The 54,781-nt window shown below is 74.9% G+C and carries 53 protein-coding genes and 2 pseudogenes (2 of these 55 only partly in view); 20 read left to right on the top strand and 35 right to left on the bottom strand.

Annotated features, from left to right (window positions below):
* From ACIP60_RS08370 to ACIP60_RS08360, 3 genes are all read right to left on the bottom strand, one after another.
* Positions 1 to 378: the 5' portion of a DUF2267 domain-containing protein gene (locus ACIP60_RS08370; protein ID WP_400681412.1), read on the bottom strand. The gene continues 18 nt to the left of window position 1, outside the view; only the first 378 of its 396 coding nucleotides appear in the window; the start codon lies at positions 376 to 378; its stop codon lies off the left edge, out of view.
* A gap of 77 nt (positions 379 to 455) precedes the next feature.
* Entirely contained in the window at positions 456 to 860 is a 405-nt protein-coding gene (locus tag ACIP60_RS08365; protein ID WP_100834363.1) for a DUF2267 domain-containing protein, read from the bottom strand.
* A gap of 317 nt (positions 861 to 1,177) precedes the next feature.
* Positions 1,178 to 1,612 (bottom strand): Hsp20/alpha crystallin family protein, encoded by a 435-nt coding sequence (locus ACIP60_RS08360; protein ID WP_400681411.1) that lies wholly within the window; start codon positions 1,610 to 1,612, stop codon positions 1,178 to 1,180.
* A 110-nt stretch (positions 1,613 to 1,722) separates the two neighbouring features.
* Between ACIP60_RS08360 and ACIP60_RS08355 the strand changes: the two genes are divergently transcribed.
* Entirely contained in the window at positions 1,723 to 2,427 is a 705-nt protein-coding gene (locus tag ACIP60_RS08355; protein ID WP_400681409.1) for a hypothetical protein, read from the top strand.
* Between the two features lie 110 nt (positions 2,428 to 2,537).
* Here the strand turns inward: ACIP60_RS08355 and ACIP60_RS08350 are convergent, their stop codons facing one another.
* The 3 genes from ACIP60_RS08350 to ACIP60_RS08340 all read right to left on the bottom strand — a co-directional run bounded on the left by ACIP60_RS08350 (position 2,538) and on the right by ACIP60_RS08340 (position 6,471).
* Positions 2,538 to 3,113, bottom strand: coding sequence for a hypothetical protein (locus ACIP60_RS08350; protein ID WP_400681406.1), 576 nt, complete (start codon positions 3,111 to 3,113; stop codon positions 2,538 to 2,540).
* Positions 3,114 to 3,634: 521 nt separating this feature from the next.
* The gene (locus tag ACIP60_RS08345; protein WP_400681404.1) at positions 3,635 to 5,377 is read right to left on the bottom strand and encodes a hypothetical protein; all 1,743 of its coding nucleotides are present in this window, start codon (positions 5,375 to 5,377) and stop codon (positions 3,635 to 3,637) included.
* Positions 5,378 to 5,580: 203 nt separating this feature from the next.
* A complete protein-coding gene (locus tag ACIP60_RS08340) occupies positions 5,581 to 6,471 on the bottom strand; it encodes a helix-turn-helix transcriptional regulator (protein WP_400681401.1) in 891 nt (296 codons plus the stop codon).
* A 102-nt stretch (positions 6,472 to 6,573) separates the two neighbouring features.
* Here ACIP60_RS08340 and ACIP60_RS08335 point away from each other — a divergent pair, with 102 nt between their 5' ends.
* The 5 genes from ACIP60_RS08335 (at position 6,574) to ACIP60_RS08315 (ending at position 11,396) form a co-directional block, all read left to right on the top strand.
* A complete protein-coding gene (locus ACIP60_RS08335; protein ID WP_400681399.1) occupies positions 6,574 to 8,097 on the top strand; it encodes an MFS transporter in 1,524 nt (507 codons plus the stop codon).
* A 1,188-nt stretch (positions 8,098 to 9,285) separates the two neighbouring features.
* Positions 9,286 to 10,179: an oxygenase MpaB family protein gene (locus tag ACIP60_RS08330; protein ID WP_400681396.1), complete on the top strand. Its 894-nt coding sequence runs from the start codon at positions 9,286 to 9,288 to the stop codon at positions 10,177 to 10,179.
* Between the two features lie 117 nt (positions 10,180 to 10,296).
* Entirely contained in the window at positions 10,297 to 10,515 is a 219-nt protein-coding gene (locus ACIP60_RS08325; RefSeq protein ID WP_400681395.1) for a DUF6480 family protein, read from the top strand.
* A 138-nt stretch (positions 10,516 to 10,653) separates the two neighbouring features.
* On the top strand, positions 10,654 to 11,145 hold the full coding sequence (locus ACIP60_RS08320) for a DUF2975 domain-containing protein (protein ID WP_400681392.1): 492 nt from the start codon (positions 10,654 to 10,656) through the stop codon (positions 11,143 to 11,145).
* The gene (locus ACIP60_RS08315; RefSeq protein WP_400681390.1) at positions 11,145 to 11,396 is read left to right on the top strand and encodes a helix-turn-helix domain-containing protein; all 252 of its coding nucleotides are present in this window, start codon (positions 11,145 to 11,147) and stop codon (positions 11,394 to 11,396) included. The genes ACIP60_RS08320 and ACIP60_RS08315 overlap by 1 nt, the downstream gene beginning before the upstream one ends.
* A gap of 61 nt (positions 11,397 to 11,457) precedes the next feature.
* On the opposite strand, the gene ACIP60_RS08310 is transcribed toward ACIP60_RS08315, so the two are convergent.
* The 4 genes from ACIP60_RS08310 to ACIP60_RS08295 all read right to left on the bottom strand — a co-directional run bounded on the left by ACIP60_RS08310 (position 11,458) and on the right by ACIP60_RS08295 (position 13,874).
* Positions 11,458 to 12,129 carry a hypothetical protein gene (locus tag ACIP60_RS08310; RefSeq protein ID WP_400681387.1) on the bottom strand — a complete coding sequence of 224 codons (672 nt, stop codon included), beginning with the start codon at positions 12,127 to 12,129 and terminating at the stop codon, positions 11,458 to 11,460.
* A 115-nt stretch (positions 12,130 to 12,244) separates the two neighbouring features.
* Positions 12,245 to 12,385: a hypothetical protein gene (locus ACIP60_RS08305; RefSeq protein ID WP_400681384.1), complete on the bottom strand. Its 141-nt coding sequence runs from the start codon at positions 12,383 to 12,385 to the stop codon at positions 12,245 to 12,247.
* The gene (locus tag ACIP60_RS08300) at positions 12,382 to 12,786 is read right to left on the bottom strand and encodes an arylamine N-acetyltransferase (RefSeq protein WP_400681382.1); all 405 of its coding nucleotides are present in this window, start codon (positions 12,784 to 12,786) and stop codon (positions 12,382 to 12,384) included. The genes ACIP60_RS08305 and ACIP60_RS08300 overlap by 4 nt, the downstream gene beginning before the upstream one ends.
* A gap of 200 nt (positions 12,787 to 12,986) precedes the next feature.
* On the bottom strand, positions 12,987 to 13,874 hold the full coding sequence (locus ACIP60_RS08295; RefSeq protein WP_400681379.1) for an SDR family NAD(P)-dependent oxidoreductase: 888 nt from the start codon (positions 13,872 to 13,874) through the stop codon (positions 12,987 to 12,989).
* A gap of 68 nt (positions 13,875 to 13,942) precedes the next feature.
* On the opposite strand from ACIP60_RS08295, the gene ACIP60_RS08290 reads away from it, so the two are divergent.
* The 6 genes from ACIP60_RS08290 to ACIP60_RS08265 all read left to right on the top strand — a co-directional run bounded on the left by ACIP60_RS08290 (position 13,943) and on the right by ACIP60_RS08265 (position 23,460).
* The gene (locus ACIP60_RS08290; RefSeq protein WP_400681376.1) at positions 13,943 to 14,605 is read left to right on the top strand and encodes a TetR/AcrR family transcriptional regulator; all 663 of its coding nucleotides are present in this window, start codon (positions 13,943 to 13,945) and stop codon (positions 14,603 to 14,605) included.
* Between the two features lie 174 nt (positions 14,606 to 14,779).
* On the top strand, positions 14,780 to 15,751 hold the full coding sequence (locus tag ACIP60_RS08285; RefSeq protein ID WP_400681374.1) for a cation diffusion facilitator family transporter: 972 nt from the start codon (positions 14,780 to 14,782) through the stop codon (positions 15,749 to 15,751).
* Between the two features lie 158 nt (positions 15,752 to 15,909).
* The gene (locus ACIP60_RS08280; RefSeq protein WP_400681371.1) at positions 15,910 to 18,642 is read left to right on the top strand and encodes an ATP-binding protein; all 2,733 of its coding nucleotides are present in this window, start codon (positions 15,910 to 15,912) and stop codon (positions 18,640 to 18,642) included.
* A gap of 595 nt (positions 18,643 to 19,237) precedes the next feature.
* A complete protein-coding gene (locus ACIP60_RS08275; RefSeq protein ID WP_400681369.1) occupies positions 19,238 to 20,869 on the top strand; it encodes a tannase/feruloyl esterase family alpha/beta hydrolase in 1,632 nt (543 codons plus the stop codon).
* A gap of 116 nt (positions 20,870 to 20,985) precedes the next feature.
* Positions 20,986 to 22,215, top strand: a complete 1,230-nt coding sequence (locus ACIP60_RS08270; protein ID WP_400681367.1) for a hypothetical protein — start codon at positions 20,986 to 20,988, stop codon at positions 22,213 to 22,215.
* 9 nt (positions 22,216 to 22,224) lie between these two features.
* Positions 22,225 to 23,460: a biotin carboxylase gene (locus tag ACIP60_RS08265; protein ID WP_400681364.1), complete on the top strand. Its 1,236-nt coding sequence runs from the start codon at positions 22,225 to 22,227 to the stop codon at positions 23,458 to 23,460.
* A gap of 34 nt (positions 23,461 to 23,494) precedes the next feature.
* Here ACIP60_RS08265 and ACIP60_RS08260 read toward each other — a convergent pair whose 3' ends face one another.
* The 5 genes and pseudogenes from ACIP60_RS08260 to ACIP60_RS08240 all read right to left on the bottom strand — a co-directional run bounded on the left by ACIP60_RS08260 (position 23,495) and on the right by ACIP60_RS08240 (position 26,472).
* The gene (locus ACIP60_RS08260; RefSeq protein WP_400681362.1) at positions 23,495 to 23,743 is read right to left on the bottom strand and encodes a hypothetical protein; all 249 of its coding nucleotides are present in this window, start codon (positions 23,741 to 23,743) and stop codon (positions 23,495 to 23,497) included.
* Entirely contained in the window at positions 23,740 to 24,825 is a 1,086-nt protein-coding gene (locus tag ACIP60_RS08255) for an alpha/beta fold hydrolase (RefSeq protein WP_400681359.1), read from the bottom strand. The genes ACIP60_RS08260 and ACIP60_RS08255 overlap by 4 nt, the downstream gene beginning before the upstream one ends.
* A gap of 71 nt (positions 24,826 to 24,896) precedes the next feature.
* A pseudogene (locus tag ACIP60_RS08250) lies at positions 24,897 to 25,085 on the bottom strand (response regulator transcription factor); the annotation flags it as partial.
* Positions 25,086 to 25,247: 162 nt separating this feature from the next.
* Positions 25,248 to 25,745, bottom strand: a pseudogene (locus ACIP60_RS08245) (AAA family ATPase); the annotation flags it as partial.
* A 121-nt stretch (positions 25,746 to 25,866) separates the two neighbouring features.
* The gene (locus ACIP60_RS08240) at positions 25,867 to 26,472 is read right to left on the bottom strand and encodes a VOC family protein (RefSeq protein ID WP_400681357.1); all 606 of its coding nucleotides are present in this window, start codon (positions 26,470 to 26,472) and stop codon (positions 25,867 to 25,869) included.
* A 239-nt stretch (positions 26,473 to 26,711) separates the two neighbouring features.
* Here ACIP60_RS08240 and ACIP60_RS08235 point away from each other — a divergent pair, with 239 nt between their 5' ends.
* Positions 26,712 to 27,167, top strand: a complete 456-nt coding sequence (locus ACIP60_RS08235; protein ID WP_400681355.1) for an SRPBCC family protein — start codon at positions 26,712 to 26,714, stop codon at positions 27,165 to 27,167.
* 94 nt (positions 27,168 to 27,261) lie between these two features.
* On the opposite strand, the gene ACIP60_RS08230 is transcribed toward ACIP60_RS08235, so the two are convergent.
* Positions 27,262 to 27,672 (bottom strand): spore-associated protein A, encoded by a 411-nt coding sequence (locus ACIP60_RS08230; RefSeq protein ID WP_400681353.1) that lies wholly within the window; start codon positions 27,670 to 27,672, stop codon positions 27,262 to 27,264.
* 284 nt (positions 27,673 to 27,956) lie between these two features.
* Positions 27,957 to 28,769: a metallophosphoesterase gene (locus tag ACIP60_RS08225; protein ID WP_400681351.1), complete on the bottom strand. Its 813-nt coding sequence runs from the start codon at positions 28,767 to 28,769 to the stop codon at positions 27,957 to 27,959.
* 224 nt (positions 28,770 to 28,993) lie between these two features.
* Here ACIP60_RS08225 and ACIP60_RS08220 point away from each other — a divergent pair, with 224 nt between their 5' ends.
* Together ACIP60_RS08220 and ACIP60_RS08215 are read left to right on the top strand one after the other, a co-directional pair.
* A complete protein-coding gene (locus ACIP60_RS08220) occupies positions 28,994 to 29,551 on the top strand; it encodes a hypothetical protein (RefSeq protein WP_400681349.1) in 558 nt (185 codons plus the stop codon).
* 213 nt (positions 29,552 to 29,764) lie between these two features.
* Complete coding sequence (locus tag ACIP60_RS08215; RefSeq protein WP_400681348.1) at positions 29,765 to 30,586, top strand: hypothetical protein; 822 nt, start codon at positions 29,765 to 29,767, stop codon at positions 30,584 to 30,586.
* A 99-nt stretch (positions 30,587 to 30,685) separates the two neighbouring features.
* On the opposite strand, the gene ACIP60_RS08210 is transcribed toward ACIP60_RS08215, so the two are convergent.
* Entirely contained in the window at positions 30,686 to 34,975 is a 4,290-nt protein-coding gene (locus tag ACIP60_RS08210) for a discoidin domain-containing protein (RefSeq protein ID WP_400681589.1), read from the bottom strand.
* A gap of 620 nt (positions 34,976 to 35,595) precedes the next feature.
* Between ACIP60_RS08210 and ACIP60_RS08205 the strand changes: the two genes are divergently transcribed.
* On the top strand, positions 35,596 to 36,588 hold the full coding sequence (locus ACIP60_RS08205) for a serine hydrolase (RefSeq protein ID WP_400681347.1): 993 nt from the start codon (positions 35,596 to 35,598) through the stop codon (positions 36,586 to 36,588).
* Between the two features lie 49 nt (positions 36,589 to 36,637).
* Here ACIP60_RS08205 and ACIP60_RS08200 read toward each other — a convergent pair whose 3' ends face one another.
* Entirely contained in the window at positions 36,638 to 37,216 is a 579-nt protein-coding gene (locus ACIP60_RS08200) for a DUF1990 family protein (RefSeq protein ID WP_400681346.1), read from the bottom strand.
* A 147-nt stretch (positions 37,217 to 37,363) separates the two neighbouring features.
* Entirely contained in the window at positions 37,364 to 37,576 is a 213-nt protein-coding gene (locus tag ACIP60_RS08195) for an EF-hand domain-containing protein (protein ID WP_100834392.1), read from the bottom strand.
* A gap of 255 nt (positions 37,577 to 37,831) precedes the next feature.
* Here ACIP60_RS08195 and ACIP60_RS08190 point away from each other — a divergent pair, with 255 nt between their 5' ends.
* Complete coding sequence (locus tag ACIP60_RS08190; RefSeq protein WP_400681343.1) at positions 37,832 to 38,395, top strand: EF-hand domain-containing protein; 564 nt, start codon at positions 37,832 to 37,834, stop codon at positions 38,393 to 38,395.
* 42 nt (positions 38,396 to 38,437) lie between these two features.
* On the opposite strand, the gene ACIP60_RS08185 is transcribed toward ACIP60_RS08190, so the two are convergent.
* From ACIP60_RS08185 to ACIP60_RS08150, 8 genes are all read right to left on the bottom strand, one after another.
* Positions 38,438 to 39,001, bottom strand: coding sequence for a hypothetical protein (locus tag ACIP60_RS08185; RefSeq protein ID WP_400681341.1), 564 nt, complete (start codon positions 38,999 to 39,001; stop codon positions 38,438 to 38,440).
* 218 nt (positions 39,002 to 39,219) lie between these two features.
* Complete coding sequence (locus tag ACIP60_RS08180) at positions 39,220 to 39,690, bottom strand: hypothetical protein (RefSeq protein WP_400681339.1); 471 nt, start codon at positions 39,688 to 39,690, stop codon at positions 39,220 to 39,222.
* Complete coding sequence (locus ACIP60_RS08175; RefSeq protein ID WP_400681337.1) at positions 39,678 to 40,184, bottom strand: hypothetical protein; 507 nt, start codon at positions 40,182 to 40,184, stop codon at positions 39,678 to 39,680. The genes ACIP60_RS08180 and ACIP60_RS08175 overlap by 13 nt, the downstream gene beginning before the upstream one ends.
* Positions 40,185 to 40,390: 206 nt before the next feature.
* Positions 40,391 to 40,975, bottom strand: coding sequence for a TetR family transcriptional regulator (locus tag ACIP60_RS08170; protein WP_400681334.1), 585 nt, complete (start codon positions 40,973 to 40,975; stop codon positions 40,391 to 40,393).
* 88 nt (positions 40,976 to 41,063) lie between these two features.
* A complete protein-coding gene (locus ACIP60_RS08165) occupies positions 41,064 to 42,053 on the bottom strand; it encodes an aldo/keto reductase (RefSeq protein WP_400681333.1) in 990 nt (329 codons plus the stop codon).
* Positions 42,054 to 42,235: 182 nt separating this feature from the next.
* A complete protein-coding gene (locus tag ACIP60_RS08160) occupies positions 42,236 to 43,183 on the bottom strand; it encodes a hypothetical protein (protein WP_400681330.1) in 948 nt (315 codons plus the stop codon).
* Positions 43,184 to 43,242: 59 nt separating this feature from the next.
* Positions 43,243 to 43,881, bottom strand: a complete 639-nt coding sequence (locus ACIP60_RS08155; RefSeq protein ID WP_400681328.1) for a hypothetical protein — start codon at positions 43,879 to 43,881, stop codon at positions 43,243 to 43,245.
* 186 nt (positions 43,882 to 44,067) lie between these two features.
* Entirely contained in the window at positions 44,068 to 44,319 is a 252-nt protein-coding gene (locus ACIP60_RS08150) for a hypothetical protein (RefSeq protein ID WP_400681325.1), read from the bottom strand.
* Here ACIP60_RS08150 and ACIP60_RS08145 point away from each other — a divergent pair, their 5' ends adjacent.
* Positions 44,320 to 45,156: an NAD(P)H-binding protein gene (locus ACIP60_RS08145; RefSeq protein ID WP_400681322.1), complete on the top strand. Its 837-nt coding sequence runs from the start codon at positions 44,320 to 44,322 to the stop codon at positions 45,154 to 45,156. It begins immediately after the preceding gene.
* 32 nt (positions 45,157 to 45,188) lie between these two features.
* Here ACIP60_RS08145 and ACIP60_RS08140 read toward each other — a convergent pair whose 3' ends face one another.
* The 6 genes from ACIP60_RS08140 to ACIP60_RS08115 form a co-directional block, all read right to left on the bottom strand.
* Complete coding sequence (locus ACIP60_RS08140) at positions 45,189 to 46,076, bottom strand: MurR/RpiR family transcriptional regulator (protein ID WP_282206780.1); 888 nt, start codon at positions 46,074 to 46,076, stop codon at positions 45,189 to 45,191.
* Between the two features lie 114 nt (positions 46,077 to 46,190).
* A complete protein-coding gene (locus ACIP60_RS08135; RefSeq protein ID WP_400681318.1) occupies positions 46,191 to 47,492 on the bottom strand; it encodes a cyanophycinase in 1,302 nt (433 codons plus the stop codon).
* 206 nt (positions 47,493 to 47,698) lie between these two features.
* Entirely contained in the window at positions 47,699 to 48,913 is a 1,215-nt protein-coding gene (locus tag ACIP60_RS08130) for a M20/M25/M40 family metallo-hydrolase (RefSeq protein WP_400681315.1), read from the bottom strand.
* Positions 48,910 to 49,662 carry an amino acid ABC transporter ATP-binding protein gene (locus tag ACIP60_RS08125; RefSeq protein WP_400681586.1) on the bottom strand — a complete coding sequence of 251 codons (753 nt, stop codon included), beginning with the start codon at positions 49,660 to 49,662 and terminating at the stop codon, positions 48,910 to 48,912. Before ACIP60_RS08125 ends, ACIP60_RS08130 begins: the two co-directional genes overlap by 4 nt.
* Positions 49,663 to 49,678: 16 nt before the next feature.
* The gene (locus ACIP60_RS08120; protein ID WP_400681312.1) at positions 49,679 to 50,629 is read right to left on the bottom strand and encodes an amino acid ABC transporter permease; all 951 of its coding nucleotides are present in this window, start codon (positions 50,627 to 50,629) and stop codon (positions 49,679 to 49,681) included.
* Between the two features lies 1 nt (position 50,630).
* Entirely contained in the window at positions 50,631 to 51,584 is a 954-nt protein-coding gene (locus ACIP60_RS08115; protein ID WP_400681310.1) for an ABC transporter substrate-binding protein, read from the bottom strand.
* Between the two features lie 321 nt (positions 51,585 to 51,905).
* On the opposite strand from ACIP60_RS08115, the gene ACIP60_RS08110 reads away from it, so the two are divergent.
* Positions 51,906 to 53,177 (top strand): cyanophycinase, encoded by a 1,272-nt coding sequence (locus tag ACIP60_RS08110; RefSeq protein WP_400681308.1) that lies wholly within the window; start codon positions 51,906 to 51,908, stop codon positions 53,175 to 53,177.
* A gap of 121 nt (positions 53,178 to 53,298) precedes the next feature.
* A complete protein-coding gene (locus tag ACIP60_RS08105; protein ID WP_400681305.1) occupies positions 53,299 to 54,252 on the top strand; it encodes an ABC transporter substrate-binding protein in 954 nt (317 codons plus the stop codon).
* Between the two features lie 177 nt (positions 54,253 to 54,429).
* On the opposite strand, the gene ACIP60_RS08100 is transcribed toward ACIP60_RS08105, so the two are convergent.
* Positions 54,430 to 54,781 carry the 3' portion of an N-acetylglucosamine kinase gene (locus ACIP60_RS08100; protein WP_400681303.1) on the bottom strand. 530 nt of this gene lie beyond the right edge of the window, so 352 of the gene's 882 nt are visible here — the last part of the coding sequence; its start codon lies beyond the right edge, outside the window; it ends in the stop codon at positions 54,430 to 54,432.

Raw genomic sequence — 54,781 nt, 5'->3', positions numbered from 1 at the left:
CGCGCGGCCGAACAGCAGGGCGTAGCCGCGGGGCAGGTGGGCGAGGAGGCGGTCGGTGAGGGGGGCGTCGGTGAGGGTGGTGAGGGCGGCCAGGACGGAGGAGGCGTCCCAGCGGGCGGTGGTGAGGCTGGTGCCCAGGGTGTGGGCGAGCGTTTCGACGAAGGCGGGGGCGGCGACGGGGCGGGGCAGCGGGATCTGGGCGGTGAGGACGGCGCGGGCCCGCTCGGGCAGGGCCGCGGCGAGGTCGCGGCGTTCGTCTCCGGTGAGCTGGGAGCCCAGGACGGACAGGACGGCGTCGAGGACGCGTTCGGCTTCCTCGTCGCTGGAGTAGCGGCCGAAGTCGCGGACCTGCTGGAGGAGGTGGCGGTAACGGGTCATGGCCGTGGGACCTTCCGGGGGCTGGCCGCCGACGGCGGCGGCGGTCGGGGTGGAGGGGCGGTCGGGGTGGGGCGTGGTCAGGGTCGTTCGCCTGCGGCCGGGCGGCCGAACAACAGGTCGTAGCCGGGCGGCAGTTGGAGCAGGATGCGCCCGGTGAGGTCCTCGCCGGCGGCGTCGGCCACCGTGGACAGGACGGCGCCGACGTCCCACAGGGCCGTGGCCTCGGTGGCGCCCTCGATCCAGGCGGCGGTCGCGCGGACGAAGCGGTCCGGGCCGAGCGGCTCGGCGGCGGGCAGCGGGTTGAGCAGGATCAGGGCCATCGTCTCCGGCAGGCGGGCGGCCAGTTCGGCGCGCACGTCGCCGACCAGGTGGGCGCCCAGCAGGGCCAGGACGACCCGGGCCGCGCGCTCCGCCTCCTGCGGGGTGCCGTACTCGCCGCGCTCCCGGACCTCGTCCAGGAACGCCTCCCATCGAAGAGTCATCGCGGTCCTCCCTCCGTCCAGAGGGCCGACGCGGCCGGTGCCCGGTCGGTCTCGGCTGCCGGGTACCGGGGCGGGCCCGTGAGTTTGAGCGGGCGGGCGGCGCGGCGCCGGGACCCGCCCACGGGCAGGCGGGCGACGCGCCGGTGGTTCACGGCGCTGCCCCGCTCCCCCGGCCGGCCCGCCGCCGGGCGGCCGGGGGTCGGAGGGCGTTCCGGCCGCCCCTTCGATCGCGGGGGGAGCGGGATCGGGGGCGGCTCGGAACGGCTTCGGGGAACGGTCTCCGGGAACGGCTTCCGGGAACTGCTTCCGGGAACGGGTCAGGCCCGGATCTGCTTGCAGTCGCCGGTGTGGCCGATGGCGATCTTGCGGGGCTTGGCCCGCTCGGCGACCGGGATCTTCAGGGTCAGTACGCCGGCGTCGTAGTCGGCGCTGATCCCGGCGGGGTCGAGGGTGTCGGAGAGCATGACCTGCCGGGAGAACACGCCGAGCGGGCGCTCGGACAGCTCCCACTTCACGCCCTCGCCCTCCTGGTGCGGGCGGCGCTCGGCCTTGACGGTCACCATGTTCCGCTCGACGTCGATGTCGATCGCCTGCGGGTCCACCCCCGGCAGGTCGAAGCAGATCACGTACTCGTCGCCGGTGCGGTACGCGTCCATCGGCATCGGGGTCGGCCGGGACCAGGTACCGGCCGTGTTGACGAACTGCTGGGTCAGGCGGTCCAGCTCGCGGAACGGGTCAGTGCGCAGCAGCATCGCGAAACACCTCCATGGATCGAATGGGTTGCCAGTGCGCTTCACCTGACACCTTTGTAGCGCGTCATCCATCCGATGACAAGTCGCTGTGTCGCCGATAGAGTGACTGCATGAGTGAGAAGCCCCGCAGCGCCGCCCCGGACGGCCCCCGGCCGCCCGAGCCCGCCTCGTTCCTGGCCGCCGCGGCGGCCCTGGCCGCCATCGACGACGCCGTCCGCACCGCCCACGACCCCGCGTCCCGGCCCCCGGCCGCCTCCACCGCCCCTGACGCGCAGCAGGGGCCCGAACCGGCCCTGGCCGCGCTGCTGCTGCTGCGCGAACTGCGCACCGAACTCGCCGGCTGGGAGGCCGGCCTGGTGGAGACCGCCCGGGAAGCCGGCGCCACCTGGGCCGACCTCGCCCACCCCATGGGCGTGGCCAGCCGCCAGGCCGCCGAGAACCGCTACCTGCGCCTCAAACCCGCCACCGGCCGCGGCGGTGGGACGCGGACCGCCACCGGCGCCGAACGCGTCAAGGCCGTCCGCGACCGCCGCGCCGCCGACCGCACGGTCACCGCCTGGGCCCGCGACCACGCCGCCGAACTGCGCGTCCTCGCCGCCCAACTCACCGCCACCCCCCTCCCCCGCGACGCCCACCCGGCCCAAGCCGCCCTCACCACCGCCCTCGGCACCACCGACCCCGCCGACCTCCTCCCGCCCCTCACCGCCATCCGCCCCCACCTCGACACCGACCGGAACGACCTCGCCACCCGCCTCGACACCCTGATCCACCACACCACCCGCCTCCGCGACGGCAGCGACCGCCGCCGCGCCTGACCGCGTCGCCGGGGAGGGTGGGTGGCAGTGGATGTTCACCGGAGACGACGCCACCCGGAGACGGGGGGTCGTGGAAACCGACTCCGCCCGCGTCGACGTGGAAGAGCGGGTCAGCGGCCTTGCCGGACCGGTTCTTCGCGGCCGCCGTCGATGCGGACGAGGATGACGCGGTGGGTGGCCTCGAGGAGTTCAACGACACGGAGGCGCAGTTCGGAACCCAGGGCTGGTGGGTCGTCGAGGCAGGTCACCCGGGTCCGTGTCCCGTCGAAGGTGACGGTGAACCAGCGGTGCGGCAGCGCTGTCGAAGTGACGGTGCCGATCACGTTCGTGCCGACGGGACAGCGCTCCTTGATCCGTTGCCACTGCTCTTCGGAATGCCCCCAGTGAGTGGCCTCGGGGTTGCGGAAGGAAGCCTCCAGCGGCCAGAGCCTGATCTGGAGGCGGCCCGAGCGGCGGACGTCGTGGCGCAGGATCTCGAACCCGGTGGTCGTCCCGGCCTGCGGCCACCGGTCGAGCCGACGTGGCAGATGCTCGCCGTCGACGAAGCCGACCGGGAGGCCGTCGAGTTCCACGAGGGCTCCGACCGCGGTGTCACCACGTGGCATGAGCGGGGCGCGGACCTCGCCCTGGACGTGCCTCCCGATCGGGAAGCGGTGGATGAGCCCGTCCAGGCCGCTGCCGCTCATGCGTTCACCCTCTCGTCGCGGTGCTCCCTGGGTCTGCGTGCCGGCCCGGGTAGGGGTGGCGACAGGAGCGCGGGGGCGAGAACCGGAGCACGTGGTGCCGAACGGCGCCCGCACCTACGGCTGGTGGGACCCGGCCCTGGTTGACGTGGGCGGGCGGTGGAGTGTCGGCGGGGTGGGCGCGTCCGGGGCCGGCTCGAGGAACGGGGAGCGGTCGACGGACAGGGGGCGCGGGTGTTCGCCTGCCGGGAGGGCGTGGTCGGCTGCGGGTTCGGAGAAGGCCAGCCCCAGGGGGCGGCGGTCGGGACTCATGGGCACAGTCTGCCCTACCGCCGCCGGACGGCCCGCGCCCGGCCGGTCCGTTCGCGCGGTGGCGGGTGTGGAGGGGGCGGTGGGACAAGGGAGTTGGGGCGGTCGGGGGTCGGCTGGGCGGTGGTGGCGTCGCTGTCCGGGTTCCGGATCGCGGCCGCCGAGCAGGCGCGGGGGCCCGGCCGGGTTCGGTCGGGCCCCCGGGATGCGGTGGGTCAGCCGGTGGTGAAGTAGCCCGAGACGTCGGCGATCACGTCGGTGCTTCCGACGTGGTTGGCGAAGACCACGCCGTCGGCGGCGTTCGGGGTGACGGCGTTCGCGATCGTCTGGCCGGCGCTGAAGTTGAGGCTCGACGTGTCGGGGATCGGCCCGCCCGGGGTGGCGCCGTAGACGGCCAGGAAGCTGCTGTCCGTCGTGTTGGTCACGGTGACGTTCAGCGCCACGCCGGTGATCCCGTACGGGGGGACCCCGTTCTCCCAGCGTCCGACCGTCAGCGCGATGGCGCGGGGGCCGACCTTGCCCTGGATGCCGCCGGTGCCGTCGCGGGTGTCGAGGGCGCGGGCCGGTCCGGTGGGGACGAAGACGGCTCCGGAGGCGGAGAAGTAGCCGCTGACGTCGGCGACCAGGTCGACGGTGCCGGTGTGGTTGTAGAGGTCGATCCTGCCGTCCACCACGGGGACCACCACCTGGTTCGAAATGGTCTCGCGGGGGGTGAAGTTGAGGTTCGAGGCGGTGGGCCGACCGGTGCCGTGCGGGTAGGCGGTGACGTGGCTCTCGTCGGTGGGGTTGGTGGCGGTGACGTTGAGGATCACCGCGGTGACGCCTTCCGCCGGGACACCGCCCCGGCCGGCCACCGCCAGGGTGAGCGTGCTGTCGGCGCCGAGCTTGGCCTTGGCGGCGCCGGTGCCCGCGCGGGTGTCCAGCAGCCGGGCCGGGGTGGCCAGGGCGGTGTACCGGGAGCCCGCGTCGCCCGGGGTGTAGTAGCCGCTGACGTCGGCGATCAGGTCGACGGTGCCGAGCTGGTTGTAGAGGTCGATCCTGCCGTCCACGACCGGGACGGTCACCTGGTTCGGGACGGTCTCGCCCGGGGTGAAGTTGAGGTTCGAGGCGGTGGGCCGGTTCCTGCCGTGCGGGTAGGCGGTGACGTGGCTCGCGTCGGTGGGGTTGGTGGCCGTGACGTTGAGGACGACGGCGCTGACTCCGGTGAGGGGCACCCCGCCCCGGCCGGCCACCGTCAGGGTGAGCGTGCCGTCGGGGCCTAGCTTGCCCTTGGCGGCCCCGATGCCCGCGCGGGTGTCCAGCAGCCGGGCCGGGCTCACCGGCACCAGGGTGCTGGGGGCGCCGAGGTCGACGCTCCCGCCGTTGCCGACGTAGTTGATCGAGATCGGCTTGGTGAGCTTCTCCGTGGTCCCGTCGGCGGTCAGGTCCAGCCGGCCCTGGAGCAGCACGGACTTCGCCGACGGGGCGCCCGAGATCTCCAGGTCCACCACTCCCAGGCCGTCCGGCGAGCCCGAGGTCCCGCCCGCCGGGAAGTCGTGGGCCGGCAGGTCCAACGTCAGCGAGCCGTCGTCGTTCACCACCCAGGCGCGGCCGGCCCGCCGGTCGGTGGCAGCGGCGGTGGAGTAGAAGCTCCTGACCGACAGCCGCTGGGCGAGCTGCTGGGCGGAGTAGCCGGAGTCGGCGACGGACTGCGCCGACAGGGTCAGGGCCAGCTTCACGTTCTTCGCGCCTCGCTGGTCGGCCCCGAACTCGACCCGGCACAGCGCTCCGGCGTCCTCGCCGGCCTTCACCTGGAGCGGCTGCTTCTGCCAGTCGAACCACGTGTTGATGGGCTGGTCGCACTGCGCGTACGACAGGTAGATGTGCGGTTGGTCGGCGGCGGCCGACTGCAGCGGCAGCGCCCCCGCGACGACCAGGACACCGGTGCCGACGACCACGGCGCTTCGCAAACTCTTCATGTGTGCCCCCCTGCGCTGCCCCGCGGGCAGCGGAAACTGCGACCGGCGTGATCGAATCCGCCCGGAGAAAGGCCGACGCGCGCGTCGGCGAACGGATCATATGCCTGCCATCCACCGTGGTCGAAGCGGGCACCACCAACCGTTGCGCGGACCGCCCCGACCTGCGAGGACGCCCGGCACCGGCGGGGCTCGGGGCGGGGTGCTCAGGCGCCGGTGGCCGCGTCGGCGGCGGAGTCGTCGCGGGAGGTCCAGGCCGGGGCGGCGCCGACCAGGGAGTCGAGGCGTTCCAGGCGCTGGGTGGTGGCGGCGTCGGTGGGGGTCATGACGACGATCCGGGCGTCCCGGGCCCGGTCCAGCCACAGGCTCTGGAACTGGACGTCGAGGGTGCCGACGCGCGGGGACTGGTAGCGGCGCAGCTGGGTGCGGTCGCCGACGACCTCGTACGACTCCCAGTGCCGCACGAAGTCCGGGGACTCCTGGCGCAGCCGGGTGATCAGGGCGTTCCAGCGGGGGTCGTCGCGGTGTTCGGGCTGGCGGGTGCGGAGCTTCGCGGTGATCTCGCGCAGGACGGTGTCCTCGTCGAGCAGGCTGTTGCGCCAGCTCGGTTCGGTGAACATCAGCCAGGCGCAGTTGCGTTCCTCGACCGGGTAGGCGTCCAGGTCGGCGAACAGGTAGCGGTAGGTGCGGTTGGCCGCGACCAGGTCGTAGCAGTCGGTCTGCACGGCGGCCGGGTACGGCAGCAGTTTGGCCAGCAGGGCGGTGTGCTCGGGGCGCAGGTCGATCGGCGGCCCCGGTCGGGCGGCCGGGCCGCGGCCCGCGAGCGCCATCAGGTGCCGGTGCTCGGCGGCGTCCAGGCGCAGGACGCGCGCGACCGCGTCCAGGACCTGGTCGGACGCGTTCTTGGCCCGGCCCTGTTCGAGCCAGGTGTACCAGGTGACCCCGACGCCGGCGAGCTGCGCGACCTCCTCGCGCCGCAGGCCCGGCGTGCGGCGGCGGCCGGCCGCGGGCAGGCCCACGTCGCCGGGGGTGAGGCGGGCGCGGCGGGCGCGCAGGAAGGCGCCGAGGGCGCTGCGGTCGGGCGTCGAGGTGGTCACCGCCCCAGTGTCGCGGCTCGCGGCGGGCGGATCCAGGTGGTGCCGGTACCCGTATGACCAGGCTCCTGGTACCAGGATCGGACGGGGCGCAGGGTCGTGGTCATGACCGCACAGACCGTTCCCCTCACCCGTCCCGTGGTGCCGCGTCCGGCGCGCGCCCTCACCGGTGGCGGCCTCGCCGTCCTGCTGCTCGCCTACCTGCCCGTGAACATGACGTTCGGGTCGGTCAACCTGCTCGAACCCGCGATCACCGCGGACCTCGGGGTGAGCGTGTCGGGCGGGCAGCTCGTGCTGTCCGCGTACACCACCGCGTTCGCCGCGACCCTCGTCGTCGCGGGGCGCCTGGGCGACCGGTTCGGGCGGCGCCGGCTGCTCGCGGCCGGGGTCGGCGCGTTCGGCGCGGCCTCGGTGCTGGCCGCGCTCGCGCCGAACCTGGCCGTCCTGGTGGTGCTGCGCGCCGTGCTGGGCGCCGCCGCCGGACTGTTCACCCCGCAGGTGCTGTCCACCATCCAGTCCACGGCGCCCGGGCGGCTGCGGGCGCTGGGCGTCACGCTGTTCGCCGCCGTCAGCGGCATCGCCACCGTCACCGGCCAGCTGCTGGCGGGCGCGGTGGCGCAGGCGGCCGGCGAGCACTGGGGCTGGCGGCTGGTCCAGGTGCTCACCGGGGCACTGGGCACGGCGGCGCTGCTCGCCCTGCGCACCGTGCCCGAGTCGCGCTCGACGGCCCCGCTGGCGCTCGACCTGCGCGGGGCCGCGCTGCTCGGCACCGGCCTGCTCCTCGTCGTGGTGCCGCTGACCCTCGGCACCTCCGCGGGCGGCCCGGCCCCGGTGTCCGTGATGCTGGCCGCGGGCGCCGCAGTGCTCGCCGTCTTCGCCCGCTCGCAGCGCGCCGCCGAGCGCCGCGGCGAGCTGCCCGTCGTGCCGCCGAGCGTGCTGCGCACCCCGGCCGTGCGCCGGGGCCTGGTCATGACGCTGCTGTTCTTCACCGGTTACGGGGCCTTCCTGTACGAGTTCTCGGCGCTCGCCCAGAGCGCGTTCGGCGTGGACGCCTGGGGCACCGTCCTGCTGCTGCTCGGCTTCGGCGCGGCGTTCGTCGTCACCGCCCTCGTCCTGCCGGCCGTGGAACGCCGCACCGGGCGCTGGACGATGACCGGCGCGGCCGTCGGGCAGGCGGCCGTGCTGCTGGGCCTCGCCCTCACCGTGGACGGCACCCGCGGCGGGGCCCCGGCGGCCCTGCAGCCGCTGCTGATCCTGCTCGGCGTCACCCAGGCCCTGATGTACGGTCCGGTCCTGCGCACGGTCCTGTCGCGCACCCCCACCTGGGCGGCGGGCGTCGCCGGCGGGCTCTTCACCACGCTGCAGCAACTCGGCCTCAGCCTGGGCGTGGCCCTCCTGGGCGGACTCTTCCACGCCGTGGCCACCGCGACGGCGGGCGGCGGCGGTGCGAGCGGCGGTGCCGATGGCGGGCTGTCCCGCGGCTTCGCCGTCGCCGTGACCGTGCAGGCCGTGCTGGCCCTGGCGTTCGCCTTCCTGGCCGCCCGGATCGCCCGGTCCGGGGAGGGGGACGGGGACGGGGACGAGGCGGAGGTGGACGCGGGCGAAGCGGATGGTGTGGTCGGTTCCTGAGGGGGTCTCCCCCCCCGGCCGGGCAGGAGCCGTCGCCGACCGGGGTGGTCGGCCTGCTGACCGGCCGGGCCGGCGGAGCTCGTTGCGTGGCTACCATCGCGGGCCGGGGTCCAGCGGCAACCAGGCGGACCGCCCCGGGCCCGGCCGCGAAGACCGCGCCGACCGACCGGGACGGCGAGCCAGCGACGGCAACGACCATGGTGGCGAACGGTGTGGTCGGTTCCTGACGGGGGTCTCCCCCACCGAGGCGGGAGCCGTCGCCGACCGGGGTGGTCGGCCTGCTGACCGGCCAGGCCGGTGGAACCGTTCCACGGCTGCCGCCAGGGCCGGGGTCCAGCGGCAACCAGGCGGGCCGCCCCGGGCCCGGTTGCGAAGACCGTGTCGGGCAACCGGGGCGGCAAACGGCGCAACGGCCGTGGCGGCGGACAGGACGGACCTCAGCGGTAACCGGCCCCCGCGCGACAGGACCCGGGCTCGGCCCGAACCGGCCGTCACCCGGGCAGGAGTCCGCCACGGCGGCTCGCTGGCACGGCGGGGGCCCGCTGCGCTCGGGCCTGGGCCCGGTGGCCGACGACTACCGCGCCTGCCGGTCTCGGGCCGCTCCGGCGGGGGCGTGGACGTGGCACCGGGGCGGTTCCACACCGGGGCCCGGTCCCAGGCGTCCTGGACAGGACCGATCAGCGGACGGGCGGGCAGGCGCGCCGCTTGGCACCGAGGCCCGATCCCGAGCGTCCGGGACGAAATCGGTCAGCGAAGACGTGAACGTCGTACCAGGGCAGTTCCACACCGGGGCCCGCACCCCCGCGCCCCGGGCAGGACCGCTCAGCAGGCGGACAGGCGGGCGGGCGCGCCACTTGGCACCAAGGCCCGGGCCCGAGCGTCCGGGACGAGGCCGGTCGACGGGGACGTGAACGTCGTACCGGGGCAGTTCCACACCGGGGCCCGCACCCCCGCGCCCCGAACAGGACCGATCAGCAGGCGGACAGGCGGGCGGGCGCGCCGCTTGGCACCGAGGCCCGGGCCCGAGCGTCCGGGACGAGGCCGGTCGACGGGGACGTGAACGTCGTACCGGGGCAGTTCCACGCCAAGGCCCGCACCCCCGCGCCCCGGGCAGGACCGATCAGCAGGCGGACAGGCGGGCGGGCGCGCCGCTTGGTGCCGTCCGGGTCAGCGCCTACCGTGGAGGGCATGGACGCGGAGCGCGGCGGGGTGTCGTCGGGCGGGGTGCAGGAGTGGCTCGGGCTGCGGGAGCGGTTGGGGGCGGCGCTGTTCGCGAGGGTGGCCGGGCCGGACGGGCCGGCGGTGCGGCAGCGGATCCACGGGACTCCGGGGGCGCGCTGGTTCGCTCCGGACCGGCCGATCCGGACGGTGCACGGTGACGCCTCGATGTTCGTCGGCGGGTTGGCCGCGCTGCTGGTCCAGTCGCTGCACCCGTCGGCCATGGCGGCGGTCGCCGCGCACTCGGGCTACCGCAGCGACCCGTGGGGGCGGCTCCAGCGCACCAGTACCTTCCTCGCCGTCACCACCTTCGGCACCGTGGACGACGCCCGGGCCGCGGTGGACCGGGTCCGCGCCGTGCACGCCCGCGTCCGTGGCACCACGGCCGCCGGGCTCCCCTACCGCGCCGACGACCCGCACCTGCTGGCCTGGGTGCACGCGGCGGAGGCCGACAGTTTCCTGCGGGCCCACCAGGCGTACGGGGCAAGGCCGTTGGACGCCGCGGGCTGCGACGCCTACGTGGCGGACACGGCCGAGGTGGCCGCCGCCCTCGGGGTGCAGGACCCGCCCCGCGACCGCGCGGCCCTCGCCGCCGTCCTGCGCTCCTACCGGCCGGAGTTGGCCAGGACGGCCGAGGCCCGGGCCGCCGCCCGCTTCCTGCTGTTGCGCCCGCCGCTCCCGCTGGCCGTGCGTCCCGCCTACGGCGCGCTGGCCGCGGCCGCCACGGGCCTGCCCGCCCCGGAACACCGCGCCCTGCTGGGCCTGCCGTCCGATCCCCTCAGCGCCGCGGCGGTCCGGCCGCTCGGCCTGGCCGTGGTGCGGGCGATCCGCTGGGCGATGCCCGTGCCCCGCGAACAGGTCTGAGGCGGCGCGACGGCGCAACGGTTCCGGCCCGGGTTTTGCGCTCGGGCGCCGTCGGGTGGACCGTGGAGGTGGAAGCACGTCGACGCACCAGGCCACTCGGGAAATCGGGAGGACGCCATGTCCGTCAGCAGCTCTGTTCCCGCCCCGGTGCAGTTGCCGGGCCACTCCATGCCGACCGAGACGCCCGAGTGCGAAGGCTCGACGACGCACGGCATCTCCACCCCCGAGCCGGTGGAACTGCACACGGCCTGGCCCGGCTGGATCCCCCTCCTGGTCATCGTGGTGATGGTCGCCTGCTGCATCGGCTTCGCCGTCGGGCGGATCTTCGCGTGGTGAGTGTGGTGAGGCGGCGGCTCCGGCCGTAGGGGCCGAGGAGTCGGTGGCACGGGGGCGCTGTCCGCCCTCCTGATCGAATCTTGCTCCACCTATCGATTTTCGATAGATTTCCATCGCATCTCGATGGAAGGATGGGGCATGGGAGAGCTGGTGGTGCGGGCGCTGCGCGCCGTGCTCGCGGTGGTGTTCACCGGCAGCGTGCTGGTGCAGGCGTTGATGCTGTGGGTGCTGGTCAGCGGGAACGACCCGGAGGACGGGTCGCTCCCGCTGACCTCGCTGCGCGTGGTCACGATCCTGGGGATCGGGGCGGCCCAGGCCGCCGTGGTCTGCGTGTGGCGGCTGGTCACGATGGTGCGGCGCGGGACGGTGTTCTCCCCCGCCGCCTTCCGGTACGTGGACGGCATCATCGGCGCGATCGTCGCGGCGGCCGTCGTGTGGTTCGCGGTCGCGGCCCTGAACGCGCCCGGCCAGCGGGACGACCCCGGCGTCACCCTCATCATGGGCGGGATCGGCGTGGCGGTCCTGGGAGTCGCGCTCATCGTGTTCGTGCTGCGCACGCTGCTCGCCCAGGCGGTCGCCCGCGACGTCGAAGCGGCCCGGATGCAGGCCGAGCTGGACGAGGTGATCTGATGCCGATCGCGGTCGACATCGACGTGATGCTGGCCAGGCGGAAGATGTCCGTCGGCGAACTCGCGGACCGCGTGGGCATCACGCCCGCCAACCTGGCGGTGCTCAAGAACGGCCGCGCCAAGGCGGTGCGCTTCGCGACCCTCGCCGCGCTCTGCGAGGTGCTGGAGTGCCAGCCGGGCGACCTGCTGCGCTGGGAGGCCGGGGCGGAAGTCGAGACCGGGGCCGGGGCCGAGGTCGCGGTGGGCGACTGAGCCGGAACCGGGACCGGCGCGTCCGGCGGACGGCTCCGCCGGACGCGGGCCCGGCCCGCCGTCACCGGTGCGGGTGACCGTGGGCGGCGGCGTGCCGCCGCGTCGGCAGCCAGGCGCGGTGGCGGCGCAGGGCCCGGCGCTGCTGGAGTTGCTCGGTCAGCAGGGCGAGGGCCGGGTGGAGGCCGGGGCGCGGGCGGCTGCCGCGGGCGGGGCGGCGGAGTTGGCGGCGGACCTGGGCCATGGAGGCGGCGGAGGCGAGGGGCTTGTCCTTCCAGGTGACCGGCCGCATCCGCTGGTCGGCTTCGCGGCCGTGGCGCCAGCGGCCCGGGAGGTCGGGGGTGACGGCGAGGGCGGTGCCCGTGCCGACGAGTGCGACGCCGCCGGCGAGGACCTGTTCGGCGGTGGCGCGGCGGGTGATGCCGCCGGTGAGCATCAGCGGGAGGGGGCTGGTGGTGACCAGGTCCTCGGCCAGTTCCAAGAAGTAGGCCTCGCGGGCCCGGGTGCGGGCGACCTCGCGCAGGGTGCCCGGCAGGCCCGCGGTGCGGCCCATGCTGATCCGGTCCGGGGTCGGCGGCTTCCCGCCCGGGGTCGCGATCGTGGTCCCCCATCCGGCCTCGGTGAAGATCTTGTGCGGCATCGCCAGTTCCTCGCCCCAGAAGCCGGTGGGGTGCTCGGTGCCGTCTTTCAGTGTCCAGACGTCGGCCGCCGTCCCGACGAGGAGGACTCCGGTCATGTTCTCGCCTTCCTGCGCGGCGTCGGGCGCGCTCCCCGACCGGGTGCGGCCGGAGCCGTCATCGGTCCGGGGCGGGGCCCGGGCGACCCGTCCGGTCCGGCGGGCGGTGCGGCCGTCAGTGCCAGTAGCTGGGGGTGTTCCCACCCGGCTGGTTCCAGGCCCACACCACGAAGGCGGCGAGGGCGGCGGCGAGGAGGAGGACGACGAGGAGGCAGCCCGGGGCGCCTCGGCGGTTGCGGCGGTCGATGTCGTTCACGGGGCCCCCGGGTGTCGGATCCGACGTGCCGTCGAGCGTGCCCGCCGGCGGGGGCCCGGGGCAAGGGGCGCGGACGGTGCGGCCGCCCCGACCGGCCCAGGCCCAGGCCCCGTTGCCGGGCCGTGGCCGGTGAGGCGGCGGACGGCGAAGCCCAGCCGTTCCAGGACGGCGGCGAACAGGCTGTTGTGCTCGAAGCGGTAGCCGCCGCAGGAGGACTCGACCGGCTCGGCCTGGAGGTCGCGGAGGTCCAGCGACGGCACCTCGGCGACCACGACGTCCAGGTTCTCGAACGGGATGCCGAGGACGTGGGCGCGGTGGAGGGAGCGGAGGGTGGCGAGGGTGGGGGTCCGGTCGCCGTCCCACGCGATGCGGGTGAAGTACTCGTCGAGCTCGACGGTCATCGGGGCGCGGCGCCTTTCGGGCGGAACGTTCCGGTGGGTCGCCGCGGGCGGGCCCGGGTGCGAAGGCACCGCTCGACGGGGCGGCACCACCGCACGCGCCCAAGGTTCTTGACGCATCGGAACGTTCCGTCACCCCGGGTCGGACCCGTCCGGCCGGGACGGCACAGGAACGGGGTGACCGGCCGTCAGACCGTCGGCCCTCAGGCCGTCTCGGGCGGCAGGTCGACGGGGTGGGGTTCGGCGAAGTCGGCCGAACGGCTCACCTGTTCCCAGGCGCCCGCCTCGGCCAGTTGGCGGCGGGAGTGGTCGAGCGCCATCTCCACGGCGTTGACGCCGAGGAGCAGGTGGCCCGGCACCCGGCCGCGGTGGACGGTGCGCACGATGATCCCGGCCGCCCGCCGCGGGTCGCCCGCCGCGCCGGAAGTGCCTTGGCGCACCAGGCGGTTCATCGCGCCCACGGTCTCCTCGTACGCCTCCGGGACGGGGTGGACGGTCATCGACGGGCCGGCCCAGTCGGTGGCGAAGCCGCTCGGTTCGACGACCATGAAGCGGATGCCGAACGGGGCGGTCTCCGCCGCCAGCGCCCGGGTGAAGCCGTCGACGGCGAACTTGGCCGCCTGGTAGGAGGCGAGGCCCGGGGAGCCGCCGACCCGCCCGCCGATCGAGGAGAACTGGACGACGGTGCCCGACCCCTGCCGCCGCAGGGCGGGCAGCGCGGCCTTGGTGACGTGGTAGACGCCCCAGAAGTTGGTCTCGAACTGGGCGCGGAAGTCGTCGTCGTCCGCGCTCTCCACCGGCGAGACGTTGGCGTACCCCGCGTTGTTGACCAGGACGTCGATGCGGCCGAAGCGGGCGAGCGCCGCGTCGACGGCCGCGCGGGCCGCGTCGGGGCTGGTGACGTCCAGCGGCAGGGCGAGGACCCGGTCGCCGTAGGGGGCCAGTTCCTCGGCGAGGGCTTCGGGGCGGCGGGCGGTGGCGACGACGAGGTCGCCCGCGTCGAGGGCGGCGGCGGCCAGGGCGCGGCCGAGCCCGCGGGACGAGCCGGTGATGAACCAGACCTGCCGGGTGCTGTGCGCGTGTTCGCTCATGCAGTTAGTACAACACCGTTCTCCAAATAAAGCAACACCGTTCTCTTAGCTGCTCCTATGATGGGGCCATGAGTCAGCCAGCCTTCCGACGGGCCCGCAGCGCCGAGGCCAAGCAGGTGCGCGAGACGGCGATCCTGGACGCGGCCCGGACGCTCGGCCGGGAGCGCGGCATCCGCGACGTCAGCCTCACCGACATCGCCGCCGAGGTCGGCATGCACAAGTCGGCGCTGCTGCGCTACTTCGAGACGAGGGAGCAGATCTTCCTCGAACTCACCGCCGAGGGCTGGCGGGAGTGGTCCGCGACGCTCCGCGCCGAGCTGGCGGCGCGGACGGACGCCTCCCCCGCGGACGTCGCCGCGCTCCTCGCCTCGACGCTGGCGGACCGCCCGGTGTTCTGCGACCTGCTCGCGCAGGCGCCGCTCAACCTGGAGCGCAACGTGTCGCTGGAGGCGGTGCGCGCGTTCAAGCTCCTCACCCTGCAGCAAGTCGCCCTGATCGGCGAGGAGTTGGCGCGCCTGCTGGGCCTGTCCGAGCAGCAGGTGCTCGACCTGGTCGCCACCGCCACCGGGATGGCCGGCGCCCTGTGGCAGATCGCCAGCCCCGGCCCGCTCCTGCGCGAGCTCTACACCTCCGACCCCCGCCTCGCCCACGCCGTCGTCGAGGTCGAACCCCGCCTGCGCCGCGTCCTCACCGCCTTCCTGATCGGGACCGGGGCGGCCGTCGCCGACTGAGGCGGCCGGACGCCCGGTTCGGCGCTTGTGCGGGAGGAGCCGGGGCAGACGGCGGGCGTGACGAGGGGCGACGAACACGACGACGGGCGCGGCACGGCCGCGGACACGGACACGGACCCGGGTGCCGGGAGGAAGGGGGGCGGCGGCCAGGGGGACGGTGAGACCAGGGGCACGGTGCTGATCGCGCTGGTGGCCAACCTGGTGATCGCGCTGGCCAAGGTGGCCGGCGGGCTGGTCGCGAGTTCGCCCGCACTGCTGTCGGAGGCCGCGCACTCGGTGGCGGACAGCCTCAACGAGGTGTTCCTGCTGGCCTCGCTGAGCCGCAGCCGTCGGCGCGCGGACGCGCGGCACCCGTTCGGGTACGGCAAGGAGCGCTTCTTCTGGTCGATGCTGGCGGCCGTCGGGATCTTCGTCACCGGCGGCTGCTTCTCCTTCTACCAGGGCCTGCACACCCTGCTGAACCCGGAGGCCGAGGAGACCGGCGGCTACCTGATCGTCTACGTGGTGCTGGCGGTGTCGCTGCTCGCGGAGGGCGCCTCGCTGGTCAGGGCGACGGTGCAGGTCCGCGGGCAGGCCCGGCAGGCCGGACGCGGCGTGGTGGCGCAGCTGCGGCGGGGCGACGACCCGACCGTGCGGACGGTGTTCGCGGAGGACGCGGCGGCGGTGCTCGGCGTGCTGCTGGCCCTGGTCGGCGCGGGGCTGCACCAGTGGACCGGGCAGCCGGTCTGGGAGGCGGGCGCGGCGCTGTCCATCGCGGTGCTGCTGATGTACGTCGCCTACCGGCTCGGCCGCGACGCCAAGGACCGGCTGGTCGGGCAGGCCGTCGACCCGGTCCTCCAGCAGCGGGCGCTGGAGGTGCTGACCGAGCGGCCCGAGATCGACACCGTGACCCGGCTGCTGACGATGCAGCTCGGCCCGGACTCCGCCCTGCTCGCGGCCCGGATGGACCTGGTGGACGGGCTGGACAGCTCCGGGGTCGAGCGGCTGTGCGTGGAGCTGAAGCAGCGGATCAGGTCGGTGTGCCCGGACTTCGACCAGGTCTTCCTGGACATCACCGCCGCCGACGAGGACGAGCGGCGGCGGGCGACGGAGCGCCGGCGGCGGTTGCGCGAGACGGTGGCGCGTCAGGCGGCCGACGGGGGCTGACCGTTCACGCCGTCGGGTGGCGTTCCGGCGGCGCGGACTCCGGCGCCCCCGGCGGTACCGCGGGGGCGCCCGCGAACTGATGCCGCGACGGGCGCGGGCGGGGTGGTTCGTAGGATGGGGCCGGTCCCTCCGGGGAGGGGGGACCGGGCGGAGGTGCGATGTCGGATCACGTGGTGCAGCGGTTGCTCGGCCGGGAGCGGGAGTCGGGGGCGCTGGAGGAGCTGCTGCGGGAGGTGCGGGAGGGCCGTAGCCGGGTGCTGGTGCTGCGCGGGGAGGCCGGGGTCGGCAAGTCGGCGCTGCTGGACCTGGTGGCCGAGCGGGCCGGGCGGGCGGGGCGGTGGCGGGTCGTCCGGGCGGCCGGGGTGGAGGCGGAGGCGGAGTTCGCCTACGCGGCGTTGCAGCGCTTGTGCGCTCCGCTGCTGGACGGGCTGGACGGGCTGCCGCCGGTGCAGCGGGAGGCGCTGCGGGTGGCGTTCGGACTGAGCGCGGGGGCGGCGCCCGAGATGCTGCTGGTCGGGATGGCGGTGCTCGGGCTGTTCGCGGAGGCCGCCGCCGGTGGTCCGCTGGTGTGCCTGGTGGACGACGCCCAGTGGCTGGACCTGATGTCGCAGCGGATCCTGGCGTTCGTCGGCCGGCGGCTGGACGCCGAGTCGGTGGCGCTGGTGTTCGCCGAGCGGACCGTCGACGGGGTGGGCGACGCGGGCTTCGCCGGACTGCCGGACCTCCCGCTGCGCGGGCTGGGCGACGCCGAGGCCAGGGCGCTGCTGGACCGGGTGCTGCCGGGGCCGGTGGACGCCCGGGTGCGGGACCGGGTGGTCGGTGAGACCGGCGGGAATCCGCTCGCGCTGCTGGAGTTGCCGCGCGGCCTGTCGTCCGCGGAGTTGGCGTTCGGGTTCGGCGGGCCGGGGGCCGGTCCGCTGGCGTCCCGGGTGGAGGAGGGGTTCCGGCGGCGGGTGGAGGCGCTGCCGGCCGACACCCGGGCGCTGCTGCTGGTCGCGGCGGTCGAACCGGTCGGCGACGGGCCGCTGCTGTGGCACGCGCTGCGGCTGCTGGGCATCGGGCCGGAGGCGGCGGCCCCGGCCGAGGCGGCCGGGCTGGTCACCCTGGGCGCCCCGGTGCGGTTCCGGCACCCGCTGGTGCGTTCCGCCGTGTGGCGGGGCGCGGACGCCGCCGCCCTGCGGTCCGCCCACCGGGCGCTGGCCGAGGCCACCGACGGCGGGCGCGACCCCGACCGGCGGGCCTGGCACCTGGCGCACGCCGCGGCCGGGCCGGACGAGCAGGTCGCCGCCGCCCTGGAGGACTCCGCCGACCGGGCCCTGGCCCGGGGCGGCCGGGCCGCCGCGGCCGGTTTCCTGGAGCGGGCCGCCGCGCTCTCCCCCGAGCCGAAGGGGCAGGCGCGGCGGGCGCTGGCGGCTGCGGCGGCCTCCCTCGCGGCCGGGTTGACGGCCCGGGTGCCGGACCTGCTGGCCGCCGCCGAGCTGGGGCCGCTGAACCTGGTGCAGCAGGCCGACGTGCACCGGCTGCGGGCCCGGACGTCCGCCCTGCGGGACCGGGGGGCCGGGGCGGTGGGGCCGCTGCTCGACGCGGCGGAGCGGCTCGGCGGGCTCGATCCGGCCGCCGCGCGGGAGACCTGCCTGACCGCGTTCGGCGCGGCGGTCCGGGCCGGCCGCTACGACCGGGAGGCGCTCGGGCGGGTCGCGGCGGCCGCCCGCGCGCTGCCGCCCGGGGACGAGCAGGCCGGTGTCCTGCTGCGGGCGCTGACCGTGTGGAGCACGGACGGGCCGGTCGCCGCCCGGCCGCTGCTGGCGCGGGCGCTGCGGTCGCGGACCGAGGTCGAGGACCCGGCCCTGCTGTGGGCGGTCGTGAACGCCGCCGCCGAGCTGGGCGACCTCCGGGCCTGGCTGAACGTCACCGACCGGGCGGTGCGCTCAGCCCGGGCGACCGGGGCGCTGTCGACCCTGGCGGCGGCGCTGCCGTACCGGGCGGCCGCGCTGGGCTTCGCGGGGCGGTTCGCCGAGGCCGGGGCGCTGCTGGCCGGGGCGGCGGCCGTCGAGGAGGCTGCGGGCGCGGCGACCCGGGCGGTCACGGCCGCGCTGATCGGCGCGTACCGGGGGCGGGACGGGTCGGCCCTGGCGGAGGTCGAGGGGGTGGAGCGGGAGTGCGAGCAGCGCGGTCTGGGCCGGTTGGCGGCCACCGCGGCGTTGGCGCGGGCGGTGCTGCACAACGGCCTGGGCAACTACCCGCTCGCGCTGGAGGCGGCGCTGCGGGGCACCGAGCACCGGGATCTCGCCGTGCACCACTGGACGTGCGGCGAGCTGGTCGAGGCGGCGGTCCGGGCCGGGCGGCCGGACGCGGCGGCCGGGGCGCGCGAGCGACTGGCCGACTGGGCCCGGGCCGGGACGCCCTGGGCGCGGGGGGCCGGGGCGCTGGCGGAGGCCCTGGCCGGGGCGCCGGAGCGGGCCGAGGAGCGCTACCGCGAGGCGGTCGACCACTTCGCCGTGGGCGGGCTGGACGGGCTGGAGGCCCGGGCCCGGCTGCTGTTCGGCGAGTGGCTGCGCCGCCGGAACCGGCGGGCGCAGGCCCGCGACGAACTGCGCGCCGCGCACGGGGCGGCCGTGGCGATGGGCATGGAGGCGTTCGCGGAACGGGCCCGACGGGAGCTGCTGGCCACCGGCGAGACGGTGCGCCGACGCGACACCGGCGGCGAGCCCGTCCTCACCCCGCAGGAGGCCCGGATCGCCCGGCTGGCGGCCACCGGGCACCCGAACGCGGAGATCGGCGCCCAGCTCTTCCTCAGCCCGCGCACCGTCGAGTGGCACCTGCGCAAGGTGTTCACCAAGTTGGGGGTCTCCTCCCGCCGCGAGCTCGACGACGCCCTCGCCGGAGGGTGACGACGGGCCCGGCGGTGGCGGGCATGGCGACGCGGCGGCGGATGCTGCCTGCCGACCGATGACGACGTGCTCGCTGAACGGCGGCAGCGGCGGACATGACGACGGCCCACGCGGCAGCGGCGGACGCAAAGACGACGAGCACGGCGACGACGCCCTCGCCGGAGGGTGACGACGGGCCCGGCGGTGGCGGGCGCGGCGGCGCGACGGCGGATGCTGCCTGCCGATCGGTGACGGCATGCTCGGTGAACGGCGGACGCGGCAGCGGCGGGCACGGCTATGGCAACTGCCCCCGCCGGTGACCGCCGGTCCACCGCCCCGTGACGGCGGACGTCCCCGCCGGTGGCGGCGGGCCGTGCCGGGCCCCGGCGTCGTCCGGGGCGCTGCCCGGCCGGTCGGGCGGTCAGCCGGTCGGGCGGTCAGCTGGTCGGGCGGTCAGCCGGTCGGCCGTCCGGCTGGCCGTCCGTCCGTCTGTCCGTATCCGTCATCTGACTGTACGTCGACTGATTACCCGGCGGGGCGTCAGTTGACCGATGTGCCCGGGTCGGTGGGTCGGCGACAGTGGGGTCGCGATTGCCGAATCCGAGGAGAGACACACATGAACCGACGGCTTCCGAGGCTCGCGGCGGCGGGGTTCTCGCTGGCGGCGGCCGTGGCCCTGTGCGCGCCGGCGAGCGCGTCGACCGGCCCGGCGGGTGGTGCGGACCGGGCCGGTCCCGGGTCCGCCGTGGCGGCCTGTGCCGCGTTCCGGCCGGCGGCGCCGGAGGGCGCCGTGGTGGAGTCGGTGGCCGCGGCGGCGGTGCCGGCGGGGACGTTCCAGGTGCCCGGGTCCCCGCCGTTGGGCGGTTACCCGGTGGCCGACGTCCCGGCGCACTGCGAGGTGACTGTCACGCTGACCCATCCGGGCGCGGACGACCGGGCCAGGGTGCAGGTCTGGCTGCCGCTGGCCGGGTGGAACGGGCGGTTCCAGGCGGTCGGCGGTGCCGGCTACGCCGCCGGGGACATCGGTGCGGTGGCCGCGGCGGTCAAGCAGGGCTACGCGGCGGCCACCACCGACGCGGGCGTGTACACCACCGGCTTGGACGGCAGTTGGGGACTGGACCCGCAGGGCCGGGTCGACGCCGCGCTGCTGGAGAACTTCGCCTCGCGCTCGGTGCACGAGCTGGCGCTGGTCGCCAAGCAGGTCGTCGGCGACGGGTACGGCGGCAGCGCGTTCCACTCGTACTTCAACGGCTGCTCCACCGGTGGCCGCCAGGGCTACGTGGAGGCGCAGCGGTACCCGACCGACTTCGACGGCATCAACGCCGCCGCTCCGGGCATCAACTGGAACCAGTTCGAAGTGGCCACGCTGTGGCCGCAGGTGGTGATGAAGCAGGAGCACACCTATCCGACCACCTGCGAGTTCGACGCCTTCAACCGGGCCGCGCTGCGGGCCTGCGACCGGCTGGACGGCGTGGCCGACGGGCTGGTCGGCGACCCGGACCGCTGCGACTTCGACCCGCGCCGGCTGATCGGCAGCAAGGTGGTGTGCGAGGGCGAGGAGTACACGATCGACGCGGCCGACGCCGAGGTGGTCCGCCGGATCTGGGACGGCCCGCGGGACGGCGGCGGCCGACGGCTCTGGTACGGGCTGCCGGTCGGCGCCGACTTCTCCCCGCTGGCCGCCAGCACCCCCGTGGACGGCGTGCCCACCGGTCAGCCGTTCACCGTCCCGGCCCAGTGGGTGGCCGACTTCGTGCTGAAGCAGCCCGGGTTCGACTCGGCGGACCTGACGTACCAGCAGTTCGAGCGGATCTTCCGCGCGGCCCGCGCCGAGTACGACACCGTGATCGGCTCCCGGGACGCGGACCTGTCGGCGTTCCGCGACGCCGGCGGCAAGCTGCTCACCTGGCACGGCAGCGCCGACCAGCTGATCCCCACCCGGGGGACGGTGGACTACCGCGAGCGCGTCGAGGCCCGGATGGGCGGCGCGGCCCGGGTCGACGGCTTCTACCGGGTCTTCCTGGCTCCGGGCGTCGCGCACTGCGGCCTGAGCGGCGGCGGCGTGGACGACCTGGCGGCGCTGACGGCCTGGGTCGAGCGCGGCCAGGCCCCGGACGTCCTGCACGCCACCCTGACCACCGCGGACGGCCGGAGCGTCGCCCGCGACCTGTGCCGCTACCCGATGGTCTCCCGCTACACCCGCGGCGACCCGGCCGCGGCGGGCAGCTTCCGCTGCGTCCGGCCCTGACGCGCCCCCAAGCGCCCCAAGCGTCCTCAAGCGCCCTCAAGCGCCCGGGCGGGCCGGCGGCGACGTCACCGGCCCGCCCGCCCCTCACTTCCCCCTGCTGCGGACAAGGAGCGGACATGGACAGCAGTGATCTCTTCAACGGTTCCGCGGACCCCCGCCGGACCCTCCCGCCGAGCGAGCCGAGCGGGCCGGGCGGGCCGCGCGTGCTCCTGCGGTCCTCCTCGCCGTTCCGCGACTACGTCCTGCGCGAACTTCCGCAGGACCTGTCCGAGGTCGGCGGCGACGGCCTGACCTACCGCCAACTCGCCGACAAACAGCGCGAGTTGCTGATCGAGTACGGTCGGCGCTGCCTCGCCGACGACGACCCGCGCGCGGCCCGGGTCACCCAGCTCGACCTGCTCTTCATGCTCAACGGGTTCGTTCCGGCCGGGCCGCACGCCGCTCCGCGCGAGCTGGTGGAGCTGGTCTCCGCGCAGTGCGCGCGCTTCCCCGGTCTGGACCCGCACCTGAGCTACGAGCTGCTGATCGACGTGAACAGCGAGGAGTACGCGCGCTGCGGTGACATCAGGGTGTTCTCGCCCGGGCGGCTGGGCACCCTCGAACGGGACTTCTACCTCGGGCACCACCTCTCCGAGCCGTGGATCAGGTCGGCCGCCTACGGTCTGCGCGCGCTGGTGGCGGCGCCGGACGCCGTGAAGCCGGCCGCGGTGCTGGAGGACGCCGCGCGCTGCGTCGCGGAGTTCGCCTCGGACATGGCGGGCTACCGCAGGCTGTCCGGGGAGGCGTTCGGCCGCTTCCGGCCGTACCACCTGGGCCACCCCGGCGGTCCGCGCGGGGCGAGCGGGGCGTTCATGCCCAGCGTCCAGCTCCTCGAACTGGTGCTGCTGCCGCCGACCGGGGAGTACGGCGTCTACCTGGACCAGGCGATGTCCTACTTCCCGTCCTGGGCCCGGCCGGTGGTCGCCCGCTGGCGGAGCGCCTCCGGCCTGGGCGCGAACGTGCGGCAGTCGGTGCGGGACGGCCGGCTGGTGCTCGACGACGCCGGGACGGAGCAACTGGTCCGGCTGATCGACGGGTTCGTCGACTTCCGGATGGTTCACCTGGGGATCACCCGGCGCCTGCTGCCGGAGGCGTTCCCGGACCGGTCGGGGCTGACCCGGCGGGAGATCGGCGCGCAGGACGGCGAGCGGAGCGTCCTGGCCGCCGGGGACGCCCAGCACCCCGGGGACACCGGCACCTCGGGCTTCAGCGTGCGCCACGTGCTGACGAACGCGGTGCACCGGCTGCTCGAACTCCGCCGCGAGGTGCTCGACCTCGCCGCGGCCCCGACCCACCCCCATCCGTAGGAGGCAGGCATGGCAGCGTTCCGCGTGGCGGTCGTCGACGCGTTCGGGGCGGCCTTCGGCCACGTCGACGCGTTCGGCGCGGTGGGCGGCGAGGTCGTCCAGGTGCAGAGCACGCCCGAACTCCCGTTCGGCGTGGACCCGGTGGACCCGGGACGGTTCGGCCGCGTGCTGGTCCACGACGGCGGGGTGGACGCCCTGGCCGAGCGGCTGGCGGCGCTGCGGCCGGTCGCGGTGCTGGCGGGCCGCGAGACCGGGGTGGAGCTGGCCGACGCGCTCTCCGAGCGGCTCGGGCTGCCCTCCAACGGCACCGCGGCCAGCGCGGCGCGCCGCGACAAGTACGTGCAGATCGAGACGCTCAAGGCCCGGGGCGTGCCCGGCATGCGCCAGCTGCGCACCGGCGACCCGGACGAGCTGCGCGCCTGGCACCGGCGGCTGGGCGGGGTGGCGGTGGTCAAGCCGCTGCGCAGCTACTGGGGCGACGGCGTGTCGTTCTGCGACGCGCCCGGGGACTCGGTCGCGGCGCTGCACCGGCTGCGCGCCCGGGGGACGGTCCAGGGCGAGCCGATCGAGGAGGTGGTGGCCCAGGAGTACCTGGTCGGCACCGAGTACGTCCTGAACACGGTCAGCAGCGGCGGGACGCACCAGCTGACCGACGCCTGGCGCACCGAGCGGATCACCGCCAACGGGGTGCGGGACCTGGTGGTGGCCCAGGTGCTGCTGCGCTGCGACGAGCCGCCGGTGCCCGAACTCGCCGCGTACGGCCGCCGGGTGTTGGACGCGCTGGACATCCGGTACGGCGCCGCCCACCTGGAGGTCAAGCTGACGCCGGACGGTCCGCGGCTGGTCGAGGCGGGCGCCCGCATGTCGGGGCTGCCCTACTACACCGCCCACCTGCTGGGCGAGGGCCAGTTGGAGTGGGTCGTGGACGCCTACGTCCGCCCGGAGCGCTTCCGGGCCCGGGCCGGCCGGGGGTACCGGCGGCGGCACGCGTTCGCCTGGGCCGCGCTGGTCGCCCCGGCGGCCGGGCGGCTGGTCCGCTACCGGGCGCTCGACCGGATCGCGGAGCTGGAGAGCTTCCGCGACCTCACCGTGCTGGTCGGCCCCGGCGACCCGATCAGCCCGACCACGTACGACCGGGGCTACCCGGCCACCCTCACGCTGGAGCACCCGGTGGACGCGGTGCTCCAGCGCGACCTCAACACGGTGCGCCACCTCGACGGCGACGGGATGTACGAGATCGAGTGACGGGGCGCGGGGGGCGCGGGGCGGACCGGCGGGTTCAGAGGCCGAGGTCGGCCGCCAGGCAGGAGAACCGCACCGCCTGGCTGTCGGGGTCGTGGGCGTCGGCCGTCCGGTGCGGCGGCGGGACCGGACGTTCCTCGACCAGGTCGGCGAGGGCGACCCGTTCCGGGAGCGCGCCGAACCGGGCCCGGCGGACCTCGGCGGCCCGCGCGTCGGCGTCCGGGCCGCGCACGTGCGTGTCGGCGTCCGGGCCGCCCGTCCGCCCGTTGGCGGCCGGGCCGCTCACGGCCGCGCCGCCAGGTGGTCGGCGTCCACCACGGCCTGGGCGAACGCGGTCGGCGCCTCCTGCGGCGCGTTGTGGCCGATCCCGGCGAGCACCCGGTGCTCGTAGGCGCCGGTGAAGAACTTCCGGTAGGCCGTGCCGTCGGTGGAGGCCAGGAACGGGTCGAGGGCGGGGTCCAGGGTGATGGTCGGCACCGTGACGGGCGGCTGGGCGTCGAGCAGCCGCTCGTAGCGGTCGTAGCGGCGCTCGCCGTCGGCCAGGCCCAGCCGCCAGCGGTAGTTGTGGACCACGATGGCGGCGTAGTCGGGGTTCTCGAACGCGGCGGCGGTGCGCTCGAAGGTGGCCTCGTCGAAGTCCCAGGTCGGGGAGACCTCGTCCCACACCAGCCGGCCCAGGTCGTGCCGGTTCGCCCTGGTCTCCATGGCGACCCGGCCGCGGTCGGTGGCGAAGTAGTACTGGTACCACCAGGCCCGCTCGTACTTCGGCGGCAGCGGGGTGCGCTGCGCCGGGAGGTGGGTGACGAGGTAGCCGCTCACCGACACCAGCGCCTTGACCCGCTCCGGCCACAGCGCGGCGACGATGTCGGCGGTCCGCGAGCCCCAGTCGAAGCCGGCCAGCACCGCCCGGCGGATCTTCAGGGCGTCCATCAGGGCGACGACGTCGAGCGCGATCGCGGACTGCTGCCCGTTGCGGGCCGTGGTCGGGGACAGGAACGCGGTGGTGCCGTGGCCCCGCAGGTACGGCACGATCACCCGGTAGCCGGTGTCCGCGAGCAGCGGGGCCACGTCGACGAAGCTGTGGATGTCGTACGGCCAGCCGTGCAGGCAGATCACCACCGGGCCGTTCTTCGGGCCGGTCTCCGCGTAGCCGATGTCGAGCACGCCGGCCTGGACCCGCCTCAGGTCGGCGAAGCCGGTGTGGGTGCCGGGGACGACGGCCGGGACGGTCGTGGCGGGGACGGTCGAGACAGGGGCGGTCGGCCGGTCGTCGGCGGTGAGCGCGCCGGCCGCCGGGGCGGTGGCCGGGAGGGCGGTGGCGCCGACGCCGAGGCCGACCGCGGTGGTGAAGGTGCGCCTGCTGATCATTTCCGGTCCTTTCCGGAGGCGCGCGGCGCCCCGGGGTGAGAGGGAGGGAGAGGGAGACAGGTGACGGGAGGTCAGCCCGCGTGGCGGGTCAGCGCGTCGCGCAGGGCCGCCCGGCTGGTGACGCTCAGTTTGGGGAAGACGCGGTACAGGTGCGAGCTGACGGTGCGCGGCGACAGGTGCATCCGGGCGCCGATCTGCTTGTTCGTCAGGCCGCTGGCGGCCAGGTCGGCGATGCGGCGTTCCTGCCAGGTCAGCGCGCCCGGCGCCGGGGGCGGGGTGTGGGGCGGGGCCCCGGCGAGCCGCAGGTGGCGGGCCGTGGGCTCGTCGGGGAGGGCCGCGATCGGCAGCTCGGGCAGGGCGGCGGCGTCGAACCGGGACGGCAGGCCGGGGCGGACCGCGACCAGCAGCCGCACCGGACGGCCCGTCAGGCGGCGGCCGACGAAGCCGCAGACGTCGGCGCTGGCCTCGTCCAGCCACTGCCCGTCGTCGAGGACCAGCAGCAGCGGACGCTGCTCGGTGGCGAGGGCCAGCAGGCGCAGCACCGCGATGCCGAGCGTCATGACCGAGGGCGGGCCGCAGTCCGGGGCACCGCCCGGGCCGCAATCCGAGCCGCCGCGCGAGCCACCGAGCGGGCCGCCGAACACGGTGTCGAACGCGGTCCGGGCCGCCTCGTCCAGCCGTGCGGCGTCGGCGAGCAGCGGGTGGAGCAGCTGGTGCAGCCCGGCCCAGGGCAGCGCCGACTCCACCTCGACGCCGGCCGCCCGGACGACGGTGTGGCCCTCCCGCTCGGCGAGGGCGGCGGCGTGGCTCAGCAGGGCGGACCGGTCGGCGTCCGCCGCCCCGCGCAGCACCAGGGCCCGGCCGGCGGCGGACGTCACGAACGCCGCCAGCTCCGCCCGCTCGGCCTCGCGGCCCACCATCGCCACCGCCACCGCCGTCACCGCCGTCACCGGTCCCGCCGTCGTCGCGGTACCGGCGCACCGCCCGCAGCCGCCCGCGCCCGCCCCGCCCGTGCCGCCCGTGCCGCTCACGCCGGCCCACTCAGCGGCCGAGGCCGGCCGCGCGCGCCATGTGGGCGGCGTACCAGGCGGGCCAGTCCGGGTCGGTGTGGCCGAGTTCGGCCTCGTGCGCGCCGTGGGCGGTCGCGGCGTCGCGGAGCGCCGATTCGAGTGCGTCGGCGGAGCGGTACACCGCGTGGTCGATCCGCCCGGGGCGCCGCTCGGTGACCTCCTGGAGGACGAAGGTGTTGCCGTCCGGGTCGGCGAACGAGGCGAACGAGCCGTACGACTGCCGCTTCGGGTGCGGGCCGGTGACCCGCTCGGCGGTGCCGGCGTGGTGGAAGACCCCGCCCGCGTCGTGGAACACCTCGCTGACCTCGACCCCGGCCGCCGCCAGCTCGGCGCGGGCCGCGGCGACGTCGTCCACCACCAGGTGCACGCCGTGCTCGGAGCCCGGGGCCGCGGCGGTCACGCCGCTGCCGACGATCAGCGACGCGGCCGAGCCGGGCGGGGTCAGGTGCACCACCCGGAAGCCGCCGGGGCCGGTGTGGTCGACGTCCTCGCGGAACCCGATCCGGGTCCAGAACTCCTTGGCCCGGTCCACGTCCGAGACCGGGACGACCACGACCTCGATCTTGAATTCCACCATCGTCGGCTCCTCTGCGGCCCGGGACGCCGGTCGGCGTCCCACCGACCACGATCCCCGGACCGCGGGCCCGTCGAGCCGGTGCCGGACCCTGGTCCCCCGGGTCCCGTACCCGGGGCGGGGCACGGGCCGGGCACGGGTCGGCCCGGGCCAGGGTCCGGCACCGGCTCGACGGGGTGCGGGCACCGGGCAGTCTGGGGGCCGTCCGGCAGACCGATACGAGGAGCGCAGGGAGAAACCCCATGGCAACCATCCACTTCACCGAGCGGACCCTGGCCACCCCGGAGCAGTTCGTGGCGTGCCTCACCGACTTCACCCCGGGCCGCCGGGAACTGTTCCCCAACAGCGCCGACGAGTTCCTCCGGGTCCACACGGAGGGCCCCGACCACGCCGAGGTCACCGAGGGCTCCGGCGGCGTCTGGGAACGGCTGCGCTACGACTGGTCCGACCCGCACCGCGTCGTGATGACCACGGTCGACTCCAACCTCTGGGGCGGCGCCTCCGGCCACACGTACACCCTCACCCCGCTGCCCGACGGCACGACCCGGCTGGACGCGGTGGTGGTCCGCGAGGGCAAGAACCTCAAGGGCCGGATCACCGGCCTGCTGCTGGGCAGCGTCGGCAGGGGCGTCCTGGGCAGCGCGCTGAAGAAGACCGTCGCGGCGGTGGAGTCCCGCCACCGGCTGACCCGCCCCTGACCCGCCCCTGGTTCGCCCCCGGTCCGAAGGCCCCGGTCCGAAGGCCCCGCCAGGCCGGACCGGGAACCGGCCGGGCGGGTCGCGGCGGGGTCGGTCAGCCGCAGTGCTCCCAGTCGGAGCCCCAGCTGATGCCCTCCGCGTAGCCGCCCCACGAGATGCAGGTGCCCTTGGCGCTGAGCTTGACCGGGCCGGCGTAGTACTTGTAGTAGCCGCCGTCGGCGGAGCCCGCCAGGTCGCTCTCCCGGTCTATGTGCACCCGCAGGTCGTACGTCCTGGTCCCGGTCGGGCTGCGCACCCAGGTGACGGCGCAGTTGCTCGACCCGTTGTAGAACAGGTAGATGTCGGCCACCGAGCCGAGGGCGTGGTGGTCGATCTGGTAGTAGCCGCTGCCGCAGGCCCCGCTCGGGGTGCTGGCGGCCTCGGCCGGAGCGGAGACGGACACCATCCCCGCGGTCATGGCCAGAACGCTGAGCGCGAGGGCGGCCCTCCGCTGTGACGTGCGCATGAATCTCCCCTTGTTTCGGTACTGGTCTCGGAACTTCCGCAGGCACGATAGCAGCGACCAAGATCAATTGACTACCGGTCAGTAAGCCGCCAACCGGCCTGTTTCGCAAGGGAACTGACGGTGTCCATCAGCCACAGGCGCGACCGCACCCCCGGTCGGCCGACGGCCCGCCGGCAGGGCCCGCCCGGACGGAGAACGGCGACTCGGAGCGGACCTGGCCCGCGCGGCGGGGCTGGAGCGCGAGGACGCAGGGGCGCGAGGGCGCGGGGGCGGCCGGGGCGGGCTCAGGCCAGGCGGGTGAGCAGGATGCGACCGCCCTCGTACACGCCGCCGTCGATGGCGACGACCCGGTCCTCGGCGTAGCGCAGCGCCTCCCGGACGTGCTCCGGGGGGATGCCGAAGTGCTTGGTGAGGGTGCTGTGGCCGTGCACCAGGACGGTGCCGCCCAGGGCGTCCAGCATCCGGGCGACCGGGTCGCCGGGGTCGATGGACCGGGCGTTCCGGAAGGAGCCGCGGGAACTCATCCGGCGGCTGAACTCCAGCCAGGCTCCGGGGCGTTCGTCGGCCAGGGCGGTGGCGGCGGCGCGGTTGACGGCGTCGATCCCGGTGCCGAGTTCGAGGTACTGGGTGGTGTCGGAGTGCACCAGCAGGTGGTCGTCGACCAGGACGGCGGCGGGGAGTGCGGCGAGCCAGTCCAGGTGGTCGGGGGTCAGGCGGCGCAGGTCCCGCTCCTGCCCGCCGAACCGGGCCCAGCCGCCGTGGAACCCGCCGGGCTGGCTCCACCCGGGTACGGGCGCGGTGCCGAAGCGGTGGGCGGCGAGCAGTTGCACCTCGTGGTTGCCCAGCAGCGCCCCCACCTGGCCGCCGGCGTCCGCGGCCTGCTCGGCGAGCCGCCGGACGTCCTCGATCACCCCGATCCCGTCCGGCCCCCGGTCGACGTAGTCCCCCAGCAGCCACAGCCGGGCCCGCCCGCCGGTCCAGCCCCCGTCCTCGCCGGTCAGCCCCGCCTCCCGCAGTGCGTCGCGGAACTCCGTGCGGTGACCGTGGATGTCGGCGGCGGCGTACAGCGGGGCGGGGGAAGCAGGGGAAGGGGACACGGCCGGGACGCTATCAGGAGGGCGGCGTCCCGGTTCGGCCGGGCCGACGGCCGTCCGCCCGTTTTGGCGCCCTTTTCGACGGTGGGTCCCGCTTTACCCGGGAGCCTTTTCTCCGGGTTCTCGAACCGGCGGGAGAACCGGGGCGACCGGAAGGGCGGGACTCCGGTACGGTACGTCAACCGATCGACTCTTTATGCACACCTTATGTCCAGTTTGGGATTTCTGTGAACATTGACTTCAGCCTCGACCCGGGCTTCTCCTGGTACGTCGTCCTGCTGATGATCAGCGGTCTGATAACGATCTGCACCGCTCTCGTCCCCGCCTCCGGCCTGAGCACCGGCCTGCGAATCTTCAGCGGCCTCGCCGGTGCCGCGTTCTTCGGCTACGGCGTCTACCTCGCTTTCTTCTTCGAGGGCAGCGAGTACTTCATCATCTTCAAGGCGTTCATCGTTCCGATCGTGCTGGTCGCCAACTTCGTCCGGTCGATGATGAACCGCGCCAAGGGCACCCCGGTCCCCCCGCAGAGCCAGGTCCCGTACCCGGGCCAGGCGCCCTTCCAGGGCCAGGCCCCGTACCCGGGCCAGGCTCCGTACCAGGGGCAGGCTCCGCAGCAGGCCCAGGCCCAGCCGCCGTACCCGGGCCCGATCCCGGCCCAGCCGCAGGCCCCGGTGCAGCCGCAGGCTCCGGTGCAGCCGCAGGCCCCGCAGCAGCAGATCCCGACCCAGCCGACGGCTCCGGTCCAGCCGGCGGCCGGTGCCGTGGGCACCGACCACAGCGCCTGACGGCTCGGCCACCGCGCCACGAAGCACTGTTCACCGAAGCGCCGTCCCGCCGCCGTGCGGGGCGGCGCTCGCGGTTTCCGGCCGGGGCCGGTGCGGCGCGGGAGGGGCGGTGGTCCTTCAAGGTCCTTGCGCGGCGGGGCTGTTGACGGCCTTTACGCGTTCATGGATAGTCTCACGCGCGGGAGCGCCCCGCCGGTCGGAAGGGGTGTCGGGATGGGAGTCCACGGGGTGGCGGCGGCCGGTGCGCGGGCGGCGCGGGTCGATCCGCTGCTGGCCGACCGGGTGGTCGAGGCGCTGCTGCTCGTCGGTCTGCCCGTCGCGCACGGCGGCCACGGGCCCGGCGTCCACCTGTTCGCCACCGGCGGCGCGGCCGGGGACGGGGACGGGCGCGGGGTCGATCCGGACCGCTGGCCGCTGACGCTGCGCTGGCTCTGCTCCGCCCGGCTGGAGGACGCCGCCGCGGCGGCCGGGGCGGGCAGCCCGTGGCCCCGGACCCGGCAGGTGGTGGCGGACAGCGTCGAGACCGCGCTCGCCGAACTGCTGCCCGCCCTCGGTCTGGCCGCCGTCCGCGAGACGCCCGCCGGCCCGACCCGGGTCGGGCCGGCCGGTCCCACCGCCCCCGCCCGGCAGACCGTCGCGGTCGCGGCCGCACCGGCCCCGACCGCCCCGCCGACGGACCCGGCGCCGCACCTCCCCACCGAGACCCTGGCCGCCGTCCGCCGCAGCGCCGCGCTCGCGGGCCTCCCGCTGGCCCGGCACCCCCGCGCGGCCGGCGTCGTCCTCACTACCTGCCCGCCCGTACCGGACGCACCGGACGCGCCGCTCACCACCGACGTCCCGGACGTCGTGGACGTCGCCTGGCACCCGTCCCCGCAGCTGCCCGGCGCCCCGGCGGTGTCGACCGCCGTCCGGGAGGCCATGCACCACGCGGTCGGCTCCGTGCTCACCGCCTGCGGCCTGCGCACCTCCTGGCACCGTCCCCCGGACAGCCCCCCGCACCTGCACGCCGACGCCCCGGCCACCGCCGCCCGCTGAGCCGTCCGCCCCGCGACGCGGTCCGGCCCCGGCCGGGCGGAGTGGTTCCTCCGTCCGGCCGGGGCCGTCGCACCCGGTTGCCAGGGGCTCCGGGAGCGGCTACCCGTTGGTGATCGTGAAGCTGGTGCCGGGCTGGCGGACGATGTCGCCGTCCGCGGAGTTGCTGACCTGCACGTTGGTGAGGACGGCGCTGCCGCGGGCGCCGGACATTGCCAGGATGCCCGCGCCGTTGTTCGACTTGTCGATCCGCACGTTGCTGATCTTGACGTCGGGGAGGGCCCCGCCGCCGGTCTTGAACTGGATGCCGTCGTAGGTGCTGTCGTGGATCTCGGTGTCGCGGATGACGACGCCGGGGATGTCCTGGCTGGCGGCGAACAGGGTGAGCGCGCCGAACTCCTGGGCCTCGTTCCAGAACGCGCCGCCGCTGCGGTAGATCGCGTTGTTGGCGATCAGGGTCTGCCCGGAGAAGGGCAGCGGGTCGTGGTCGGTGGCGAGCATGATGCCGGGGTAGTTGGCGGTGTCGTAGACCAGGTTGTTCTCGATCCGGTTGCCGTAGCCGCCGTACACCGCGATGCCGGTGGCGCGCCACGGGAGCTGGACGGTGTTGTTGACGAAGGCGTTGTCGTGGCCGATGTCGACGGCGGTGTTCTTGACGTACTTGTTGGCCCAGACGGCCATCGAGTCGTCACCGGTGGTGCGGAAGGTGGAGTTGAACACCGAGGAGTTGCGGGTGCCGTCGGCGAAGTTGATGCCGTCGGCGTAGGTGTCGCGGATGCGCATGCCGCTGAACTGGAGGCCGTCGGCGGGGTTCCACAGGTCGGGGATGTTGTCGTAGTCGCGGCCGACCCAGACGGCGACGTTGGCGTGCTCGATCCAGACGTTCTCGATCTTGGTGTTCTTGCCGAACCGGCCGTTCAGGCCGACGCCGCCCTCGGCGCCGTCGGAGGCGCCGCGGATCCGGCCGGAGCCGAAGATCGCGATGTCGGAGATCCTGGTGTTGTCGTCGATGTCGAAGCCGAAGTTGCCCTCGTGCGGGTGGTTGATGCTGCCGGTGGCGTTCTGCGGTTCGGTGAGCGTGTAGAACTGCGAGTACCACATGCCCGCGCCGCGGATGGTGACGTCGCGGATGCCGACCTGGTTGTACATGCCCCGGTTGAGCGGGTCGTCGGTGAGGATCTTCTTCTCCTGGCGCCACTGGCCCGACGGGATCCACACGCAGGGGATGGTGCCGTTCTGGTTGGCCGTCACGGCGGCCTGGATGGCGGCGGTGTCGTCCTGCCCGTCGTCGGGGACGGCCCCGAAGTCGGCGATCGAGGTGCACTCGGCCGGTTTGGCCTTGGGCGGGGCGACCTGCTCCAGGTCGACCAGGTCGATGGTGTAGAAGGACGCGGTGTCGCCGCTGTCGCGCTGCAGGCGCAGCTTGGTGCCGGCCGGGTAGCTCTTGGGGAGCAGCGCGTGGGTCTCGTCGAAGAGCCGGCGGGCGTCGGCCTGCGGGGTCTGGGTGAGGCCCTCGGGCTGGTCGGTGTTGCCGTACAGCCAGCTGTGCTTGGAGGAGAGGGTCAGCTTCTGCACGAACACGTTGTCGGCGTAGAGGCTGAGCGTGGCGTCGATGCCGCCGCCGCCGGGGGCGTCGGGGATCGAGTTGCGCACCACGATGGAGTTGGTCGGGACGGTGGAGGTGATCTCGACGTACTGGCCGGTGGCGGTGAGCTTCACCGACTTGCGGCCGGAGGACTCGGAGGCGTAGTTGGTGTGCCCGAAGGTGCGGGTGGCGTCGGCCTGGAGCAGTTCGCCCTGGTAGGCGCCGTCCTCGGCCTCGTAGCTGGTGAAGGGTGCGGCGGCGCCGCGGCCGACCACGATGGCCTTGCTGAGGGTGTTGTTGTTCTCGTTGGTCTCCTTGGCGGTGCCGGTGGCGTCGGCGGTGACGGTGATCGTCGCGCCGCCGGCGACGGCGGTCCAGGTGCCGGTGACCGGGAGGGTGAGGGTCTGCCCGGCGGGGATCGCCGGGGTGGTGGTGTTCAGCGTCGCGGTGCCGACGGTGAGCCGGGTGACGCCGGCGGGGGCCGGGTCGATGCCGCGGTTGTGGAGCTTGACGGTGAACGAGGTGGCCGCGCCGGCCGCGGGGCTGGCGGGGTTGGGGGTGACGTCGAGGACCTCGAGGTCGGGTCCGGGTGCCTGGCGGACGGTGATCGGGCTGCCCGCGGCGAGCAGGTTGTTGTCCTCGTTGCGCTCGCGGACGGTGTTCTTGGGGTCGACCCGGGCGCTGGGCAGGTAGCTGCCCTGCGGGCGGGTGCCGATCTCCTTGCTGACGGTGGCGGAGGCGCCGGCGGCCAGCGCGGGGACGGCGACGTTGTCGGCGAGCGCGCCGCCGAGCAGCAGGTCGACGCTGGTGGCGGCGGCGGGCAGGTTGCCGGTGTTCTTGACGGTGGCGCGCAGCGTGATCGCGGTGGCCTCGTCGGGGTCGGCCGGGGACCACGCCACGTCGGTGACGGTGAGGTCGGGGTTGGGCGCGGGCGTGCCGATGGCCTGGAGTTCGGCGACCTGTCCGGCGGGGGCGCCGGTGTTGGAGGTGAACTTCAGCTGGAGGTCGGCGACCCGGCCGGTGACCGGGACGGTGACGCTGTTGCCGCCGTTCGCGGGGTCGAAGCGGTAGTCGGCGGCGGCCTTCAGGCTGGTGAAGCCGGTGGCGCCGTCGGCCCGTCCGAGCACCTGGATGTTCTGGGTGCGGGTGCCCCACGCCGGGTCGGGGTTGAGCTTGACGACGACGCTCTGCAGGTCGGCGTCGGTGCCCAGGTGGACCGTCAGGGTGTTGGGGAACGCGCCGGAGTTGCCCTCCCAGTAGGTGGACAGGCTGCCGTCGTTGGCGTTGGCCGGGGCGAAGGTCCAGGCCTGCCCGGAGGCCTCGATCGGCTTGCCCGCGGCGAGGTTGCTGCCGGGGGTGCCGGTGCCGCTGCCGCTGCGGGTGACGGGGGCGCTGGGGTCGGACTGGTTGCCGGCCGCGTCCTTGGCCCGCACGGTGTACGTGACGGTGGCGGTGGCGGGCTGGCTGTCCGTCCAGGTGCGGACGGTGGCGGCGGTGCTGGCCTTCAACTGCCCGTCGGCGTACACGTCGTAGCCGGTGACGCCGACGTTGTCGGTGGCGGCGTCCCAGGTCAGCTTGATCTGTCCGGCGGCGGGCTCGGTGTAGGCGAGGTTGCCGGGCGCGCTGGGCTTGACGGTGTCGCCGGGGGCCTCGCCGGTGCGGGTGACGGGGGCGCTGGGGTTGGACTGGTTGCCCGCGGCGTCCTTGGCCCGCACGGTGTACGTGACCGTCTCGCTCGCCGGGCGGCTGTCCGTCCAGGTCAGCACGTCGCCGGCCACCGAGGCCGCCAACTGCCCGTTGGCGTACACGTCGTAGCCGGTCACCTTGACGTTGTCGGTGGCCGCGGCCCAGACCAGCTTGATCTTCCCGGCCTCGGGCTGGCTGTACGTCAGGCCGGTCGGCGCGGTGGGCGCCTGGGTGTCGCCGGAGGTCGGGCCGTACGCCTCGAACTCCGCCAACTGGGCGGCGGGCCAGGCCGAGTTGGCGGTGAACAGCAGCCGCAGGTAGCGGGTGGTGCTGGTGGGCAGCGAGACGGTGACCTGGTTCCCGGCCGCCGGGTCGAAGCTGTAGGCGGCGGGGGCCAGCAGGTCGGTGAAGGAGCTGCCGTCGGTGGAGCCCTGGACCTTGAAGGTCTCGCTGCGCTGCTCCCAGCCGGGCGGGAGCTTCAGCACCAGCCTGTCGACCTTGACGGCGGAGCCCAGGTCGCCCTGGATCCACTGCGGGAAGGCGCTGTTGCTGCTCTCCCAGTAGCTGGCCTGGTTGCCGTCGGCGGCGTTGCCCGGGGTGTAGTTCTGCGAGGTGCCGCTGGCGGTGAGGGTGCGTCCGGCCAGCAGGTTGGCGGAGGCGGCGCTCGTCCCGTAGACCTCCAGCTCGGAGAACTGGGCGGCCGTCCAGGCGCTGTTCGCCGAGACCTGGACGCGCACCCAGCGGGCGCTGGCGGCGGGGAAGGTGATCCGGACGGTGTTGCCGGTCGCCGGGTCGAAGGAGTACCCGGCGGAGCCGACCAGCGGCGCGAAGGTGCTGCCGTCGGTGGAGCCGAGCACGGTCAGCGTCTCGGTGCGGGCGCCCCAGCCGGTGGGCAGCTTCAGCGCCACCTGGTCGATCGAGGAGGCGCTGCCCAGGTCCACCTGGACCCACTGCGGGAGGGCGCCGTTGCCGCTCTCCCAGTAGCTGGCCTGGTTGCCGTCGTTGACGTTCGCGGCCGTGTACTGGCCGTTGGCGCTGCTCGCCGTGACGGGCTTCCCGGCGGCCAGGTTGGGGCCGCCGGCCGCGTGGGCCGGTAGCACGGGGCCGGTGAGCAGGAGCATTCCCGCCACGACCGACGTCGCCGTCAGGCGTGGCAGTAGGCGCTTGGATCTCATGACGTCCCTCTGTCTGGGGGTGGGTGGGGGGAGGGGAAAGTCGAGAAAACGACAGACATCTGTCTGTTTTTTGCGCGAGGGCACTCAAGAGTTACAGAGGGGTGATGAGAGTGTCAACGGACTCTAAAGAGGCTCCGCATACGGATCGACCGACGGGCGGCAACGGGCGACGGTGCGCAGGGGGTCGGGGCTGGGCTGCGGGGGCGAGAGCCGCGCGCGGGCTCCGCCGCCGCCCCGTGGAACGAACCGTTTCCTTGAGGTAAACGGGTCAACGGCAAGAAGTAGAGAGACTGGTGCAAAATCTCGACTGCCGGGAACGCCTGCGCCGCCGCGCATCACCGCAGCCCGGCGGGGTCGTGGTGGGATGGAAGCCACCCAGACGCGGGACGGGAGCAGGCGGGATGGGGTGCCGCACCGTCCTCTCGGATCGATTCCGTCCGCCCGCCTGCGCAAATAACGCAAGCAGACTGTCACTTTCTTGCGCGACCACTCCCCCGCCCGGCTTCTCAGTGGCCGCTCAGGCGGGGCTCATCGCAGGTCAAGGCGGGCGGCAGAGCATCGTCCGCATGACAGCACCATCGGAACCCCGGACCTCCTCCCGCCGACAGGAGCGTCGGGCCAGGCGCGCCGGGCGGATCAGGCGGGCGGTCGCCGTGGCGGTGGTGCTCTCGGCGCTCGGGGCCTGGCTGGTGCTCTCCCGCTCGACCACCGGCGCCCCGGCGAGCGCGGTGACGTCCGCCTCGGTGCCGTCGGCCGACACCACCGATACCGCCGACACCGCCGACACCGCGGCCCAGGACCCGACGGCCGACAGCGGCACCACGCCGGACGCGGACGCGAACACGGGCGCGAACACGGACGCGGACTCCGCGCTGGCCGCCGCGCTCGGCGGCCTCGACGGGCACTTCGCCGTCACGGTGACCGACCCCGACTCCGGTGCCACCGCCGGTTGGGGCGGCGACACGTTCGTCACCGCGTCGATCGTCAAGGTCGACATCCTGGCGGCCCTGCTGCTGGACAACGACGGCGTGCTGACCGGCGACCAGCGGGCCGCGGCGGCGCTGATGATCGAGCAGAGCGACAACGACGCGGCGACCGCCCTGTTCGACGCGGTGGGCGGCGCGCCGGGCCTGGACCGGGCGAACGCGGCCTTCGGCCTGACCGGGACGGTCGCCGGGACGGACGGCTTCTGGGGGCTGACCAGCACCACCGCGGCCGACCAGGCGCGGCTGCTGCGGGTGGTGTTCACCGCGGACTCCCCGCTGGGCTCCGCCTCCCGCGCCTACCTGGCGAAACTGATGGGCCTGGTCGCGGACGACCAGGACTGGGGCGTCTCCGCGGCGGACCAGGGCGGCGCGGTGCAGCTGAAGAACGGTTGGCTGCCCCGGGACAGCACCGGCCTGTGGGTGGTCAACAGCATCGGCCGGATCGAGTACGGCGGCCGGTCCCTGCTGGTGTCGGTGCTGAGCGACGGTTCGGCGAGCGAGGACGCGGGGATCGCGCTGGTCGAGTCGGTGGCGACGGCGGCGGTCCGGGCCTTCGCCGCCGTCCCGCAGTAGCCCCGGCCCCGCCCGGCGGCCCGGACGGCTACCCGGTCGGCGGCCCCGTTCAGGCCGGCCGTCCGCTCCCCGCCCGGGCCGCCGCGCGGGCGACCACCCGCAGGTAGCGTTCGACCGCGAGGTGCTGGAGCAGCAGGGCGACGGGGCGGCCGAGCCGGGCGTACCAGGTCGCGAGCCGGAAGAACGCGGTGATCTCGAACCACACCTCGCCGTCCGCGTCCCGGCTCACCACGAAGGACTCCTCACCGCGTTCGGGGTGCCCGGGGAGGGTGCCGTAGGCGAAGCCGATCCGGTCGGGTTCCTCGACCGTCCAGACCACCCGGCACGGGATGACCAGGCGGGGCAGCCGCAGTCCGGGCAGGGCGAGCCGGAGCAGGACGGTGTCGCCGGGGAGGATCCGGCCGGGCGCCGGGTGGATCGCGAAGCCCGAGCCCAACTGGACGCCCCAGCCGAGCACGTACGCCCCCGCGCGCTCCAGCACGGCGGGCCCGTGGCCGAGGTGGACGCGGCGGCGCAGCCGGGCGTACCCGGCGGGCGGGGCGGCGGACCGGGTGGCGCCGACCTCGGGGTAGCTGGGCGCGGCGGCGCAGGCGGCCCGGTGGCGCGCGCGGAGGTCGTTCGACGGCACCGGTCAGTTGTACGGCGTCCGGCGGCGGTCGGGCAACCTCGCCGCCGCGGCGTCCGCGTCCGCGTCCGTACGGTCGGCCGGCCGGCCGGCCGCGCCGCGTGTGCCGCGCCGTGCGCCGACCGGGGAGGGGCCGTCCGCTGTCGGTCGTCAGCCCTGGAGGGAGGCCCAGAACTCCTCGAAGGACAGCTTGCCGTCGCCGTTCGCGTCCTTGGCGTTGATGATCGCCTGGGCGACCGTCTCGGTGACGTGGTAGTCGCCGAGCTGGGCCATGACCGTCTTGTACTCACGCGCGGTGATCCGCCCGTCGCCGTCGACGTCCAAGCGCGCGAATGCCGCCCGTGCCGCTTCGATGTCCGCCACGAACCCACCCCTTTTCTCACTGTTCCACTGCTTACTCGACGCCGTGTTCGACGCGCGGGCCACAATAGCCGCCGCTCCCGGCCGTCCGACAAGCCGGTCCCGGTCCGGCGCGCGCCGGGCTCCGCGCTCCCCCGGCGCGGGGCCGCGTGGGCGCCGTGCGACCGCGCGCTGCCGTAGGGAGCGCCGGGGTGGAAAGGATCACCTCGCACCCGGACGAGGTGGGGATCCGGGCCGGGCTTCGAGAAAGGCACCGCCATGGCGAGCGAGTTCCAGCGTCACAAGCTCACGAGCATGTTCCACGCCTTCGACACGGACCGGAACGGCTACCTGGACCAGCAGGACTTCCGGGCCCTCGCGGACCGCTGGAAGCAGCTGCCCCGGGTGGCGGCGGAGCCGGAGCTGGCGGCCCGGGTGGAGCGGGTGATGCTCGGCTGGTGGGACACCCTGTACGCGGTGGCGGACACCAACGGCGACGGCCTGGTCGACATGGACGAGATCCTGGCCGTGGTGGACCGGCTGCCGGAGATGCGCCCGGCGGTGGCGGAGACCTCGGACACTATCTTCGACGCGATTGACGAGAACGGCGACGGCCGGATCTCCCGGGAGGAGCACCGCCGCCTGGTCGACGTGTGGAACGGGCAGCCGACGGACACCACCGGCGTCTTCGAGCTGGTCGACCTGGACGGCGACGGCTTCCTCTCCCGGGAGGAGTTCACCGAGCTGTGGGCCCAGTTCTGGATCAGCGCGGACCCGGCGGACCCGGGCAACCACCTGTGCGGGGCGCTCGCTCCGGCGGCGGACAGCGCCGCCGGAGCCTGAGGACGGCCTCCGGACAAGCGCGGGTGCGGGGGTGCCGGCGGCTCAGCCCTGCTGGGCGCGCGGGGCGCGGGCCTGGACGAGGGCGACGTAGCGGATGGTGAAGACCATCGGGACGACGAAGCCGGCGATCTGGACGATCAGCGAGGCGGTCGAGTGCCCGTGGCCGCCGTGGGCGAGGACGCCCAGCACCACGGCGGTGACCGCGAAGGCGGCCGTCCACACCGCGGTGATGATCACGTTGACCCGGATGAACGGCTTGAGCGTCCAGAACTCCCGCGGGGTGGTGCGCTTGGCGATGCCGAGCGTGAACGGCTTGCCGATCAGCAGCGAGCCGCCGGCGATCACCGCGAGGACGGCGGAGGACAGCGTCGCGGAGTAGTCGCGGACGCCGGAGTGCGGGTCGGCGAAGGCGATCGCGGCGAGCACCGCGAAGTACAGGGCGGAGCCGGTCTCGATGATCAGCGCGTCCCATCCGGCGCCGGCGGCGCGCTGCTGGACGATGACGGCGGCCGCGACCACCAGGCCGGCCAGCGCGGCCCACTGCCACTGGGACGAAGGGACCACCGCGAAGATGATCCAGGGCAGGAACGTGCGCAGGTAAGACATGGGTGCGATATCCCCCTCGATGGTCGGCCGACACTTCCTCAGGCCGTCTTTCCGCAGGATATCCACTACGGGGACCGGGCACACCGCCCGTTCGCTGGACGGATCATGACACTTCGTCGGCTGGACGGATCATGCCACCCGGGCGTCCGGACGGGGCGGTGTGCGACGGCGTGCGACGGTGCGCGGCGGGGGCCGACCGCCTCTGGCGGAGGGTCGGGTCAGCAGGGGCGGAGCGACTTGAGGGCGTCGTTGAAGGCGTTGCCCCGGGTGGTGGGGGCCATCGCGGTGGCGGTGCCCTGGTAGTCCTTGCCGGGGTACCAGCAGTAGGCGACGGGCGAGTTGTCGACCCAGGCGGAGACGCCACCGGCGCCGGTGAACCGGAAACCGTCGGGGAGCCGGAGGCTTTCGGTGTCGGGGAGTTCGGTGCCGGGCAGCAGCGCGACGGCGGCGTGGTCGAAGTGGACGCCGTCGTAGAGGCAGACCCAGCCGGCCGGGCAGTCGACCTGCCGGGCGGTGCGGCTGTCCCCGTTCAGGACGTGCACCCCGGGCGGGTTGCTCGCGGCGGCGGGAGCGGCGGGCTGGGCGGTGCCCGGGGCGGCGGCCACCGGGGCGGCGGCGGTGAGCAGCAGGACGGCGGTGGCGGCGGCAGCGAGGGCGCGGCGCGGGCGCGGGGGCGTCAGGAGTTCCACGGCGTCCCCAGCAGTTTGAGGTCGGTGGCCCGGTCGGGGGTGTCGGCGGTCCACCACACCTGGGCGTTGGCGCCCTTCTCGATGGCGAAGTCGGCGGTCGCGGTCCGCCCGGGCTCGATCTGCCGCCAGATGACGTCGCTGGTGCCGCGCAGGGTGGCGGCGCACTTCGCGGCGTCGAGGTTGGGGGCCTTGCCGCCGTCGCAGTCGTGGACGACCAGCGAGAGGTCGGCGGGCGCGTGGCCGGTGTTGGTGAAGGCGAGCCGTCCGCCGCCGGCGGTCTGGCACCAGGTGACGGTGCCCCCGGTGACGGGGAGGGCGGGCCCGGCGGCGCCGGTGCAGACCGGTTCGGTGTCGCGGGCGGCGGGCGGCATCGCGGCACCGGCACCGGGCTCGGGGGCGGGACCGGGTGCGGGGACGACGGCGGTCAGTGCGAGGACGCCGACGGGGACGGCGAGGGCCGCGGGGAGGCGGCGGCGCCAGGGGGTGCGGGGCATGTCTCTCCTGCTCGGCTGGAAGCCCGTGGGACGGGACGGCCGCCGATCCGCTCGGCGGTCACGCCCAGTCATCACCAGGAGGGGCGCCCGCTAGCGCTTCGTTGACGCACTGTCACCCGATCGGCCAGCCCCGGGGCCACGCCCGGGCGATCCGGCACCGCCGCCCGGCCGGTGACGGAGCGTCGAACCACGGCGGCCGGTGCCGGTCAGCGCGGGGCGAGCCCGGTCAGCAGCAGGTCGACGACGGCGTCCAGGTCGGCGTCGTTGGTCGGGGAGGTCCAGTCGGCGGCGTGGGCGGGGTGGTGGAAGCGGGCCGTGGCCTGGAAGGCGGCCCGGCCCGCGACGGCCGGGTCCGCCGCGGCGAGGTCGCCCACGGCGACTCCGGCGGCGACGATCCGGGCGAGCTGCCCGGCCAGCTCGTCCTCGTGCGCGGTGACGACGGCGGTCGCCTCGCCGATCAACTCCCGGAAGGTACGCTGTAGTTCCGGGTCCTGGAGGGCGTACTGCCGCTTGGTCGCGTTGAGGGCGCGCACCCAGTGGCGCAGCCGTTCGGGGGCCGGGAGGGCCGGGTCGTCGGCGATCGCGGCCATCGGCGCGGACGTCCGGCGCAGCCAGCGTTCGGCGACCGCCTCGCGCAGGGCCGCCTTGGTGCCGAAGTGGCGGTAGACGCTGCCGTGGCTGACGCCGAGCGCGCGGGCGACGTCCACCACGGTCGCCTTCGCCGGGCCGTAGCGGCGCAGGACCTCCTCGGCGGTGTCGAGGATCCGCTCGGCGGTCAGCTGTTCGGTCATGGCCTCGAGGTTACCGTTCGCCCACGTCGTCCCCGGTCCGGGCCGGACGACCGGTCCGGACCGGGCCGGACCCGCTCCGCGTCCGCGCCTACCGCTCGCTGTCGAGCATCGCCATCTGCGCCGGGTCGTAGCGCTCGCCGCGGGCGGCGTCGGCGGGCACGGCGGCCTCGATGGCGGCGAGGTCGGCCGGGGTCAGGGTGACGTCGAGGGCGCCGAGCGCCTCGTCCAGGCGGTCGCGGCGGCGCGCGCCGATCAGCGGGACGAGTCCGTCGCCGCGGCCGAGCACCCAGGCGATGGCGAGCTGGGCGACCGTCACCCGCTTCTCCTCGGCGATCGCCCGCAGCGCCTCGACCAGGGCGAGGTTGTGGTCGAGGGCGTCGCCGCTGAAGCGCGGCAGGTGGGCGCGGAAGTCCCCGGCGGCGGCCTGCGGCTTCCAGTGGCCGCTGATCAGGCCGCGCGAGAGCACGCCGTAGGCGGTGACGGCGACGCCGAGTTCGTCGGCGGTGGGCAGGATGTCCTGCTCGATGCCGCGCGAGATCAGCGAGTACTCGATCTGGACGTCGGTGATCGGGTGGACGGCGTGGGCGCGGCGCAGTGTCTCCGCGCTCACCTCGGACAGGCCGATGTGCCGGATCCAGCCCTTCTCGACCAGTTCGGCGAGCGTGCCGACCACGTCCTCGATCGGGAACTCGGGGCTGATCCGGGCCGGCCGGTAGACGTCGATGTGGTCCGTCCCGAGCCGCTGGAGGCTGTAGGCGACGAAGTTCCTGATCGCGGCGGGGCGCAGGTCCACCCCGTGGAAGGCGCCGTCCGCGTCGCGCAGCGCCCCGAACTTGACGCTGATGACGGCCCGCTCGCGGTCGCGTCCGCGCAGTGCCTCCTGGAGCAGCATCTCGTTGTGCCCCATGCCGTAGAAGTCGCCGGTGTCGAGCAGCGTGACGCCCCGGTCGAGGGCGGCGTGCACGGTGGCGATGCTCTCGGCCCGGTCGGCCGGGCCGTACATGCCGGACATGCCCATCAGTCCCAGGCCGAGGCGGGAGACGGACGGGCCGGTGGTGCCGAGCGTGGTGTTCTCCATGGCTCCACCGTACGCGCGCCGCTGACAGATTTCAAAAACTGTCAGTCCAATTCTGTCGGGACGGTGTGGTGCGCCCGCAGTGACAGTGGCGGCGCGCGGCCGAGCCCCCGGCCGGGATCTGGTCGGGGGCTCGGCCGGGGGCGCGGTCGCAGGCACTGCCGCGGGCGCGGTCGTGGTCGCGGTCAGACCGCGAGGAGCTGCTGGAGCAGGTCGCGGTACTCGCGCAGCGAGAGGCGCAGGTCCTCGGTGCGGGAGGAGTCGTCCGCCGCGCCCCGGCGCTCGCCGTTCTTGTCGCCGTCGGCGTGCCACGAGTCGCGCAGCGCGGTGCGGCGCTCGCGCAGGCCCTCGGTCAGCCGCTGCACCGTCTCGTCCAGCGCCTTGTCCGCCTCCTGCACGGCCTGGCGCGGGTCGTCCACGAAGGTGCCTATCGCGTGGTCCATCCGCTGCGTCAGCTGCGAGGTGAGGTCCGAGGGGATGAGCGGCTGGTGGGTGCCGGAGCCGTCCGCCGTGCGCGGCTGCCCGGCGGCGGGCCGGGTGCGGTCGCGGTCCTCGTCCTTCGCCGTCACGCCGGTGGCGGTGCCCGCACCGGTGGTCTCCACGCCGGTGGCGGCGGCCCGGATGCGGTCGCGGTCCTCGTCCTTCGCCGTCACGCCGGAGGTGGCGCCCGCACCGGTGGTCTCCACGCCGGTGGCGGCGGCCCGGATGCGGTCGCGGTCCTCGTCCTTCGCCGTCACGCCGGTGGCGGTGCCCGCACCGGTGGTGGCGGCGGCGGTGGTGCCCGTCGGCGCGGGGCGCTGGGCGCCGCCGGTCACGGGCCGGGTGTCACCGGTGCCGCGCGGCGTCTCGTCGCTCGTCACGAACCGGCCCGGGGCGCCGTTACGGGGGAAGCGGTGCGGGTCGGTCGCGTCGGCCGTCTCGCGCCGCACCTCCTCCGCCTGCCCGTCCTGCTCCGGCCGCCCCGCCTGCTCCGGCCGCTCCGGTCGGCCGGCAGCGTCGCGGTTGCGGTCGGCGTCGCGGTTGCGGTCGGCGGCGGGGGTGCGGGCGCCGTCCTGAGCGGTGTCGGTGTCGGTGTCAGTGTCGGCGTCGGCGTTGAGGGCGTCGGTGCGTCGGCCGTGGTCGCTGATGGTCATGCGGTCCTCCTCGAAGAACGGTGGAGCGGCGGTGTCGTGGCGGGGGTCCGGGCCGGTGTTCAGGCGTGGTGCTCGCGCTGCGTCGGCACCTGCCGGGTGCGGCGGGCGGTCGGCATGCGGTCCTTGGTGGTGGTGTGGGTCGCGACGCGCTCCGGCTCGCCGTCCGGGCCGATCAGCGCGAGGAACAGGTCCCGGGCCCGGACCAGGGCCGCGCGCTGCTCCTCGGTGTTCTTGGCCCGCCCGGCGGTGTCCGGCCGGGAGATCGCGTGCAGCACCCGGTAGGACTCGACGTGCTCGCCGTGGTCGACCGAGATGGTGTCGATCTGCGCGTCCACGTCGGAGTCGGGGTAGCCGCGCTCGCGGGCCACCCGGGCCAGCAGCGCTTCCGCGTCGGCCAGGGCCTGCCGGGGGTCGTCGACGAAACGCGTCTTGACCTGCGCCCACTGCTGCTCGGCCCGGGCGCGCTCGGCGCTGCTCAGCGGGGTGAGCGTCAGTTCCCGGTGGCGTTCGACGCGCTGGGCGAGCTCGCGCTCGGCCGCGGTGGTGTCGCCGTTGTGGCGGGCGACGGTGCGCTCGTACTCAGGCCCGAACCGGCGGCTCAGGCTCGGGTGCTGCTGGCGACGGCGGAGGGCGAACGCACCGAGCGCCGCCACCACCACGACGATCACGACGATCGCCACGATCAGACCGCTGGACATGCTCTGCCTCCTGACGCGGGGGCCGCTCGGGCCGCCCTGTTCGGTTCGCTCGCGGTTTCGGGTGACCCGTATCACGCTCCCCAAACACCGCAGCTCTCCTGACGGCCCGTCAGGAACCCCCCGCGTCCGCCGCCCTTCCCCTCCCGCGCGACCCGGTCGGGCGAGGCGCCGCCGGCAGCGGGGGCACTACTGCAGGCGGTCCAGGATCTCCCGGTGGTGGCCGCTGACCACCGGCAGTCCGTCCAGCGGGGACCAGCGGTGGGCGTCGTGCTCGGTGAGCGTGACGGGGGTCCCGTCGGGGACGGCGGCGGTGAAGGCGAACTGGCGGGCCCGTCCGGCGGTGCACCGCGGGATGTCACACCCGGCGCCCCGTCCGACTCTCGGGTTCGAACGGCGGGGCAGCGGCCCCGCCGGCGCGAGCGGACGAGGAGCGGACACATGATCATGGTGACGGGCGCGACCGGAACGGTCGGACGCGAGGTGGTGCGGCTGCTGGCCGCCCGGGGCGTCGAGGTGGCCGCCGTCACCCGCGATCCGGCGGCGCGGTTCCCCGACGGGGTCCGGCGGGTGGTGGGCGACCCGTCCCGGCCCGGGTCGCTGGCGGGGGCGCTGGACGGGGTGGCGGCGCTGCTGCTGAGCCCGCGGGCCGTCGGCGGGGCGGCGGCCGAGCTGCTGGCGCTGGCGGCGGAGCGCGGGGTGCGGCGGGTGGTGGTGCTGTCGGCCGTGACCGTGGAGTACGGCGGCGGGTACCGGCGTTTCGCCGCGGAGTTCGAACGGATCGAGGCGGCGGCCCGGGCCTCCGACCTGACCTGGACGTTCCTGCGCTGCGCCGACTTCGCCGCCAACACCCTCGCCTGGGCCCCGCAGATCCGGGCCACCGGCACCGCCCGCGGCGTGCACGGCGCGGCCGCCACCTCCCCCGTCCACGAGCGGGACGTCGCCGAGGCCGCCGTCCTGGCCCTGCGGGAGGACGGTCACGCGGGCCGGGCGTACGCCCTCACCGGCCCCCGGTCCCTCACCCAGTACGACCGGGCCCGCCTGCTCGGCGAGGTGCTCGGCCGGGAGGTCACCTTCGAGGAGGTCCCCCCGGAGGTGCTGCGCCGCTCCCTGCTCGCCCAGGGCCTGCCCGCCGACGTCCCCGACCGCCTGATCGGCTACGCCGCCGCCTGCCTGGCCGCCCCGGGCCCCACCACCGACGCCCTCCCCCGCCTCCTCTCCCCCCCGGCCCGCACCTTCACCACCTGGGCCGCCGACCACGCCCCCGCCTTCACCTGACCGCCCGCCCCTCCCCCCTCCCGGCCCCGGGATCAGGTCAGGCCGATGCGTCCGGCGGTCTCCTCGACGTGCTTCAGGTGCTCGGGGGCCCGCTCTCCCAGCGCGGTGACGAGACCGGCGACGACGGTCTCCACCACGGCGAGGGTCGGCACCAGGCTGTCGTACGGGGACGGTGCGCCGACCTGGCTGGAGAGGACGACCTCGGCCTGGGTGCTGACGGGCGACAGCCAGGCGTCGGTGAACAGGATGACGCGTCCGCCGGCTTCGCGGACGAGTTCGGCGAGGGTGACCTTGTCCGTCTCGTAGCGGCGGTAGTCGAAGACGACCAGCACGTCGCGGCGGCCGAGCGCGGCGAGCAGCGCCGTCCGCTCGACCGGCCGGTCGGGGAGGAAGCGCACGTCGTCGCGGAGCTGCATCAGGTGCAGGCCGAGGTACTGGGCGAGCAGGTGGGTGAAGCGCCCGCCGGCCAGGGTGACGCGGCGTTTGGGGTCGGCGAGCAGCTGCACGGCCCGTTCCAGCTCGTGCGGGCTGACCTCGGCCAGGGTGCGGTCGACGGCCGCGGTGAACACCTCGCGGCCGTGCGCGAGCAGACCCGCCGTGCCCGGCTGCGGGGGGCGCCCGCCGTCCTCGCCGGTGCCGCCGTGGCGCGCGGTGCTGTAGAGGGTCAGCGGCGACGCCTGGCGCTCGTCGAGTTCGGTGCGCAGTGCGGCCTGGAAGTCGGGGAAGCCGCGGTAGCCGAGCCGGTTGACGAACCGGATGACGGTGGGGGCGCTGACGTCGGCGCGTTCGGCGAGGGTGGCGACCGTCTCGAAGCCGGCGGCCGGCCACCCGGCGAGCAGGACGCGCCCGACCTTCCGCTCGGCGGGGCTGCAGTCGCCGAGGCGCTGGCGGATGTCCTCGGCGAGCGTGACGGGTGCCATGGCGCGGTTCCTTTCCCGGGCGTCGGCGGGGTGGACGGTCCGGAGCTGTGGTGGTCCGCAGCCTAGCGAAGGGCAGGGCCGCGGGGATCTTGTTCGGGGATGTCGGCCGCGGGCCTACTGCCGGGTGGGCGCGATCGCCAGGTCGAGGTCGGTGAACGAGGCGGCGGTGGCGCCGTCGAGCGTCCAGGCCCGGGTGTCGGGTCGGCGCTGGAGGGTGACGGTGAAGGCGGGGCCGGTCTCGTAGGTGGTGGCGGTGGCGGTGCGCCGGGTGCGCTGGGCGGTGAGGGCGCGGGCGGTGCCGGAGAGCGAGTAGGGGGTGCCGTCCGGGTCGTCGATCGAGTAGAAGGCGTCGTGGTTGGCGGGGACGGGGGCGGTGCCGGCGGGCCTGAGGCGGCCCTTGGCGGGGGCGGGCCGCACGGTCCAGGTGCGCGGGGCGTACCGGTCGCCGTCGGTGAGGTAGCTGTAGCGGACGCCGTCGACGCTCCAGCGGCCGCCGGTCGTGCGGGCGCGGGCGTGGCGCAGGTCGAGGACGGTGACGCCGTGGGTGCCGAGCACCCGCAGGGTCTCGTCGCGGGTGCCGGCGTGCTCGACCTCGATCGCGGTGTCCTCGTCCAGGGCGAACACCCGGTCGTGGCCGGTGTCGGCGGCCAGCCGGACGGCGCGGCCCTCGCGGCCGTAGGTGCCGGTGTGGGTGTCCAGCAGGCCGGCGTCGAAGAGGCCGAAGCCGCCGCGCGGGAGGTAGCCGAGCCGGGTGGGGTCGTCGAAGTACCCGGGAGCGCTGCCGTCGCGCAGGGCCTGGTAGCTGTCGCCGCCGGTGACCATGTCCGGTCCGGAGGCGATCTGGGCGCCGGCGCTGGAGCCCGCGACGACGGCGCCGGCGGCGAGCTTGCGGCGGATGGCCGCCAGGACCTTGGAGTCGGTGTGGGCGTCGCCGTGCAGCAGGGTGGTGACGTAGCGGTACTGGTCGCCGCCGCCGAAGAAGAAGCCGGTCATGGACTCGACCCGGGCGACCACGGCGTCCGAGTCGGCGGCGTCGACGTGGTCGAGGTCGACCGGGATCCACTGGGCGTCGGCGGCGCCGTGGTGGCGCAGCAGGTCGGCGTAGTAGGCGCCGTTGCAGGCCGAGTTGGAGCACGTGGCGGGGTCGGCGGCGTCGGGGTCCTGGCTCTCGGGGACGGAGGCGGCGGTGAGGACGCCGATCCGGGCCTTCCCGGCGCCGCCGGCCTTGGCGACGATCTCCTGGTAGATCTCGGCGTTGTCGTCCTTGAGCCCGCCGCCGACCAGGACCAGCGTGCCGCCGGGGTGGGCGGGGGCCGGGGCGGCGAGGGCGGACGGGGCGGCCGCGGCGACGGTGGCCAGGGCCGCGGCGAGGACGAGGGCGACCCGGCGGGGGCGGGCGGGGAGGTGGCGGTTCATCCGTGGTCTCCAGGTGCGATCGGGCCGGTGCGTGCGGGGGTGCGGCGGGCCCGGACCGGCACCCGGCGGTGTCCGGTGCGGGCCCGCCGGGGGTGGGAGCGGCGGTTCGCGGGTGCCCGGGCGGAGCCGGGCCGTTCGGTGGTGCGGGCCGTTCGGTGGTGCGAGGGGGGGAACGGTTGGTGCGAGGGGGTACGGCGGGTGCGGGCTCAGGCCCGCCGGAGGCGTTCGACCAGGGTGGCCAGCAGGGCGATCCGGGTCGGCACGCTGGCGGTGTCGAGCCACTCCTCGGGGGTGTGGTCGGCTCCGCCGACGGGGCCGAGTCCGTCGAGGGTGGGGACGCCGAGGCCGGAGGTGAGGTTGGCGTCGCCGACGCCGCCGGTGGCGGCGCCGCCCACGGTGAGGCCGAGGTCGGCGGCGGCGCTCCGGGCCAGGGCGAGGACGGCGCGGGTCGCGGGGCCGAACTCCATCGGCGGGCACAGGTCGAGCTGGTCGACCCGGGCGGTGGTGCCCGGGACGGCGGTGCGGCTCGCGGTGGCCCGGATCGCGTCGAGGGCGGTGCGCAGGGCGGCGCTGGTGGCGGCCCTGACCTCGACCTGGAGTTCGGCCTCGGGGCAGACGATGTTCGGCCGGGTGCCGGCCCGGACGACGCCGACGTTCAGGGTGACGCCCGGCCAGGTGCCGTTGAGGGCCTGGAGGGCGACCACCAGGTGGGCGGCGGCGAGGGCGGCGTTGGCACCGCGTTCGGGTTCGATGCCGGCGTGCGCGGCCCGGCCGGTGACGGTGACGAGCAGGTCGACGACGCCCTTGCGCTGGACGACCAGGTCGCCGTTCTCCCGGGCGCACTCCAGGCCGAGCGCGAAGTCCGCGCCGCGGCAGAGCAGTTCGGTCACCGGGCGGCTGGCGGGCGAGCCGACCTCCTCGTCGGGGGTGGCGATCAGGACGAGTTCGGCGAAGGCGGTCCGCCGGTGGCGGACCAGCAGTTCGGCGGCGGTGACGCCGGCCAGCAGGCCGCCCTTGTCGTCGCTGACTCCCGGCCCGTACGCCCGGGTTCCGACGGCGCGGAACGGTCGGGCGGCGGCGGTGCCGTCCTCGAAGACGGTGTCCATGTGGCCGATCAGGACGATCCGGGCCCCGCCTTCCTCGGGCCGCAGGGTGCCGGGCAGCCGGGCCACCAGGACGTCGCCGAAGGTGCGGCCCCCGACGGGGTCGACGGCGAGGCGCTCGGTGCTGAACCCGATGCCGTGCAGGCGGTGCCGGAGCCGGTCGGCGACCCGGTTGACCCCGTCCCGGTGGTGGCTGCCGGAGTCGACGGCGACCAGGTCGGCCAGGTCGGCGAGGTAGCGGGGCAGGGCGGCCCGGGCGGCGTCCAGCAGCACCGCGGCGCGCGGGTCGGGGACGGCCCGGGTGGGGGCGGCGCTCACAGGACCTTGGACAGGAAGGCGCGGGTGCGCTCCTGCTCCGGTTCGACCAGCACGGTGCGGGGGTGTCCGGCCTCGACGACCACGCCCTCGTCCATGAAGACGGCGGTGTCGCCGACCTCGCGGGCGAAGCCGATCTCGTGGGTGACCACGACCATCGTCATGCCGTCGGCGGCCAGGTCGCGCATCACGTCCAGGACGTCGCCGACGAGTTCGGGGTCGAGGGCGGAGGTCGGCTCGTCGAAGAGCATCAGTTTGGGCTCCATGGCCAGCGCGCGGGCGATCGCGACCCGCTGCTGCTGGCCGCCGGAGAGCTGGGCGGGGTAGTGGTCGGCGCGGTCGGCGAGGCCGACCCGGTCCAGCAGCCGCAGCGCCTCGGCGCGGGCGGCGGCGCGGTTGACGCCGGCGACCCGGACCGGTGCCTCGGTGACGTTCTCCAGCGCGGTCAGGTGCGGGAAGAGGTTGAAGCGCTGGAAGACCATGCCGATCTCGCGGCGACGCTCGGCGACCTCGGCCTCGCGCAGTTCGTGCAGCCGGGTGCCGGACTGCCGGTAGCCGACCAGGTCGCCGTCGACGGTCAGGCGTCCGCCGTCGACCTTCTCCAGGTGGTTGATGCAGCGCAGGAAGGTGGACTTGCCGGAGCCGGACGGGCCGAGCAGGCAGCAGACCTGTCCGCGCTCCACGGTCAGGTCGACGCCCTTGAGGACTTCCAGCCTGCCGAAGTGCTTGCGCACGCCCTCGGCGTGCACCATGGGCCGGGCCATCGGTTCAGCCCTTCCGTTCGCGGGTGGTGGGGAGCAGGCCGGGGAGGCCGGTGAGCATCCGCCGCAGCGGGGAGACGTGCCCGGCGCGGGCGGTGCCGCGGCCGTAGCGGCGCTCCAGCCAGGACTGCGGCACGGAGAGCACGGTGACCAGCGCCAGGTACCACAGGGCGGCGACCACCAGCATCGGGATGACCTGGTAGTTCTGGGCGTAGACGTCCTGGATGTTGGACATCAGGTCGTGCGCGGCGATCACCGAGACGTACGCGGTGGTCTTGAGCATGTTGATGGTCTCGTTGCCCATCGGCGGGATGATGACCCGCATGGCCTGCGGCAGCACGATCCGGCGCATCGTCAGGACGGGCTTCATGCCCAGCGAGTGGGCGGCCTCGGTCTGGCCGGGGTCGACGGACTGGATGCCGGCCCGGATGATCTCGGAGGCGTAGGCGGCCTCGTTCAGGCCCAGCGCCAGCAGCGCGGCGACGGACGCCGGGAGCAGGTCGTTGGTGTCGAACTCCACGAAGGTGACGGTGGTGAACGGGATGCCGATCATCAGGTGCTTGTAGAGCGCGGCCGCGTAGCCCCAGAAGAGGATCTGGACCAGCAGCGGGGTGCCGCGGAACAGCCAGACGAAGCCGGTGGACAGGCCGTACAGGACGGGGTTGTCGGACAGCCGCAGGACGGCGACCAGGGTGCCCAGGCCGAGGCCGACCGCCATCGCGGCGGCGGTCAGCCACAGGGTGGTGGCCAGGCCGTCGAAGATCAGGCCGGCGAAGAGGTAGTGGCCGACGACGTCCCAGTGCAGGTTGGGATTCTTGGCGAGCGAGCCGACCAGGCCGACCAGCGCGACCAGGGCCGCGGCGGCGGCGATCCACCGCCCCCAGTGCCGGACCGGGACGGCCACCAGGTCGTCCGGCCGGGCGGGGGCCGCCTCGGCGGGGCGTGCGGTGACGGGCATGTCAGTCCACCGCGCTGTTCTTGGTGGCCTGCTGCACGGCGATCGAGGCGACGCCGTACTTGTCGTAGATCCTGGCGAGCGAGCCGTCGTCGATCAGGGACTGGAGTGCCTTCTGCACGGCGTCGGTCAGCTGCGGCAGGTTCTTGGCGACGGCGATGCCGTTCGGGGAGGCGTTGTAGCCGCCGAGCGCGGCCGGGTCGTCGGCGAGCTCGAAGGCGGCGCCGCCGTCGGCGGTCTTGGCGGTCCAGCCGGCGGCGGGCTTGGTGAGCACGTCGGCGACCACCTTGCCGGAGCGCAGCGCGAGTTGGGCGTCGGAGTCCTTGGGGAAGGTCTGCACGTCGACGGCGCCCTTGCCCAGCTCGCGGCACCTGTCCTGGTGCTTCTCCAGCAGCTTCTGCTGGTTGGTGGCGGTCTGCACGGCGACGGGGTGGCCGCACAGGTCGTCGAGGGTGGCGATCTTCTGCGGGTTGCCCTTGGCGACCAGGATGCCGCTGCCGGAGACCGAGTAGTCGACGAAGTCGACGACCTGCTCGCGCTCCTTGTTGTCGGTGATGGCGCTGATCGCGGCGTCGTACTTGCCGGCCTGGAGAGCGGGGACGATGCCGTCGAACTTCTGCGCGGTGAACTCGAAGCGGACGCCGAGCTTGGCGCCGACGGCCTGCCCGAGGTCGTAGTCGAGTCCGGTCATCTCCTGGCTGCCCTCGGAGACGTACATCTCGAACGGCGGGTAGGGGACGTCGGTGGCGACCCGGACCTTGCCGGACTTCCTGACCGCGTCGGGCAGCGCGTCGTGCAGGGCCCGGTCCGGGGTGATGCTGACGCCCGCGACGGTCACGGGGGCCGTGGCGGAGGCGCCGACGGCGGCCGGGGCGGTGGAGCCGCACGCGGTGGCGGCGAGGGCCGCGGCGAGCAGGACGGCGGGCAGGGCGGTTCTGCGCAGGGCGGAGCGAGGCATGGGGGACCTTTCAGGGGTGCCGAAGCAGGCCCCGCAGACGTTACAGATCAGCCAGTTGTGGCGCTAGATGTAATGGCGGATACGAATGGGTAACGGCGACCTTGTGGGCGGTGGACCAGACCACAATGGCACGTCCGTGTAAAACCTCCGGCGAACCGGTCATTACATCTATCCGTCTCCGTCGAGCTTCTGTATGTTCCGTTTCATCGCTCGCCGGGCCCCCACCCCCCGTCGTCCGAGCACCTGCCCGTGCGCATCCGACGCCCGGGCCCCTCCGCCCGGAGCCCCACCGCGCCCGGGCCCTCCCCCACGGAGCAGCCAGTGCCCTCCACCGCTCGCCGCACCTCCGCCCTCGCCGTCGCCGCCGCCCTCACCGCGGCGCTCGGCGCCCTCGCGCCGGTCGGCGCGGCGCACGCCGCCACCGGCCCCGGCGCCCTGATCCTGGGCGGCGGCGCCATCGCCGACACCAACAGCGCCGTCTACGGCACCTTCGTCGCCAAGTCCGGCGGCTCCGCGGCGCGGATCGGCGTGATCACCGCCGCCTCCGTCGTCCCCGCCGACGACCCGGACGCCGACGACCCGGCCACCTGCTCCAACTCCGTCTGCAACGGCGCCTACTACACCGGCCTGCTGAAGAACAGCTACGGTGCGGCCGACGCCCAGTGGATCCCGATCGACCTGGACCACATCTCCAACAACGCCAGCCAGAGCGTCATCAACCAGATCAACTCGATGACCGGCTTCTTCTTCGGCGGCGGCGACCAGAGCCGCCTGGTCACCACCCTGATGAAGAGCGACAACAGCGACTCCCCCGCGCTGGCCGCGATCCGCGCCAAGTTCGCCGCCGGCGCGGCGATCATGGGCACCAGCGCCGGCACCGCCATCGCCAACGGCCGCGACATGGTCACCGGCGGCGAGAGCTGGGACGCCCTGCGCTACGGCCCGTACACCACGATCAGCGACAGCCACCCCGACGACCTCACCTACCGGCCCGAGGGCGGCTTCAACCTCTTCACCTCCGGCCTGATCGACACCCACTTCGCCGCCCGCGGCCGCGAGGGCCGCATCGTCCGCCTCGCCGCCGCCACCGGCCACACCCGCGCCTTCGGCATCGACGAGGACACCGCCCTGGTCGTCACCAACCCCGGTACCGCGAACGAGTCCGACGCCGTGGTCGGCACCAACGGCGTCTCGGTCCTCGACCTGCGCGGCGACACCGTCGGCACCCACAGCGGCTACTGGTCGGTCGACGGCGTCAAGTGGAGCTACCTGACCAGCGGCGACACCTACAACCCCGCCACCTGGACCGCCACCTCCGCCAAGCCCGCCTACGCCCCCACCAGCGGGACGGTCGGCAGCCGCTGGAGCGACGTCTTCTCCTCGCCCGACTCCCCCACCGACCACGCCTACCAGATGGTCAAGATGGCCAAGGAACTGGTCGGCGCCGGCCGCAGCACCACCCAGTACGGCATCAGCTACGAGAGCGGCCCGACCTTCGAGGCCGACCTCACCAAGGGCACCGGCTACAAGGCGTGGAAGAGCGGCAGCGCGATCTCCTTCGTCAACCTGACCACCCACCTGTACGTCTACTGACCCCCACTACTGACCCCCACCGCACCGGGCGGGCGGCGCACCCAGGCGCCGCCCGCCCGTCCGCCCGTCTTCCCGCCGCCCGTCCGCCTTCCCGCCGCCCGATCCCGGAGGAACGTCCGCCATGCCCCTCTCCCCGACCCGCCGGGTGCTCCCGGCCGCCGCCGCGGCGACCGTCTGCGCGCTGGCGCTGACCGCCTGTTCGAGCTCCGCTCCGGCACCGGCCCCCACGACGACGGCCGCCGTCACGGTCAAGGGCGTCACGATCAGCGCCGACGCGAAGCTGGCCGGGGCGCTGCCCGACGCGGTCAGGAAGGCCGGGAAGGTCCAGGTCGCCACCGACGTCCCCTACCCGCCGTTCGAGATGTACGTCTCCGAGGGCAGCCAGGAGATGACCGGCATCGACTACGACCTCGGGCAGGCCGTCGGCGCCCGGCTCGGCGTCCGCTTCGAGTTCACCGCGCAGAAGTTCGACGGCCTGCTGCCGGCGGTCCAGGCCGGCAAGTTCGACGCGGTGATGTCGGCGATGACCGACAAGAAGGAGCGCCAGCAGGCCGTCGACTTCGTCGACTACGTCAACGCCGGGCCCGGCTGGCTGGTGAGGAAGGGCAACCCCGAGCACATCGCGGCCGTCACCGACGTCTGCGGCAAGAGCGTCTCCGTCCAGTCCGGCACCAACCACCAGAAGCTCCTGGAGCAGCGCCAGGAGCTGTGCCGACAGCAGGGCCTGCCCGCCATCACCGTGCTGGCCTTCGGGAAGGACTCCGAGGCCCAGCTCGCCCTGCGCTCGGGGAAGGTGAGCGCCGACTTCCTGGACGAGGTGACCGCCGCGTACGTGGCCGACACCGCGGACGGCGGCACCGTCTTCGACACCGTGGCCGGCACCGCGGCCGTCGGCCCGGTCAGCGCCTCGCCGATCGGCATCGGCGTGGCGAAGTCCGTGCCCGGCCTGAAGGAGGCGATCCAGGGCGCGCTGCAGTCCCTGATGGACGACGGCTCCTACCAGAAGATCCTCCAGGCGTACCACGTCCCGGACATCGCGATCGCGAAGGCGACCGTCAACGGCGCGGTCGACTGACGCCTCCCGCCCCGCGACGGCCGCCCCTCCGCGGACCGCCGCCGAACCGCACGGCCGGGGCGGGACGAAGGACGTCCTCGGCGACCGGGGCAGCAGCGTGGCCGCCACCCACGAGGTCGCCATCGACGTCAGCCGCCCCTGGCTCCGGACCGGTGGCGGGAGCGGCGGGGCCGGGGGTCACCGCTCTCCGTGCCCGGGGCGCCGTGGCGTGCCCGGCGGGCGGAGGGCGGCCGCCGCGGTGGCCGCGTCGGTGGTGGGGAGGCGGGGGGCGAGGTCGGCGAGCAGGTGGCGCAGCCGGGTGCGGACGGGGCCCGGGGAGGTGGCGACCGAGCCGGTGAGCACCAGGGGCTCGCCGGGGCGGGCGGTGGCGCGGGCCAGGGCGGCGAGGTGGTCCGCGGCCGTGTCGGTGAGGGCGCGGGCGTCGGGGTCGCCGGTGGCGGCCAGCCGGCAGACGGGGGCGGCGAGTTCGGCGAGGCGGCGGGGCGGTCCGTCGTAGGCCCAGCGGAGCGGGTCGTCGGCGCAGTGCGCG

Source organism: Kitasatospora sp. NPDC088783 (assembly GCF_044750705.1).
In the GTDB taxonomy this organism is placed as follows: domain Bacteria; phylum Actinomycetota; class Actinomycetes; order Streptomycetales; family Streptomycetaceae; genus Kitasatospora; species Kitasatospora fiedleri.
Note: the sequence above shows the minus strand (reverse complement) of the source record. Positions and strands in the feature narration are given on the sequence as shown.

Coding starts and splice junctions, on each gene's coding strand:
- ACIP60_RS08365 (WP_100834363.1), bottom strand. CDS start 860: ATGACTCTTCGATGGGAGGCGTTCCTGGACGAGGTCCGGGAGCGCGGC.
- ACIP60_RS08360 (WP_400681411.1), bottom strand. CDS start 1,612: ATGCTGCTGCGCACTGACCCGTTCCGCGAGCTGGACCGCCTGACCCAG.
- ACIP60_RS08355 (WP_400681409.1), top strand. CDS start 1,723: ATGAGTGAGAAGCCCCGCAGCGCCGCCCCGGACGGCCCCCGGCCGCCC.
- ACIP60_RS08350 (WP_400681406.1), bottom strand. CDS start 3,113: ATGAGCGGCAGCGGCCTGGACGGGCTCATCCACCGCTTCCCGATCGGG.
- ACIP60_RS08345 (WP_400681404.1), bottom strand. CDS start 5,377: ATGAAGAGTTTGCGAAGCGCCGTGGTCGTCGGCACCGGTGTCCTGGTC.
- ACIP60_RS08335 (WP_400681399.1), top strand. CDS start 6,574: ATGACCGCACAGACCGTTCCCCTCACCCGTCCCGTGGTGCCGCGTCCG.
- ACIP60_RS08330 (WP_400681396.1), top strand. CDS start 9,286: ATGGACGCGGAGCGCGGCGGGGTGTCGTCGGGCGGGGTGCAGGAGTGG.
- ACIP60_RS08325 (WP_400681395.1), top strand. CDS start 10,297: ATGTCCGTCAGCAGCTCTGTTCCCGCCCCGGTGCAGTTGCCGGGCCAC.
- ACIP60_RS08320 (WP_400681392.1), top strand. CDS start 10,654: ATGGGAGAGCTGGTGGTGCGGGCGCTGCGCGCCGTGCTCGCGGTGGTG.
- ACIP60_RS08315 (WP_400681390.1), top strand. CDS start 11,145: ATGCCGATCGCGGTCGACATCGACGTGATGCTGGCCAGGCGGAAGATG.
- ACIP60_RS08310 (WP_400681387.1), bottom strand. CDS start 12,129: ATGACCGGAGTCCTCCTCGTCGGGACGGCGGCCGACGTCTGGACACTG.
- ACIP60_RS08300 (WP_400681382.1), bottom strand. CDS start 12,786: ATGACCGTCGAGCTCGACGAGTACTTCACCCGCATCGCGTGGGACGGC.
- ACIP60_RS08295 (WP_400681379.1), bottom strand. CDS start 13,874: ATGAGCGAACACGCGCACAGCACCCGGCAGGTCTGGTTCATCACCGGC.
- ACIP60_RS08290 (WP_400681376.1), top strand. CDS start 13,943: ATGAGTCAGCCAGCCTTCCGACGGGCCCGCAGCGCCGAGGCCAAGCAG.
- ACIP60_RS08280 (WP_400681371.1), top strand. CDS start 15,910: ATGTCGGATCACGTGGTGCAGCGGTTGCTCGGCCGGGAGCGGGAGTCG.
- ACIP60_RS08275 (WP_400681369.1), top strand. CDS start 19,238: ATGAACCGACGGCTTCCGAGGCTCGCGGCGGCGGGGTTCTCGCTGGCG.
- ACIP60_RS08270 (WP_400681367.1), top strand. CDS start 20,986: ATGGACAGCAGTGATCTCTTCAACGGTTCCGCGGACCCCCGCCGGACC.
- ACIP60_RS08265 (WP_400681364.1), top strand. CDS start 22,225: ATGGCAGCGTTCCGCGTGGCGGTCGTCGACGCGTTCGGGGCGGCCTTC.
- ACIP60_RS08255 (WP_400681359.1), bottom strand. CDS start 24,825: ATGATCAGCAGGCGCACCTTCACCACCGCGGTCGGCCTCGGCGTCGGC.
- ACIP60_RS08240 (WP_400681357.1), bottom strand. CDS start 26,472: ATGGTGGAATTCAAGATCGAGGTCGTGGTCGTCCCGGTCTCGGACGTG.
- ACIP60_RS08235 (WP_400681355.1), top strand. CDS start 26,712: ATGGCAACCATCCACTTCACCGAGCGGACCCTGGCCACCCCGGAGCAG.
- ACIP60_RS08230 (WP_400681353.1), bottom strand. CDS start 27,672: ATGCGCACGTCACAGCGGAGGGCCGCCCTCGCGCTCAGCGTTCTGGCC.
- ACIP60_RS08215 (WP_400681348.1), top strand. CDS start 29,765: ATGGGAGTCCACGGGGTGGCGGCGGCCGGTGCGCGGGCGGCGCGGGTC.
- ACIP60_RS08210 (WP_400681589.1), bottom strand. CDS start 34,975: ATGCTCCTGCTCACCGGCCCCGTGCTACCGGCCCACGCGGCCGGCGGC.
- ACIP60_RS08205 (WP_400681347.1), top strand. CDS start 35,596: ATGACAGCACCATCGGAACCCCGGACCTCCTCCCGCCGACAGGAGCGT.
- ACIP60_RS08190 (WP_400681343.1), top strand. CDS start 37,832: ATGGCGAGCGAGTTCCAGCGTCACAAGCTCACGAGCATGTTCCACGCC.
- ACIP60_RS08185 (WP_400681341.1), bottom strand. CDS start 39,001: ATGTCTTACCTGCGCACGTTCCTGCCCTGGATCATCTTCGCGGTGGTC.
- ACIP60_RS08175 (WP_400681337.1), bottom strand. CDS start 40,184: ATGCCCCGCACCCCCTGGCGCCGCCGCCTCCCCGCGGCCCTCGCCGTC.
- ACIP60_RS08170 (WP_400681334.1), bottom strand. CDS start 40,975: ATGACCGAACAGCTGACCGCCGAGCGGATCCTCGACACCGCCGAGGAG.
- ACIP60_RS08165 (WP_400681333.1), bottom strand. CDS start 42,053: ATGGAGAACACCACGCTCGGCACCACCGGCCCGTCCGTCTCCCGCCTC.
- ACIP60_RS08160 (WP_400681330.1), bottom strand. CDS start 43,183: ATGACCATCAGCGACCACGGCCGACGCACCGACGCCCTCAACGCCGAC.
- ACIP60_RS08155 (WP_400681328.1), bottom strand. CDS start 43,881: ATGTCCAGCGGTCTGATCGTGGCGATCGTCGTGATCGTCGTGGTGGTG.
- ACIP60_RS08145 (WP_400681322.1), top strand. CDS start 44,320: ATGATCATGGTGACGGGCGCGACCGGAACGGTCGGACGCGAGGTGGTG.
- ACIP60_RS08140 (WP_282206780.1), bottom strand. CDS start 46,076: ATGGCACCCGTCACGCTCGCCGAGGACATCCGCCAGCGCCTCGGCGAC.
- ACIP60_RS08135 (WP_400681318.1), bottom strand. CDS start 47,492: ATGAACCGCCACCTCCCCGCCCGCCCCCGCCGGGTCGCCCTCGTCCTC.
- ACIP60_RS08125 (WP_400681586.1), bottom strand. CDS start 49,662: ATGGTGCACGCCGAGGGCGTGCGCAAGCACTTCGGCAGGCTGGAAGTC.
- ACIP60_RS08120 (WP_400681312.1), bottom strand. CDS start 50,629: ATGCCCGTCACCGCACGCCCCGCCGAGGCGGCCCCCGCCCGGCCGGAC.
- ACIP60_RS08115 (WP_400681310.1), bottom strand. CDS start 51,584: ATGCCTCGCTCCGCCCTGCGCAGAACCGCCCTGCCCGCCGTCCTGCTC.
- ACIP60_RS08105 (WP_400681305.1), top strand. CDS start 53,299: ATGCCCCTCTCCCCGACCCGCCGGGTGCTCCCGGCCGCCGCCGCGGCG.